This is a genomic window from Streptomyces sp. NPDC085460 (assembly GCF_044541975.1).
GTDB lineage: Bacteria > Actinomycetota > Actinomycetes > Streptomycetales > Streptomycetaceae > Streptomyces.
In genome coordinates this window covers 1-57,671 of record NZ_JBITTO010000015.1, presented here as the reverse complement: position 1 = coordinate 57,671, position 57,671 = coordinate 1, and the positions used below count along the sequence as shown (strand labels likewise).

Here is a 57,671-nt window from a genome sequence, read left to right as displayed (position 1 = left end):
CAGCCCGAGGCGTCGCGGACGAACTCGACGACGGTCGCCGCCGTGGCTTCGGCAGCGGAGGCGAAGTCGTCCGTCAGGAGTTCCGTGTAGCCCTGGCTGACGCGGACGGATGCCTGGGCGATACGGCCGAAGACCACGCGGCCACCGCCCTGCTGTATCGCCACGCCGACCACCACGCGCGTGTACCGGTCGGCCAGCCGGTCCAGTTCGAGGGTCATCGCCTCGTCGTAGCCGAAGCCCTGTCCGGTACGGCTGTCGCGGTGGAGGGTGATCGTCCCGTCGGGGGAGCGGCTGCCGAAGTGGACCAGCTGGGCGGGGGTGCCGTGCGGGTCGTCGGCGGTGAAGACGGCGGCGATGATGTCCAGGTCGTGCGCCGGTTCGCCGGCCGGTGCCGGATCCCACTTGAGCGCCACCTCGACCTTGCCGACGCCCTTGTTGAGTCCGCTCACGGTGTCTCCCCTTTCCCCGTCTCCCCGCGAGGACCCGTCGCCCCGGGCCTCTGCTTCATGGTGTCACGCGTGTACGACAGTTGGGTCCGGGGAGCTCTCCGAGTGCCGCGCGGGAGCCGGGACGTGCCGGAACTCGACGCCCGACTGGCGTGAAGGGAACGGGTGTCTGACGGAACCTCATGCCTTCTCCCCGGTCGGTGTGACGGTCTGCCGGGGTGCTCTTCGGACCCGTACGATGGCGCGGTGCTGGTCAAGTGGATTCGCTGTGCCGTCGTGGACCGTCGAGGGTTCGAGCGGGGGCAGCGGAAGTGGGCGGGGCTGCTCGGGGAGCCGGGTTTCCGGGGGCAGGGCGGCGGGTGGAGCCGGGCCCGTCCGGAGATCGCGCACGTCTTCTCGTTCTGGGAGAGCCGGGCCTTCTACGACTCGTTCATGGCCCGCTCGCACGACCGGCTGGCCGCCGCGCAGTCCGGCACGTTCAAGGACGCGCAGGTCAAGCTCTTCGATCACCGCTTCGACGTGAAGACCGGTTTCGAGCCGAAGTTCTCCGACGCCGATGTGGCGCGGGTGGCGCACTGTCGTGTGCACGAGGAGCGGGTGGAGCACTTCGCGCTGATGCAGGAGAAGGTGTGGAATCCGGCGATGGCCGGTTCGCCGGGCATGCTGCGCGGGCTGTTCGGCGAGGCGCCGGGCCATGAGTTCCTGGTGCTGTCCCTCTGGAACTCGGCCGCGGAGCACGGCAAGTACCGCGAGGAGCGGGTGGAGCGCCTCGGCCTGCGGGCGCAGACCGAGGCGGACGTGGCCGCCCTCTCGGGTGACGTGGTGCGGCTCGAACCCACCTGGACCGTCTGAGGCTTCAGATCGTGTTGGGGCTCGTCCCGGAGGTGCGGCCGGGTGAGGCCGGTGCTCTTCGGCTGAAGACGCCTGCGGCCACGGCGGCCACGGCCGCTTCGGCCGCCTGGTCGGCCAGTTCCTCGTCGACGGGCTCGCGGGTGACGAAGAGGCGGAGAAAGAGCGGGGCGGAGACCGCGCGGACCACCGCCCCGGCGTCCGTCGACGCGGGTGCCTCGCCCCGGTCGACCGCCCGGGTCACGACCTCCTCGCAGCGGCGGAACCGCTCCGCGTAGAAGGAGCGCAGGGCGTCCGCGGCGCGAGGGGACTGGAACGCGGCGCCGACGAAGGCGGTGGGCGCAGCGGCGCTGGCCGGGTCCCCGAGGCCCTCGACGACCTCCCGGGCCAGGGCGCGCAGGTCGTCGGCGAGGCGGCCGGTGTCGGGCGGGCTCCAGTCGTCCTCGCCGGCGAGGGCGAGGGCGTCGGCCACCATGCCCTCCACACCGCCCCAGCGACGGTACAGCGTCGTCTTGTGCACGCCTGAGTGCTCCGCCACGTACTCCACCGTCAGGGACGGGTAACCCTGCTCCGCCAGGCCGGTCAGGACGGCGTCGCGCACGGCGGCCCAGGTGCGAGCGGTGCGGCCGCCGGGCCGGCGGCTGCCGGGGGCGGGTGCGTCGGGCTCCTCGATCGATTCCATCAATTGCTACTCCCGTTGCGTTAGTGACTCCGAGTGTGCCACACTCTCCATTAACGCAACAACGGTTGTGTTTGCCGTCGCTGTCTGGAGGTGCCATGCCCGCACAGATCTCGCTCCATGAGGTGACCGTCTCCCGGGGGGAGCGGATACTCCTCGACCGCGCCTCCCTCTCCGTCCGTCCCGGCGAGCGGGTCGGGATCGTGGGGGAGAACGGCGCCGGCAAATCCACGCTCCTCCACCTCTTGGCCGGCGCGACCGCACCGGACGAAGGGCGGGTCGTCACCCGGACCGAGGACGGCATGCGACTGCTGCGCCAGACCCCCGAGCTGCCGCCCGAGTCGACGGTGGCCGACGCCGTCGACGACGCCCTGGCCGATTTCCGGGACATGGAGGGACGGCTGCGCGCCCTGGAAGCCCGCCTGGACGGGGGATCCGCCGACGACCTCGCCGCCTACGGGGAACTGCTCACCGCGTACGAACTCCGCGGCGGATACGAGGCCGACACCCGCGTCGACAAGGCGATCCATGCCCTGGGGATCGCCCACATCCCCCGCGACCGCCGCCTCGGCACCCTCTCCGGCGGAGAACAGGCCCGACTCGGGATCGCCTGCGCAGTCGCCGCCGCCCCCGAGGTGCTCCTGCTCGACGAACCCACCAACCATCTCGACGCGGCCGCGCTCGACTGGCTGGAGGAGTCCCTCCGCGGCCACCGGGGAACCGTCGTCGCCGTCTCCCACGACCGCGTCTTCCTGGAGGGCGTCACCACCACCCTCGTCGAGGTCGACACCGACCGCCGAGACCTCGTCCGGCACGGCGACGGGTACGCGGGCTTCCGTGCCGCCCGGGACGCGGCGCGCCGACGGCGACAGCAGGAGTTCGAGGACTGGCGGGCCGAGACCGAACGCCTGGAGGTGTACGCGGAAGGCGCGGCCCACGCCGTGGCCGCGGGCCGCGACAGGAAGGACAACAACAAGATGGCCTACGACCGGGCCGGTGGCCGGGTCCAGGCATCGGTCTCCGGCCGGGTCCGCAACGCCCGGGAGAGGCTGCGGCGGCTCAGGGACCAGCCGGTGACCGAGCCGGCCCCGCCACTCGCCTTCGCCGCCCACCCCGAGACCGGCTCCGTCGAGGGCGAAGTGATCGCCCTCGACGGAGTACGGATCGACCACCGCCTCTCCGTCGACACCCTCGCTCTCGCGGCGGGCGAGCGGCTGCTCGTCCACGGGGACAACGGGGCGGGCAAGTCCACGCTCCTCCGTGTCATGGCCGGCGATCTGCGCCCCGACAGGGGCGAGGTGAGGCGGCGGGGACGGACCGGCTTCCTGGCACAGGAGATCACCGTCCGGCGGCCGGCCGAGCCGCTGCTCGCCGCTTTCGGCCACGGCCTCGGACTCGGGCTCGACGAGGACGGACTGACCGAACGGATCCTGTCGTACGGGCTGTTCCGGCCGGCCGACCTCACCGTGCCCGTCGGCGCCCTCTCGGCGGGACAGCTGCGCCGGCTCGCGCTCGCCCGGCTGCTCGCCCGCCCCGCCGACCTGCTGCTCCTCGACGAGCCGGCCAACCATCTCGCCCTCGGTCTGGTCGAGGAGCTGGAACAGGCGCTGGAAGAGTGGCCGGGAGCCGTCGTGGTGGTCTCGCACGACCGCGCGCTGCGGCGCAGGTTCACCGGACGGATACGCCGGATGGACTCCGGCCGCCTCCTCGACTGAGCCGAACGGGGCGGCTCCCTCTAGGGTCGGAGCATGGCACGACCGCGGCGCATCGTTCTCGTACGGCACGGAGAGTCCGAAGGCAATGTCGACGACACCGTCTACGAACGGGAGCCCGACCACGCCCTCCGGCTCACCGGGACCGGCCGGCGCCAGGCGGAGGAGACGGGGGAGCGGCTCAGGGAGCTCTTCGGTGACGAGGCGGTCAGCGTGTACGTCTCGCCCTACCGCCGCACCCACGAGACCCTGCAGGCATTCCGGCTGCCGCTTGGGCAGGTCCGGATCCGCGAGGAGCCCCGGCTGAGGGAGCAGGACTGGGGCAACTGGCAGGACCGCGAGGACGTCCGCCTCCAGAAGGTCTACCGGGACGCGTACGGGCACTTCTTCTACCGCTTCGCGCAGGGGGAGTCCGGAGCCGACGTGTACGACCGGGTCGGGGCGTTCCTGGAGAGCCTCTACCGCAGCTTCGAAGCCCCCGATCACCCCCCGAACGTCCTGCTGGTCACCCATGGCCTGACGATGCGGCTCTTCTGCATGAGGTGGTTCCACTGGAGCGTGGCCGAATTCGAATCACTGTCGAACCCGGGCAACGCGGAGACCCGGGTCCTGCTGCTCGGGGACGACGGACGCTATCGGCTGGACCGCCCGTTCGAACGCTGGTGTACCCCGGAACCGTACGGTCCCACCGGATAGAGTGGCGCACCGATGACCGCTGACTCCTCATTCGACCGGCGCTTCGACCGCGCCCTCGCCAGCCTGCGCGGACTGGCCGTGGGGGACGCACTGGGTTCCCAGTTCTTCGTCCCCGCGCACTACCCCCTCCTGAAGCGGCGCGAACTGCCGCCCGGATCCTGGCAATGGACCGACGACACGGAGATGGCCTGCTCCGTCCTCGCCGTCCTCGCCCGGCACGACCGCATCGACCAGGACGCCCTGGCGATGTCCTTCGCCGAACACCACGACTTCGACCGGGGCTACGGTCCCGCTGTGAACCGGATGCTCCGGCTGGTCCGGGAGGGCGGCGACTGGCGCGAACTGTCCGCCGCGCTCTTCAACGGCCAGGGCTCCTGGGGCAATGGCGCCGCCATGCGCATCGCCCCGCTCGGCGCCTGGTACGCCGACGACCCCGAGCAGGCCACCCACCAGGCCGAGATCTCCGCCTACCCGACCCACCAGCACCGTGAGGCCGTCGTCGGCGCCATGGCCGTCGCCGCCGCGGCGGCCCTGGCCGCCGCACCGGCGGGCCCGCCCACGCCCGAGGCGCTGCTCGACGGGGTCATCGCCCTGGTCCCGCGCAGCGCGGTCGGCGCGGGGCTGCGCCGGGCGCGCGACATGCTGGACTACGGTGACGCCGGCACCGTCGCCGCGGTGCTCGGCAGCGGCCGGCGGACCACCGCCCACGACACGGTTCCGTTCGCCCTCTGGTCGGCGGCTCGTGGCCTGGGCGACTTCGAGGCGACGTTCTGGACGACGGCCCAGGTCGGCGGCGATGTCGACACGACCTGCGCGATCGCCGGCGGCGTCGTCGCCTCCTCGGCCACGGGCGCGCCCCCGGCCGACTGGCTGGAACGGACCGAGCGCCTGCCCGCCTGGGTGCCGCAGGAGTCGCCCACCGGCTGAAAGCGGCCGACGGTGTCCGGGACGAGCCGCACGGGCTCCGCTTGCGTGTCCGTGTAAGCGCGTCCCGGCCTCGCCCTGCGCGCCGGCCTTCACGAGTGCGACGAGAGGGCCGCCGTCAGCTTCGGTGCCTCGCACCGGGACGGGTGCCGTCGGATCCCTCGAAACGGCTCTCGCGGTGCGTAGGAGTGGTGGGGGATGAGGGGCCTCCGCATGGTGTGCGGCAGCGAAGGAAGCGGGGCCGATCCGGCCGGTGGCAACGATCGGATCATGGGTCCGAGCTTGTCTGTGACACGGGCGAGGGACGAGTGACGGGAATCCGGGTACCGCAGGCGGCACCCGGCGGCGTAACCTGTCAGGCGCCATGCCGTACGAACCCCCTACTCACACCGTCGAGCGGTCGCTCCGAGCCACCACCGGCGCCAGGATCGTCGCCGGGGTCGACGAGGTCGGACGCGGAGCATGGGCCGGGCCCGTCACCGTGTGCGCGGCCGTCACCGGCCTGCGCCGTCCCCCGGAGGGACTGACCGACTCCAAGCTGATCACCCCGAAGCGGCGCACCGTGCTCGCCGCCGAGCTGGAGCGCTGGGTCACCGCCTACGCGCTCGGCGAGGCGTCCCCGCAGGAGATCGATGAGCTCGGGATGACCGCGGCCCTGCGCCTCGCTGCCGTCCGGGCCCTCGACGGTCTCCCGGTCCGCCCGGATGCCGTGATCCTCGACGGCAAGCACGACTACCTGGGCAGCCCCTGGCGGGTGCGCACGGTCATCAAGGGCGACCAGTCCTGTGTCGCCGTCGCCGCGGCCTCCGTGATCGCGAAGGTGCGGCGGGACGCGATGATGGCCGAGCTGGAGACCGGTCCCGACTGCGCCGGCTACGGCTTCGCGGCCAACGCGGGCTACCCTTCGCCCGTTCACAAGGCCGCCCTCGAAGAGCTGGGGCCCACCCCGTACCACCGGCTCTCCTGGTCCTATCTGGACGCCATGCCTCAATGGCGCCACCTCAAGAAGGTCCGCCTCTCCGTGGAGGCGGCCGCTCTGGAGAGCGGGGGCCAACTCGGCTTCGACTTCTGATCTTCCGGCCGCGGGACCTCACCGACGAGCTCCCGCCGGACCGGGGGCACCCCTGTGTGCCCACCCGACGGTGCCGTCCGAAACGGCATTTGATAGACATCCACCCATGCCTCTCCCTCCCGAGGAGCCTCAGATTCACGAGAGTGCCCAGGGTCCTAGCGCCACCGCGGCCGCCGGCCGCCCCGCGCCGACCCCTCGTCCCGTACCCGGTCCGCGTTCGGCGGCCTCCCCGCGACCCGGTCGTCCGGGCCCCGGTCCGGCCCGCCCCGGCCCGCCGGCCCAGCGGCCCGTCCCCGGTCCGCCCGCGCCCAAGAGCCGTCCGGAGAATCGTTCCGGCGACGGCAGCCCGCAGCTTCAGCTCATCCCGGCACCCGCCGACGGCGCCCTCGACGCCGCCGAGGAGGCCCTCGACCTGCTCCTGGACACCGGCCGTGCCCCCGGCGAGGTCCTGGTGCTCACCACCGGCGAACGCCACCCGTGGGCCGAGCACGAGCTCTCCTTCGGCGAAGCCGCCTACTGGGCCCAGCAGGACACCGCCGAGGACGTGTTCTTCGCGGACGCCGCGTCCGTGGACCGGATCGTCGCCCGCCCTGTGGTGATCGTCGCCGTCAACGGCGGAGACGACGACGTGGCCGCCCGCGCCCTCCCGGTCGCGCGGTCGCGTGCGGGTGCCCTGCTCGTGGTCTGCGGTGACCCGCAGCGGGTCACCGAGCTGCTCGGCGCCGGGGTCTGACCGGTCGCGTCTCCGCCGGACCGGCAACGGCCCGGCGGAGCGGCCGGACGCCTCAGCGTGCCGCGGCCCTGCGCAGGGGCTCGGCCGCCCCGCCCGCGGTTCTCGGCGCGAGGTGGCCGGTCTCGCCGGTCGGCTCGCCGAGTGCCAGCGGAGTGGAATCGGAGCTCGGCCGACGGCCGCCCCGGCCCTCGCCGAAGACCTGCCAGCCGGCCTTGGTCAGCGTGATGTAGGCGCCGCACCGCAGGCCGTGCAGCGTGCAGGCGTCACGGAGCCCCCACATCCAGGCTCCGTCGTCCTCCGTCCAGCGCTCGTCGCCGTCGCGGCAGTACACGAGCACCGCGGTCCGGACGGGGGCGCGGCGCCGCAGGTCGTGCGGGACGACGCGCCGCAGGTGCGCGAGGAGCGCGTTCCGGAACTCCCACCCGTCGGCGGGGCCGGGGCGGCGCACGAACGAGGCGCTCGCGGTGAGCCTTTCCTCGTGGTCGAGCACCGCCACGACCGCGGTCGTGGGCAGTGGGCGATGACGGGAGTGCAGACCGCTCACGACCTCACGCGGACTGCGCAGCAAGGGAATTCCGGCCGCGGCCCAGTCGGCGGGCTCCAGCATCCGGGCGAGACGGCTCGCTGAGGCGGAGTTCGAGCCGAGCGAGGCGGTGGGCGGAGCGAATCCGAGGGTCACGGTCCTCCCTTCGGATACGCGCCCGCGAGGCGGGCAAGGTCGGGTGAGGGCGCAGCACGGCACAGTCCTTCCGGACCGCTTCGAGCCGTGTGGGGCGGTTCCCCAATTCTGGCGTGGCCCGAGCGGGGGCGGCAACGAGCAATTGAGGCGGCTGACGGTAATGAACCGTTATGCCACTGATATCCCTGCCCAGTTACCCAGTATTCACTCGCCGTTTCCCAGCCAGACTCAACCCTGGACGGCGAGCACCAACGGAAAGACTCCTTCCGCCCCTGAGCGGCGCAGCAGCCGCGCGGCCACGGACAGGGTCCAGCCCGTGTCGGACAGGTCGTCCACCAGGAGCACCGGACCGCCCGCGGCGGCCACCCGCTCCGCGAGATCCGGCGGAACCTCCAGGGCCCGGTGCAGTCCGATCACCCGCTGGGCGCTGTTGGTCCGGGACAGATGCACGTCCTCCGCCTCGGGCACGTACGCCACCGATCCGAGGAGCGGCATCCGGCCGATCTCGGCGATCTGCGCTCCGAGCGAGCCGACGAGAGCCGGCCGCCGTCGCGAGGCCACGGTGACCACGCCGGCCGGCCGGGCCGGGGCGTCGGAGGCGCCGGACGCCCAACCCCCGGGCCCCTTCGCCCAGTCGGCGAGCACCTGCACCACCGCCTGCACCACATCGTCCGGCACCGGGCCGTCCGGCGCCGAATCGGCCAGCAGGGGACGGAGCCGGTTGCCCCAGCCGATGTCCGACAGCCGCCCGAGGGCACGGCCGGCGAACGCCTGCTCACCGGCCGGGATGCGGCCCTTCAGATCGACACCGGCGGCGGCGAGGCCGGTCGGCCACATCCGGCGCGGCTCCACCTCCACGCCCGGACGGCCCAGCTCGCCCCGGGCCGCGTCCAGGGCCGTCTCCGTCACCTTCGGGTCGAAGTGCGGGCCGGCGCAGTTGTCGCAGCGACCGCAGGGGGCGGCCTCCTCGTCGTCCAGCCGGCGCCGCAGGAACTCCATCCGGCAGCCGGTGGTCGTGGCGTACTCGCGCATCGCCTGCTGTTCCTCCGAGCGCTGGCGGGCCACCCAGGCGTACCGCTCGGTGTCGTACACCCAGGGCTGTCCGGTGCTCTCCCAGCCGCCCTTGACCCGTCGCACGGCCCCGTCGACGTCGAGGACCTTGAGCATCGTCTCCAGGCGGGTCCGGCGGAGCTCGACCAGCGGCTCCAGCGCGGGCAGCGACATCGGCCGGCCCGCCCCGGCGAGCACGTCGAGCGTCCGGCGCACCTGTTCCTCCGGAGGGAACGCGACGGAGGCGAAGTACCGCCAGATCGCCTCGTCCTCCTTGCCCGGGAGCAGCAGCACCTCGGCGTGCTCCACCCCGCGCCCCGCGCGGCCGACCTGCTGGTAGTACGCGATGGGGGAGGACGGCGAACCGAGGTGCACGACGAAGCCGAGGTCCGGCTTGTCGAAGCCCATGCCGAGGGCCGAGGTCGCCACCAGCGCCTTCACGCGGTTGGCCAGCAGGTCGTCCTCGGCCTGCTGGCGGTCCGCGTTCTCCGTGCGGCCCGTGTACGAGGCGACCGTGTGACCGCACTGGCGGAGGTAGGCGGTGACCTCCTCGGCGGCGGCGACGGTCAGCGTGTACACAATGCCGGAGCCGGGCAGCTCGTGGAGATGGTCGGCGAGCCACGCCAGACGGTGGGCCGCGTCGGGCAGCGTGACCACGCCGAGGCTGAGGGACTCGCGGTCCAGCGGGCCGCGGAGGACGAGGGCGTCGGTGCCCGCACCCGTGCCGAGCTGCTCGGCGACGTCCGCGGTCACCCGGGCGTTCGCCGTGGCTGTGGTCGCGAGCACCGGGACTCCGGCCGGGAGGTCGGCCAGCATGGTCCGCAGCCGGCGGTAGTCCGGCCGGAAGTCGTGTCCCCAGTCGGAGATGCAGTGCGCCTCGTCGACCACGAGCAGTCCCGTGGCGGCCGCGAGCCGCGGCAGGACCTGGTCGCGGAAGTCCGGATTGTTCAGCCGCTCCGGGGAGACGAGCAGAACGTCGACCTCGCCGGCGGCGACCTCCTCGTGGACGGTCTCCCACTCCTCCGAGTTCGACGAGTTGATCGTGCGCGCCCGGATGCCCGCCCGGGCCGCCGCGTCCACCTGGTTGCGCATGAGCGCGAGCAGCGGCGACACGATCACCGTGGGCCCGCTGCCGCGCTCGCGGAGCAGGGAGGTCGCCACGAAGTACACGGCGGACTTGCCCCAGCCGGTCCGCTGCACCACCAGCGCCCTGCGGTGGTCGGCTACCAGTGCCTCGATGGCGCGCCACTGGTCCTCGCGCAGTCTGGCCGTACCGGTCGGATCTCCGACGAGTCGGGCGAGTACGGCGTCGGCCGTGGCGCGGAGCGCGGCGCGGTCTTCCGGGCGGTCTGCGTGGGTCATGCCTCCCATGCAACCCGATGCCTCGGACATTCGGCGAACGAGACGGCGATCTGTGGACAGTGAATATCAGATCATCACACCGTATGTGCGGAGTTATCCACAGGGGTTGTCGGAAATCGGAGATCACGAGACCGTCCTCGCCATGAACGCGAATCACCACGAGACCAGCGCATCCACCCACAGCCGGCAGATCACCCTGCGCAGCCCGGCGGAGCTCGCCGACGCCCTGCCCTTCGTGCTCGGCTTCCACCCGACCGACTCGGTCGTGCTCGTCGCCCTCCACGGCGCCAACGGACGCTTCGGCGGCCGGATCAGGGTCGGGATTCCCCGCGCACCGGGCGAATGGGACTCCACCGCGGACCACCTCGCCGAATGCCTCGTCGAGACGTCCGCCCGACACAGCTCGCCGCCCGACGGCATCGTCGGCTTCCTCTGCCAGGACCCCCGCCCCGGCGAGACCGCCGGCCAGGTCTACGAGCGGCTGCGGCCCCTCGCCCAGCGGCTCAGGACCGCCTGCGGCGCCCTCGACATCCCCGTCTACGAGGTGCTGTGCATCTCCGACGGCCGGCACTTCTCGTACTGCTGTCCCGACGAGCGCTGCTGCCCGCCCGACGGCACCCCCCTCGCCCTCAGCGGCACCTCGGTCATGGCCGCGGCCGCGGCCTACGCCGGAGTCAGCGTCAGGGGCACGCTCCGGGACCTGGAAGCCGGATTCCGGCCCACCGGAGCGCCCGGCGAGGCCGGGCAGCGCTCCGCCCTCGACGCGGCCGCGGCCGAGATCGTCCCCCGCGTCGTGGACGGCGCGGACGAGCAGGGCCGGGCCCGGTTGCGCGAGACCACCCTGGCCCTCGCGGGCCGGCTCCTGGGCAGGTTCGCCGAGCCGCCGCGCCGGATCGGCACCGACGGCGCCCGCCGGGGCCAGGCCGCGGTCGACGCCGACGACGACGCGCGGGTCGAACCCGCCGAGGCGGCGGCGGTGATCCTGGGCCTCCAGGACCGGCTCACCCGCGACCGCCTCGCCGAATGGATGGAGGGAGCCGAAGGCGTCGCCGCCGTGCGGCTCTGGCGGGTCCTCGCCCGGCGCTGCGTCGCCCCCTACGGGGAGTACGCCGCCGCACCGCTGACCCTCGCGGGCTGGGCCGCCTGGTCCACCGGCGACGAACCGACCGCCCGCGTCGCCCTCAACCTCGCCCTCCAGGCGGATCCCGAGTACGTCTTCGCCCGGCTGCTCCACCAGGCGTGCAACGAGGGCCTGGACCCCGAAGCGCTGCGCTCCTGCCTGCGCCAGGAGCGGGAGAAGCGGGCGGCCTCCGAGCGCACCACCGCCCCGCACACCCGCCGCACGCGGACGCGGACCCGTACCCGGGCGACCCGTCCCGGCGGACCACGACCGGTGTTCCCGAGGACGGGCCCCGCCGCCGCACGGCATGGCCGGGGGGCTCCCGGCACGCGCCCGGCCGGACGGGCCTCCACCCGGCCCGGCGGCTCCGCCCCGCAACGCGGCGGCCGGCGCGGCACGAGGAGCGGGCGATGACGACCGTGACCCCGCACACCACCCGACCGTTCACCTCTGTGGCGGATCCGGGCGAGCCGTGCCGCCGACACCCTGCCGGCCGTCCGGATCGCACAGAGAGCACGCCGCACCCCTCATGGTCCTCAGCCCTGTCCCGGCCCCCGGACACCCGGCGGAACAGCCCACCAGGCAGCCGCTCGGGCCCGGCGGCGCCACCACCGACCCCGGGACCCGTCCCAGGGAGCTCCCCCCGGTCCACGACGCCCTCCTGTGCGTGGCCCTGCCCGCCTTCGCCCTCTCTCCCCGGCACGGCCAACTCACCGGGCACGGACCCGAAGGCGTCTACGCGTCAGGACGCCGTCTCCTCTCCCGCAGCGTCCTGCGGGTCGCCGGGCGCGAGCCCGTCCCCCTCCAGGGCCGGCTCGCCGCCGCCGACCGGGCCGTGTTCGTCGGCGCCGTCCGAGCCCCCGGCGACACCGGACCCGATCCGGGCGTCACCGTCGAGCGCTCACGCGGCGCCGACGGCACCGAGCGGATCACCCTCCGCAGCGCCGCCCCCCGCCCGGTCCGCCTCCTGGTGGAACTCGTGCTGGGCACGGATCTCGCGGAGCTGGGTGCGATCGCGTCCGGCCGGGCCCGCCCCGACCTCAGAGCCAGCGTCCACGGCACCGGCCTCCGCTGGACCGCCCCCGACGGACGGTCCGTCGCCGTCACGGCCGACCCGGCGCCCATGGACGCCCTGGCGGCGGCCGGGGTCCTCCGCTGGGAAGCCGACCTCGCCCCCGCCGCCGCCCTCACCCTGCACCTCCGCGTCCACGCCGGGCGCGCCCCCGGCGCCACCCCTCCCGGCGGGACCGGCCGCCCCGGCGGTCACCTGCTCCCGGACGCCCAGGCGGAGGGCGACGATCCCCGGCCGGGCGCCCTGCTCCGTGCCTCCGTCGAGGACCTGCGGGCCCTCCTCCAGCGCGATCCCGCGCACCCCACCGACATCCATCTCGCGGCCGGCGTCCCGTGGCGCTGCGGCCCCGTCACCGCGGAGGCGCTCTGGGCGGCCCGTATGGCCCTGCCGCTCGGCACCCGGCTCGCCGTCACCACGCTGCGCGCCCTCGGCCGCACCCAGCTCACCACCGGAGCCGAGGCAGGGCGCCTCCCCGGCCCGCTCCGGGACGCCGGTCCGCACCTCCCGCCCCGCTGCACCGGAGTCGAGGCCACCCTCGCCTATCCCGCCGTCCTCGCCGAGGCCCGCCGGTGGGGCCTCCCCCCGGCAGACCTCGACGAGCTCCTTCCGGTGGCGGAGCGGTGCCTCGGCTGGCTGCGCCGCGCCCTCGACCAGGACGGACTCCTGCCGGACCCGGCCCCCGGAGGCCCCTGGCGGGCCGAGACCCAGGCCCACGCCCACCGGGCCGCCCTGCTCGGGGCAGACCTCCTCGACTCCTGCGGCCGGCCCGGCGGCGCGGACCTCCGGGCGGCGGCCCGCACCCTGCGCGAGCGGTTCCGGGGAACCTTCTGGCTCGACGACCTGTCCGGCGGCCGGCCCGCCGCCCGGGCCCCGGGGGGACGCTCCTGGTCCCAGCTCGGCGGCTGGGCCGCTCACCTCCTCGACACCGGGCTCCTCGACGGCGGCGGGCACGCTCCCGGGCTGCTCGACCGGGCGGAGACCGAACAGGTCGCGCGACTGCTCGGCACCCCGGCACTCGACTCCGGCTGGGGGCTGCGCGGCCTCGGCACCAAGGAACCCGGCCACAACCCGTTCGGACACCGGGCCGGCGCCGTCCGCGTCCACGAGACGGCCGTCGCCGTCGCAGGACTGGCGACCGCCGGATACGAGAAGGAGGCGGCGGCGCTGTTGCGGGGCCTCCTGGACGCCGCCGAGCACTTCGACCACCGGCTGCCCGAGATGTACGCGGGCGAGCAGCGCACCGCGGGCGCGCGCCCCGTGCCGCACCCGGCCGCCTGCCGGCCGGCCGCCGTCGCGGCCGCCGGAGCGATCCACGCGCTGGCCGCCCTGGCCGGGATCCGCCCCGACGCCCCCGGCCGGAGCGTCGCCGTCCACCCGATGCCCTCCGCGCCGCTGGGGGCGATCCGGTTCTCGGGACTCGTGGTCGCCGGCGAACCTTTCGCCGTGCGGGTGAGCCGTCTCGGACTCGGTATGGTCGAGGAAGCCGCCGAGGGTCTGCAGCTGGGGGTATGACAGATGCCGGGCACGGAGACGACGAAGCCTTCGCGACCGGGCGAGGAAGCCGGGGGCGGAGAGCACGCGGGGCGTGTTTATCGTCAGGGAGACGACTATGATCGGCCCATGCCTCCCTACGACCCGTCGGCCTTCCCGCCCTTCGCTGTCACCGTCGACCTGGTCGTCCTCACCGTGCGGAGCCACGCGCTGTGCACCCTGGTCGTCCGCAGGGGGGAAGCGCCCTTCCAGGGCCGGTGGGCGCTGCCCGGAGGCTTCGTCCGCGCGGACGAGGACCTCGGTGCCGCCGCAGCGCGCGAACTGGCCGAGGAGACCGGGCTGCGCGCGCACGACCCCTCGGCGCCCCCGCCGGTGCCGGACAACGGCGCGCACCTGGAGCAGCTCGCCACGTACGGCGCTCCTGAGCGCGACCCGCGGATGCGGGTGGTGAGCGTCGCACACCTCGCACTCGCCCCCGACCTGCCCGCGCCCCGCCCGGGCGGCGACGCCAACAGCGCACGCTGGGCGCCCGTGGAGGAGCTGCTCGACAAGGCCAGGGCCGCCGGGAACGACTCCCCGGACGCGCTCGCCTTCGACCACGCCCAGATCCTCTCCGACGGCGTGGAGCGGGCGCGCTCCAAGATCGAGTACTCCTCGCTCGCCACCGCTTTCTGCCCGCCCGAGTTCACCGTCGGCGAGCTGCGCCGGGTCTACGAAGCCGTCTGGGGCGTCTCCCTCGACCCGCGCAACTTCCACCGCAAGGTCACCGGTACGCCCGGCTTCCTCGTACCGACCGGCGGGACGACCACACGTCAGGGAGGCCGCCCCGCCCAGCTGTTCAGGGCCGGCGGCGCCACCCTGCTCAACCCGCCGATGCTGCGCCCCGAGGTCTGAGGGGCGCACCGGTCCGCCGCCCCCGGGGCGGCAACCCTGCGGCAAAAGTCCGAAATCTGGCGTTATCTTGCTGCGATAGCGCCGCCCTGCCGCGGAGCGGTGACACCTACCGCGAGAGAAGCGATGCTCCAGGCCATCGGACTGACCAGTGCCCCCCACCGTGATCGCCCGCCCGCCGTGGACGATCTGACCTTCGAAGCCCCGCCGGGGGCCGTGACCGCCCTCCTCGGCGCCCCGGGTTCCGGCAAGACCGCCGCCCTGCGCCTTCTCCTCGCACTCGACCGGGGGCGCGGACTCGTCTACTTCCGCGGGCGGCCGCTGCGCCGGATCGCGCAGCCCGCGCGCGAGGTCGGCGTGGTCCTCGGTGACGTGCCGGGGCATCCCTCCCGTACCGTGCGGGGGCAGCTGCGGATGCTCGCCGCGGGCGCGGGAGTTCCGGTCGGCCGGGCCGACGAGGTGATCCGCGCCGTCGGGCTCGGCGGCCTCGAAGGGCGGAGGCTCGGCGTCCTGCCGCGTGGGGCCGACCGCCGACTCGCGCTGGCCGCCGCTCTGTTGGGAGCTCCGCACACGCTGCTCCTGGACGACCCGGGAGCGGGGTTGTCCCCGGCGGAGCAGGGCCGGCTGCACCAACTGCTGCGCGCGCACGCCGAGGCCGGCGGCACGGTCCTGTACACCACCAGGGACGCCAGGGACGCGGCCCGCAACGCCGACCATGTCGTCACCGTCGATGCCGGCCGCCTGGTCGCCGCACAGCGCGTCGACGACTTCGCCCGTACCCGGCTGCGGCCGAGGGTCGCCGTCCGCACTCCGCACGCCGCCAGGCTCGCCGCCGCCGTGGCCCAGGAGGCCAGGGCGGCGCGCCGCCCCGTCGAGGTCGTCACGGAGGACGGCACCCTCCTCCTGGTGTACGGCGGGGACTGCGCCCAGGTGGGGGACACCGCCTTCCGGCACGGCGTTCCCGTGCACCGGCTCACGGAGGAGACCGGCGACACCGGCCCCGGGCCCACCCGGGTGGGAGAGGAGGCGCGCTCGCTCCGGCCGCCGGGGGAGACCACGACCCCCGACCGGGCCGCGACGGCGCTGCGGCCGCTCCGCTCGCCGCTGCGGCCGCTCCGCTACGAGCTGCGCCGGATCGCCGGGGTGCCGTCCACCTGGCTGGTGGTGGCGGGCGTCCTGGCGGTCTCCGCCGTGCTGGCCGTCCTGCTCGGCCGGGGCGGGGGCACCCCCCTCCCCGCGGCGCTGGCGGCCTGGCCCGACCTGCTGCCGCTGCCGCCCGCCGCGCTGGGCGCCGGTCTGCTCGGCGCCCTGTCGTTCGGCGAGGAGTACCGCTACCCCGCGCTCGCCGCGGGACGCGGGGCCGTACCGCGCCGGCTCGCGCTGCTGCTCGCCAAGCTCGCCGTCGCCGCCGCCGTCTCGCTGCTCCTCGGCGCGCTGGTGGCGGCGGCGGACCTGGCCGTCCTCCGCCTCGTCTACGGAGCCGAGTTGATCACCGTGCCGGAAAACTGGGCCGGTATGGGGGCGAGTTGGCTGGGGCTCACGGTCGGCTGCGCGTGGGCGGGGGTGCTGGGGGCCGGGGTGTTCCGCGCCGCGGCGGCCGGTATGGCCGCGGTCCTCTTCGTCCCGGTCGCCCTCGTCCCGCTGCTGGGTCAGGTCCTGAGCGGTCCGGCGGTCCGTTCCGTCGCCGGACTTCCGGCGCGACTGGGGGAGTTCGCCGGGCCGCGGTGGGCGCCCTCTCTCGACCGCTGGTTGGCGGTGGCGCTGGAGGTGGTGGGGCAGCCCGCCGGTGTGGCCCTCGCGCTCACGTTGACGGTTCTGCTCTGTGCCTATCTGCTCACCGGCGTTCGCCGACGGGCCCGTTGGTGATCAATTCCGGATCGATCTCTTCCGGTTAGGCCGCAACTCCCTTGAGGAATGCCGGGTATGTCCGAATAATCGTCAATTGTGTAGGGGGTGCCGATCACCCTTTCGTGTGCTTTTCACCAAAGACCTCAAGGGTCACCGAGGCCACGCCGACAAAGGATGCGTGAGTACCCTTGCGCACACGATGATGACCGCCGCCCGCTCCGTCGACTCCGGCCTCGGCGCCCCGGGCGATCTCGACCGCTACCCCTACGCGGAGGCCCCCGTCGCCGACCGCGTGAGCCCGCCCGCCTGGGAGGGTGTGGAGACGGACCTCGGCCGGGTCGGCCGCCGTACCGCCGGCAGCCGCGGCCGCGGCCTGCACGGCCAGCTCGTCCAGCAGCTCGGCCAGATGATCGTCTCCGGCGACCTCGGCGCGGACCGCCCGCTCGTCCCCGAGGAGATCGGCCAGCGCTTCGAGGTCTCGCGCACCGTGGTGCGCGAGTCGCTCCGCGTCCTGGAGGCCAAGGGCCTCGTCAGCGCCCGGCCCAACGTCGGCACCCGGGTCCGCCCGGTCAGCGACTGGAACCTGCTCGACCCCGACATCATCGAGTGGCGCGCCTTCGGCCCGCAGCGCGACGACCAGCGGCGCGAGCTCAACGAGCTGCGCTGGACCATCGAGCCGCTGGCCGCCCGCCTCGCCGCCGGGCACGGCCGCGAGGACGTGCAGCAGCGCCTCGCCGACATGGTCGAGATCATGGGGCACGCGTACGCGCAGGGTGACGGCATCACCTTCTCCCGCGCCGACACCGAGTTCCACTCCCTGCTCATCCAGCTCGCGGGCAACCGCATGCTGGAGCACCTCTCCGGCATCGTCGCCGCCGCCCTCCAGGTCTCCGGCGGCCCCGTCACCGGCTGCGACCGGCCGGGTGAGAGCTGCCTGGCCCACCACGCCCGGATCGTCGACGCCCTCGCCGCGGGGGACGCCCTCGGGGCCGAGACCGCCATGCGCCAACTGCTCACGGTCCACCCCGAGGTGGAGCCCCGCGTGGTCCCCGCCCCCCGCGAGCACTGATCCGCGGGCCGTGGCCGGGAGCGCACGGGCGCGTACGCAGGGGGAGCCGCCGGATCCGAGCGCGGTCCGGGGAGCCCGGCAGGGTTCCCCGGACGAGCCAGGGTGTCGGCGGCGCCGAATGTACGCTTGACTCCATTACGTCCGGTTCGTCGTGGATGCGGTGTGACTCGGGACACGAAGATTGGGCGTAACACTCCTCCGAGCCGTGCGATGACCTAAGAGGTGACAGCCGAGGAAGGAATACAGCAGCCGGTGCAGGCGCTGTGCAGTTCCCCGGTCCAGCCCGCGCCGTCGGCACATTCCCCGTCGACGGTCGTCGGCTCCGGCCCGATCCCGGGCGGGGCCGGAAGCCGTTTCCATCGTTCCGAGAGGTTGTTCGTGTCGGCCAGCACATCCCGTACGCTCCCGCCGGAGATCGCCGAGTCCGAGTCTGTGATGGCGCTCATCGAGCGGGGAAAGGCTGATGGGCAGATCGCCGGCGATGACGTGCGTCGGGCCTTCGAGGCTGACCAGATTCCGCCAACCCAGTGGAAGAATGTTCTGCGCAGCCTCAATCAGATCCTCGAGGAAGAGGGTGTGACGCTGATGGTCAGTGCAGCGGAGTCGCCGAAGCGCGCCCGCAAGAGCGCAGCAGCGAAGAGCCCCGCCAAGCGCACCGCCGCCAAGACCACCGTCACCGCCAGGGCGGCGACGGTGACGAGGACCACCGTCGCGACCGGCTCCGCGGCCCCCGCGGCCGAGAGCGCGGACCCGGCCGACGAGGCCGCGTCGCCCGCGAAGAAGGCGGTCGCGAAGAAGGCCGCCGTCAAGAAGACGGCGGCCAAGAAGACCGTCGCCAAGAAGACGGCGGCCAAGAAGACCGCTTCCAAGAAGTCCGACGACGAACTGATCGAGGGCGAGGAGCTGCTCGAGGACGTCGCGCCGGGCAAGGAGGAGGAGGAGACCGAGGGCGAGACCAAGGGCTTCGTGCTGTCCGACGAGGACGAGGACGACGCTCCCGCCCAGCAGGTCGCCGTCGCCGGTGCCACCGCCGACCCGGTCAAGGACTACCTGAAGCAGATCGGCAAGGTCCCCCTGCTCAACGCCGAGCAGGAGGTCGAGCTCGCCAAGCGCATCGAGGCCGGTCTCTTCGCCGAGGACAAGCTCGCCAACTCGGACAAGATCGCGCCGAAGCTCAAGCGCGAGCTGGAGATCATCGCCGAGGACGGCCGCCGGGCCAAGAACCACCTCCTGGAGGCCAACCTCCGTCTGGTGGTCTCGCTGGCCAAGCGCTACACCGGCCGCGGCATGCTCTTCCTGGACCTGATCCAGGAGGGCAACCTGGGTCTGATCCGCGCGGTCGAGAAGTTCGACTACACCAAGGGCTACAAGTTCTCCACGTACGCCACCTGGTGGATCCGTCAGGCGATCACCCGCGCCATGGCCGACCAGGCCCGCACCATCCGCATCCCGGTGCACATGGTCGAGGTCATCAACAAGCTCGCGCGCGTCCAGCGCCAGATGCTCCAGGACCTGGGCCGCGAGCCCACCCCGGAGGAGCTGGCCAAGGAGCTCGACATGACCCCCGAGAAGGTCATCGAGGTCCAGAAGTACGGCCGTGAGCCGATCTCCCTCCACACCCCCCTGGGTGAGGACGGCGACAGCGAGTTCGGTGACCTCATCGAGGACTCCGAGGCGGTCGTGCCGGCCGACGCGGTCAGCTTCACGCTCCTCCAGGAGCAGCTGCACTCCGTCCTCGACACGCTCTCCGAGCGTGAGGCCGGCGTGGTTTCCATGCGCTTCGGTCTCACCGACGGCCAGCCGAAGACGCTCGACGAGATCGGCAAGGTCTACGGCGTGACCCGTGAGCGGATCCGCCAGATCGAGTCGAAGACGATGTCGAAGCTGCGCCACCCGTCGCGCTCGCAGGTGCTGCGCGACTACCTCGACTGATCCTCGGATCCGTCCGGTCCGTCTGATTCTCACGACGTACACGGCAGTGGACGAAGGGCCCGGTTCCCCGCTCGGGGGCCGGGCCCTTCGTCTGTTCGCGGGTGCACGAGAGCCGTCCTTGGCGGACGCTGGGTGAACGGATATCAGCGGAGAGTCAGGAGGCTCCATGCGTGGTCCCTTCGCCCGAGCGTTGACGGGTGCCCTGGGTCTGATCACGGCGGTGGCCGGACAGGTGGCCGGTGCCGCCCCGGCCGCCGCGGACAGAGTCGTGGTGGGCGGCAGCCCGGCCGCCATCGCCGACGCGCCCTGGGTGGTGGCGCTGTCCAGCCGTGACCGGTTCGGAGGTACGCGCGCCGGTCAGTTCTGCGGCGGCGTCGTCGTGGCGCCTACCAAGGTGCTCACCGCGGCGCACTGCGTGGGCCGTGAGGCGCTCGGCGGCGCCCCCTGGCAGCTTCGGGACTTCTCGGTGATCGCCGGCCGGGCCGCGCTGACCGGGCAGGGCGGGCAGGAGGTGCGGATCGCCGACACCTGGGTGAACCCGGACTACAACCCGGCGACCAACGCGGGCGACCTCGCGGTGCTCACCCTCGCCGAGGCCCTGCCCCAGTCCTATGTGATCAAGGTGGCGCCGCCGGGGGACGTGGCGGAGGCACCGGGGACGGCGGCCCGGGTGTACGGCTGGGGCGACACCACCGGGCACGGCAGCTACGCCCTCTCGCTCCGCTCGGCGCCCGTCCAGGTCCTGCCGGACGCGGCCTGCGAGCGGGCGTACCCGGGCGGCTTCGGGAGCGTCTCGTACCACCGGACGACCATGCTGTGCGCCGGTGACCCGGCGGGCGGCAAGGACGCCTGCCAGGGCGACAGCGGCGGCCCTCTGGTGGCGCGGGGGGTGCTGGTGGGCCTGGTGTCCTGGGGCAGCGGCTGCGGACAGGCCGAGAACCCCGGGGTCTACACGCGGGTGTCCACGGTGCTGCCCGGGCGGCTCTGAGGCGCCGTGGGCCCCTGTGCGGGCCTCAAGGGCGCGTGCGGGGTCCCACGGGTACGAGAACGGGCGGCCATCCCCTGGTCGAGGGGATGGCCGCCCGTCGTCCGGCTGTCAGGGGCCGGTCCTGAGCTCGTCGTGGTTGCGCGGCGTCAGTGCTCGTCGCCCACCGTGCGGGCCGGCACGTCGGTCAGCCGGTCCGTCTCATCCTGTATCTCAACGGCGATCTTCTTGAGTTCCGGCTCGAACTTGCGACCGTGGTGGGCGCAGAAGAGCAAGTCACCTCCGCTGGCCAGGACGACACGCAGGTAAGCCTGGGCGCCGCAGCGGTCGCAGCGGTCAGCGGCCGTCAGGGGGCTCGCGGGGGTCAGAACAGTAGTCACGTCGCCTCTTCTCTAGCTCGACGAGCTGTCGTACCAGGGTCAACATCCAACCAGGCCGAAAACGTTCCCGCTCGTGGCTTTTCCTTGAAACTTTTTCCCAAGGTGGCTGTCTGCTGCCGGTTGGCGGCGAATGAGCCGTATTGCGTCGCTCTACGGGTTTCGCATTGCTGTGGTGTGTGTCGGTCGTCCTCCCGGCGGGGTTGCCGGTTGTTCATGAGGACGTGCCCGGAGCCTAGATGGTTCATGCCTGGAAGGGAACGTGATGTTCGCGTCACCCCTTCGAGGGATCGAACATCCATACGACTCTGGACTAGCATGAGGAAACCGGGAGGGTGGCGTTTCAACGGCCCTACCAGGCATCGGTACCCTCTGAGCGGTGAGCGACGCCGGTACTCACCCCATCGGGCAAGATTTCAAATTCAGCGAGGAGCGAACCGCGTGACCGCCGAAACGTCCGTGCCGTCCAGTGCGCTGCTGACCGCAGACCGTGACGGTTCCAACTACACCGCGCGGCACCTGCTCGTCCTCGAAGGGCTCGAAGCGGTCCGCAAGCGCCCCGGAATGTACATCGGATCCACGGACAGCCGTGGCCTGATGCACTGCCTCTGGGAGATCATCGACAACTCGGTCGACGAGGCCCTGGGCGGCTACTGCGACCACATCGACGTCATCCTGCACGACGACGGCTCCGTCGAGGTGCGCGACAACGGCCGGGGCATCCCGGTCGACGTCGAGCCCAAGACCGGTCTGTCCGGCGTCGAGGTCGTCATGACGAAGCTGCACGCCGGCGGAAAGTTCGGCGGCGGCTCGTACGCGGCCTCCGGCGGTCTGCACGGCGTCGGCGCCTCCGTGGTCAACGCGCTCTCGGCCCGCCTCGACGTCGAGGTCGACCGGAACGGCGCCACGCACGCCATCAGCTTCCGGCGCGGTGTCCCCGGCATCTTCACCGAGCAGGGACCGGACAGCCCCTTCGACCCGTCGAGCGGGCTGATCAAGGGCAAGCGCGTGCCCAAGACCCGCACCGGCACCCGCGTCCGCTACTGGGCCGACCGCCAGATCTTCCTCAAGGACGCCAAGCTCGCCCTGGAGACGCTGCACCAGCGCGCCCGCCAGACCGCCTTCCTCGTGCCCGGCCTCACCATCGTCGTCCGCGACCAGCGGGACCTGGAGGGGATCGGCAAGAGCGAGGAGGTCTTCCGCTTCGACGGCGGCATCAGCGAGTTCTGCGAGTACCTCGCACAGGACAAGGCCGTCTGCGACGTGCTGCGCCTCACCGGCCAGGGCACCTTCAAGGAGACCGTGCCCGTCCTCGACGACCGCGGCCACATGACCCCCACCGAGGTCACCCGTGAGCTCGGCGTGGACGTCGCCCTGCGCTGGGGCACCGGGTACGACGCCACCGTCCGGTCCTTCGTGAACATCATCGCCACCCCCAAGGGCGGCACCCACGTCTCCGGCTTCGAGCAGGCCATCACCAAGACCGTGAACGAGGTGCTGCGCTCGGCCAAGCTGCTGCGCGTCGCCGAGGACGACATCGTCAAGGACGACGCCCTGGAGGGCCTGACCGCGGTCGTCACGGTCCGCCTCGCCGAGCCCCAGTTCGAGGGCCAGACCAAGGAGGTACTGGGCACCTCGGCCGCCCGCCGCATCGTGGCCACCGTGGTCGCCCGCGAGCTCAAGGCGTTCCTCACCTCCACCAAGCGGGACGCCAAGGCCCAGGCCAGGGCCGTCCTGGAGAAGGCCGTCGCCGCGGCCCGTACCCGCATCGCCGCCCGCCAGCACAAGGACGCGCAGCGCCGGAAGACCGCGCTGGAGTCCTCCTCGCTGCCGGCCAAGCTGGCCGACTGCCGCAGCGACGACGTCGAGCGCAGCGAGCTCTTCATCGTCGAGGGAGACTCCGCGCTCGGCACCGCCAAGCTCGCCCGGAACAGCGAGTTCCAGGCGCTGCTGCCGATCCGCGGCAAGATCCTCAACGTCCAGAAGTCGTCCGTCTCGGACATGCTCAAGAACGCCGAGTGCGGCGCGATCATCCAGGTCATAGGAGCGGGCTCCGGCCGGACCTTCGACATCGACGCGGCCCGGTACGGCAAGGTCATCATGATGACCGACGCCGATGTCGACGGCTCGCACATCCGGACGCTGCTGCTGACCCTCTTCCAGCGGTACATGCGCCCGATGGTCGAGGCGGGCCGGGTCTTCGCCGCGGTGCCCCCGCTGCACCGGATCGAGCTGGTCCAGCCCAAGAGGGGCCAGGACAAGTACGTGTACACGTACTCCGACAGCGAGCTGCGGCAGACGCTGCTGGAGTTCCAGCGCAAGGGCGTCCGCTTCAAGGACGCCATCCAGCGCTACAAGGGCCTCGGCGAGATGGACGCCGACCAGCTCGCGGAGACCACGATGGACCCGCGCCACCGCACCCTGCGCCGGATCAACATCGGCGACCTGGACGCGGCCGAGCAGGTCTTCGACCTGCTGATGGGCAACGACGTGGCGCCCCGCAAGGAGTTCATCACCAGCTCGGCCGCGACGCTCGACCGCTCGCGCATCGACGCCTGAGCCCGGCACCGCTCCGTTCCGGACGGCCCGGTCCCCGTATCCCGGGGGCCGGGCCGTCCGGCGTCCCCGGGCATGCCGGCGTCCATACGCCTATCGGCCCGGTCCGGTCAGCCGTCGGACCGGAGAGTCACCTGATGGGGTGAAGACCGGAGGGAGAAGAGTCCGGGATCTGCCCGCTCTGTCCATCCTTGGGCACGCGGCCGAAACGGTTCGCTGACAAGGAGAGTTGACCGGTGGAGCAGCTGGACGAGCAGGAGCGCGCGCGGGCGCCGTACGTCGGGCCGGGCGGAATCCCGTCGGGCCCACCGCCGCAGCGGCACGACGAGGCCGCGAACCCGCTGCCCGGGGCCGCCGCGGTCTACCTGGAGGTCCAGCGCAGCCCCGCCTTCCAGGAGGTACGGCGCCGCTACCGCAGGTTCGTCCTCCCCGCGACCCTCGCCTTCCTCGTCTGGTACCTCGCCTACGTCGTCGCCGCCACCGCCGCCCCCGGCCTCATGGCCCGGCCGGTGGCAGGCTCGGTCAACCTCGCGATGGTCGCCGGCCTCGGCCAGTTCCTCACCACCTTCCTCCTCACCTGGGCCTACGCCCGGCACGCGCGGCTGCGCCGGGACCGGGCCGCGCTCGAACTCCGCTGGGACACCCAGGAGATGACGAGGGGAGCGGACCGGTGACCGGAGACCACCAGACGCTCGCCCTGCTGCTCTTCAGCGCGTTCGTCGCCGTCACCCTGGGCATCACCACCTGGGTGAGCCGCAACCGGCGCGGATCGGCCGAGGAGTTCTACGCCGGCGGCCGGCTCTTCTCGCCCATGGAGAACGGATTCGCCATCGCCGGCGACTACATGTCCGCGGCCTCCTTCCTCGGCATCTCGGGCCTGATCGCGCTGTACGGCTACGACGGCATGCTCTACTCGGTCGGCTTCCTGGTGGCCTGGCTGGTGGTGCTCTTCCTGGTCGCCGAACTCGTCCGCAACTGCGGCCGGTTCACCCTCGCCGACGTCGTGGCCGCGCGGATGGCCGAACGGCCCGTACGGATCGCCGCCGGCACCTCGTCGGTCGCCGTCTCCGTGCTCTACCTGGTCGCCCAGATGGTCGGCGCCGGCAGCCTGGTGGCCCTCCTCCTCGGCGGCACCGGCGAGGCCGCGCGCACCTGGACGGTCGTCGGCGTCGGCGCGCTGATGGTGGTCTACGTGTCGCTCGGCGGGATGCGGGCCACCACGTGGATCCAGATCGTCAAGGCGGTGCTGCTGATGGCGGGCACCATCACGCTCACCGTCCTCGTCCTGCTCCGCTTCCACGGCGACGTGAACGGCCTGCTCGCCACCGCCGCCGAGCGCAGCGGCCACGGCACGTCGTTCCTCGGCCCCGGGCTGCGGTACGGCGGCGACTGGACGGCCCGGCTGGACTTCATCAGCCTCGGACTCGCCCTCGTCCTCGGCACCGCCGGACTGCCCCACATCCTGTCCCGGTTCTACACCGTGCCCACCGCGCGGGCCGCCCGCCGCTCGGTCGTCTGGGCCATCGGCCTCATCGGCGGCTTCTACCTGATGACGATCGTCCTCGGCTTCGGCGCCGCCGCGATCATCGGCTCCGCCGAGGTCCGCGCCTCGAACGCCTCGGGGAACACGGCCATCCCGCTGCTCGCGCTCGACCTCGGCGGGGGAGCGGGCTCCACCGGCGGCACGGTGCTCTTCGCGATCGTCGCGGCCGTCGCGTTCGCGACCATCCTCGCCGTCGTCGCCGGGATCACCCTGGCCTCCTCGGCCTCCGTCGCCCACGACCTCTACGCCTCGCTGCGCCGGCCCGGAGGGAAGCCGTACGGCGAGGTCGCGGTGGCACGGACGGCCGCCGCCGTCATCGGCGCCGCCGCGATCGGGCTCGGACTGCTCGCCCGCGACCTCAACGTGGCCTTCCTCGTCGGTCTCGCCTTCGCGGTCGCCGCCTCGGCCAACCTGCCGGTGCTGCTCTACTCGCTCTTCTGGCGCCGCTTCACCACCCGGGGCGCGGTCTGGTCCGTCTACGGCGGGCTCGTGCCCGCGGTGCTGCTGGTGCTGCTCTCGCCGGTCGTCTCCGGCAGCCCCGACGCGCTCTTCCCCGGCGTCGACTTCCACGTCTTCCCGCTCCAGAACCCCGGGGTGGTCTCCATCCCGCTCGGCTTCCTGGCCGGCTGGCTGGGGACGGTCACCTCGCCCGAACCGCCCGACGAGGCGCGGCACGCGGAGACCGAGGTGCGGTCGCTCACCGGCGCGGGCGCGGCCTGACGCGGAACCGGCGGGGCTCAGGGGGAGGAGACCCAGGTGTAGCGGTGCTCGGGGCGGCCGGTCTCGCCGTACCGGAGCGAGAGCCGTACCCGCCCCGTGCGTTCGAGGAGCTTGAGGTAGCGCTGGGCGGTCTGGCGGCTGACGCCGGTCCGCTCGGCCAGCTCCTGGGTGGAGAGCGGCCCGCCGGCGGCCAGCAGCGCCTGGCGCACCAGCTCGGCCGTCGTCGGCGAGTGGCCCTTGGGCAGGTCGGGGGCGACGGTGCCGGCCGCCAGGGTGCCGAAGATCCGGTCGACCTCGGCCTGTTCCGCCTCGCCGCCGCTCTCCAGGGTGCGGCGCAGGGTCGCGTACGCCTCCAGCTTGGCGCGCAGCCCGGCGAAGTTGAACGGCTTCACCAGGTACTGGAGGGCGCCGTGCCGCATCGCCGCCTGGACGGTCGCCACGTCCCGGGCCGCGGTCACCATGATGACGTCGCACTGGTGGCCCCGGGCGCGCAGCTCGCGGATGGCGGCGAGGCCGTTCTCGTCGGGGAGGTAGTGGTCGAGGAGGACGAGGTCCACCGGCCGCCCGCCGAGGACGGCCAGGGCCTCCGCGGTCGAGTGGGCGGTGGCCGCGACGCGGAAGCCGGGCAGCTTGGTCACGTACGCGGCGTTCACGCGCGCCACGTGGATGTCGTCGTCGACGACGAGCACGTCGATCACCGGGACCGCTCCTCGGCCGTGGTCGGGTCCGCCGGGCCGCGCGGGGCGGGCGCACGGTGCGCGGGCGGCGGGGGTTCGGCCGGGGCGGGCGGGGCCGGTTCCGCCAGGGCGTCCGGGAGGACCACGGTGAACTCCGCGCCGCCGGCCGGGCCCGCCGTCACCCGCGCGGTGCCGCCGCGCCGCTCGGCGAGGCGCCGGACCAGTGCAAGGCCGAGGCCGCGCCGGCCGTGGGAGGGCGGTTCCTTCGTCGTCCACCCCTCGGTGAAGATCAGCTCCCGGCGCTCCTCGGGGACGCCGGGGCCGCTGTCGGAGACCCGCAGGACCAGCGTCCGGCCCTCGGCGCGCAGCGCGACCTCGACCCGGGCGTCCGGGGTGCCCGCGGCGGCGTCCAGGGCGTTGTCGACGAGGTTGCCGACGACGGTGACCAGTTCGCGCGGGTCCACCAGCCGGTCGGGGAGCAGCGAGTCGGGGGCGAACCGCAGCGAGACGCCGCGCTCGGCGGCGACGGTCGCCTTGCCGACCAGGAGGGCGGCGAGCAGCGGGTCGTGGACCTTCTCGGTCACCTGCTCGGCGGTCGCCCGGTGCACCCCGACGACCTCGGTGACGAAGTCGGCCGCCTCCTCGTACAGCTCCAGCTCCAGGAGGCCGAGCAGCGTGTGGAGGCGGTTGGCGTGCTCGTGGTCCTGGGCGCGCAGGGCGTCGATCAGGCCGCGGGTGGAGTCCAGCTCGCGGCCGAGCCGTTCCAGTTCGGTCCGGTCGCGCAGGGTCGCCACGGCGCCCCCGTCGTCCGTGGGCATCCGGTTGGCGATCAGCACCCGGTGTCCCTGGACGGTCACCAGGTCGGCACCGGTGACCCGGCCGGTCAGCACGTCGGCGGTGCGGCCGGGGCCGAGGAGCGCGTCGAGCGGGCGTCCGGCGGCCTCGGGGCCGAGACCGAGCAGGCGCTGCGCCTCGTCGTTGAGGAGCCGTACGGAGCCCTTGCGGTCGAGGGCCACCACGCCCTCCCGGATGCCGTGCAGCATCGCCTCGCGTTCGGCGAGCAGCGCCGAGATGTCGGAGAAGGCCAGGTCGCGGGTCTGCCGTTGGATCCGGCGGGAGATCAGGTACGCCGCGAGCGCGCCGGCCGCGAGCGCGCCGCCCGCGTAGGCCAGGAGGCCGGGGATCGCGGAGAGGAGACGGTCGCGGACGCTGTCGTACTCGATGCCGACGGAGATCGCGCCGACGATCCCGCCGTCGGCGTTCCGCAGCGGCGTCTTGCCGCGCGCCGAGCGGCCGAGGGTGCCGCTGTCGATCTCCATCACCTCGCGGCCCGCCAGGGCCTCGCTCGGGTCGGTGGAGACGGTCCGGCCGATCTGCGCCGGGTCGGGGTGCGACCAGCGCACTCCGCGGGTGTCCATGACGACCACGTACTCGGCGCCGGTCGCCGTCCGGACCCGTTCGGCCTCGCGTTGCACCGGTCCCGTCGCCGAGGGCGGTCCGCCGGCCAGGTCCGCGGCGGTACGCGTGGACGCCATGGTCTCGGCGATGGCCAGCGCCCGCCGCATCGCCTGGTCGTCGAGCTGGCCGCTCAGCGGGGCCAGGAAGAACCCGGTGGCCAGCACGGTCACGCCGGTGGCGACGGCCAGCTGCATCAGCAGCACCTGCGAGAACACCCGCCGCGGCCACCCGAGGCGGCGCCGCCGGCGCCCGTCCGGCCGCGCGGAGGGTATCGATCCGGGGCTGCTCATGCCGAAACGGTACGGGGACGGCGCGGGCGACCGGAAATGCGGCGGGGTGCACGCGCGCGCGTGGGGCGGGGCCCGCGGGACGGGCTGCCTATCCTGGTGGCGGTCCGGGCGGTGTGCCGGACGTACGGTCCGGGCGGTGCACCGGGTGTGGCCGTCCCAGCGAAAGGCTTGCTTTCTTGAGCGCGCAGCAGATCCCCGTCGTCGTCCTCGCCGGGTTCCTCGGGGCGGGGAAGACGACGCTCCTGAACCATCTGCTGCGCAGTGCCCGGGGGACCCGGATCGGAGTCATGGTCAACGACTTCGGGGACATCGGGATCGACGCGATGACCGTCGCCGGACAGGTCGGTTCCACGGTCTCGCTGGGCAACGGGTGCCTGTGCTGCGCGGTGGACGCGAGCGAGCTGGACGAGTACCTGGAGGTGCTGACCCGTCCCGAGCTGCGCCTCGACGTGATCGTGATCGAGGCCAGCGGTCTCGCCGAGCCGCAGGAGCTGGTCCGGATGGTGCTCGCCAGCGAGAACCGGAGGATCGTCTACGGCGGGCTCGTCGAGGTCGTCGACGCCGCCGAGTTCGGCGCCACCCGGCAGCGGCACCCCGAGACCGACCGGCACCTCGCCCTCGCCGACCTGGTCGTCGTCAACAAGGCCGACCGGGTGTCCGGGGCGGAGCTGCGGTCCGTCCGGGAGACCGTCGCCGGGCTCGCGGACCGGGCCGCGGTGGTCGAGGCGGCGCATGGCCGGATCGATCCCGAGCTGCTGTTCGACCGGGTCGCCCCGGAGGGCGAGATCGCCGGCCAGATGTCGATCGAGGACGTCCTCTACGGCGACGAGGACGGGCACGCGCACGTGCACGCCGTCTACGACACCGTCTCCCTGGCCACGGCGGTGCCGCTGCACCCGCGCCGGCTGATGGCCTTCCTCGACTCCCGCCCCGAGGGCCTGTACCGGCTCAAGGGCTTCGTGGACCTCGGCGCCGCCGACCCCGACCACCGGTACGCGGTGCACGCCGTCGGCCGCTTCCTGCGCTTCTACCCGGAGCCCTGGCCGGCGGGGGAGGAGCGGCTCACGCAGCTCGTCCTGATCGGCTCGGGCGTCGACGCGGCGGCCCTGCGCAAGGAACTCGCCGCCTGCGAGGTCGAGGGCCCCGGGGACGCCCCGGACGAGCACAGCATGTGGGGGCTGCTCCGGTACGTGCAGGAGGCCGACGAGCCGCCCGCGGAGTAGGCCGGGACCGCCGGGACGCGGTCGCCCGCCGCTCGTGGTGGTCCGCGCCCGGGGCGTCCGCTCGTCACGGCCCGCCCGCTCCTGACCGCGCCGCGTACGGCGAAGCCCCCCGCTCCGGCTCGGAGCGGGGGGCTTCGCCGCGTACGCGCGCGTGCCGCCGGCTAGCTCGCCGGGCCCGCCACCACGTCCACCTGCTTCGGCAGCGGGGTGCCCGAGCCGTCGCGGCGCGGGTCCGGCTCCGGCAGCTCGACCGGCGTGCCGTTCTTCTGCGCGGCACGGGCCGGCAGGGCGCCCGCCCAGGCCAGGACCAGCGCGTCCTCGCCCTTCAGGAAGCGCTGGCAGCGCACACCGCCGGTGGCCCGGCCCTTGCGCGGGTACTGGTCGAACGGGGTCAGCTTCGCCGAGGTCGCCGCCGAGCCGTCCAGGGTGCCGGTGGAACCGGCCACCGTGAACACGGCCGCCTCCGCCGCCGGGTCCACCGCGGCGAAGGACAGCACCTCCGCGCCGGCCGCCAGCTTGATGCCCGCCATGCCGCCGGCCGGACGGCCCTGCGGCCGCACCTGGGAGGCGGGGTAGCGCAGCAGCTGCGCGTCGGACGTGATGAAGACCAGGTCCTCCTCGCCCGTCCGCAGCTCGGTCGCGCCGACGATCCGGTCACCGTCCTTGAGGGTGATGACCTCCAGCTCGTCCTTGTTGGCCGGATAGTCCGGCACCACGCGCTTGACGACGCCCTGGAGGGTGCCGAGCGCCAGGCCGGGGGAGGACTCGTCCAGGGTGGTCAGGCAGACCACCGTCTCGTCCGCCTCCAGGGACAGGAACTCGCTCAGCGGCGCCCCGCCCGCCAGGTTCGGCGCGGCGGCCGTGTCGGGCAGCTGGGGCAGGTCGATGACGGCGATCCGGAGCAGCCGGCCCGTGGAGGTCACCGCGCCCACGTCGCCGCGCTGGGTGGCGGCCACCGAGGAGACGATCGCGTCGTGCTTGGTCCGCTTGGCGTCCGCCTCGACCGGCGGCAGCTCCGCCGAGACCGTCCGGGCCAGCAGGCCGGTCGTGGAGAGCAGCACCCGGCAGGGGTCGTCGGCGACCTCCAGCGGGACAGCGGAGACGGGCGCGCCCGCCGACTCCAGGAGGACCGTGCGCCGGTCGGTGGCGAACTTCTTCGCGACGGCGGCCAGCTCGGCGGAGACCAGCTTGCGGAGCTCGGAGTCGGAGTCCAGGATCCCGGTCAGCTCGTCGATCTCGCCGGTCAGCCGGTCCCGCTCGGTCTCCAGCTCCAGGCGGTCGAACTTGGTGAGCCGGCGCAGCGGGGTGTCCAGGATGTACTGGGTCTGGACCTCGCTCAGCGAGAAGCGCTCCATCAGGCGCTCCTTGGCCTGCGCGGAGTTCTCGCTCTCCCGGATGAGGCGGATGACCTCGTCGATGTCGAGGAGCGCGACCAGCAGGCCCTCGACCAGGTGCAGCCGGTCGCGCTTCTTGCCGCGGCGGTACTCGGAGCGGCGGCGGACGACCTCGAAGCGGTGGTCGAGGTAGACCTCCAGGAGCTCCTTGAGTCCCAGGGTGAGCGGCTGGCCGTCCACCAGGGCCACGTTGTTGATGCCGAAGGACTCCTCCATCGGCGTCAGCTTGTAGAGCTGCTCCAGGACCGCCTCGGGCACGAAGCCGTTCTTGATCTCGATGACCAGGCGGAGCCCGTGGGCCCGGTCGGTGAGGTCCTTGACGTCGGCGATGCCCTGGAGCTTCTTCGAGCCGACCAGGTCCTTGATCTTGGAGATGACCTTCTCGGGGCCGACCGTGAAGGGCAGTTCGGTGACGACGATGCCCTTGCGGCGGGCCGTCACCGTCTCCACCGAGGTGGTGGCGCGGATCTTGAAGGTGCCGCGGCCCGTCTCGTACGCGTCCCGGATGCCGTTCAGGCCGACGATCCGGCCGCCCGTCGGAAGGTCGGGGCCGGGGACGAAGCGCATCAGCGCGTCCAGGTCCGCGTTCGGGTGGCGGATCAGGTGGCGGGCGGCCGCGACGACCTCGCCGAGGTTGTGCGGGGGCATGTTGGTCGCCATGCCGACCGCGATGCCCGAGGCGCCGTTCACCAGCAGGTTCGGGTAGGCGGCGGGGAGCGCGACCGGCTCCTGCTCCTGGCCGTCGTAGTTGGGCGTGAAGTCGACCGTGTCCTCGTCGATGGACTCGGTCATCAGCAGGGCGGCCGGCGCCATCCGCGACTCGGTGTACCGCATCGCGGCGGGCGGGTCGTCGTTGCCCAGCGAGCCGAAGTTGCCGTGGCCGTCGACCAGCGGCACGCGCATGGAGAAGGGCTGCGCCATGCGCACCATGGCGTCGTAGATGGAGGCGTCGCCGTGCGGGTGCAGCTTGCCCATCACCTCGCCGACCACGCGGGCGCACTTGACGAAGCCGCGGTCGGGGCGCAGGCCCATCTCGTTCATCTGGTAGACGATGCGCCGCTGGACCGGCTTCATGCCGTCGCGGGCGTCGGGCAGCGCGCGCGAGTAGATGACCGAGTAGGCGTACTCGAGGAAGGAGCCCTGCATCTCGTCGACGACGTCGATGTCGAGGATCCTCTCCTCGTACGCGTCGTCCGGCGGCGGTGTCTTCGTGCTGCGGCGGGCCATCGCGGCTGCGGCTCCTTCTCCGACAAAGCTTGATCTGACGCGGACCATTGTGGACCGTGCCACCGACAACGCGGACCGCGACCCGGACGAGGGACATCTCAGGGGTCCGGGAACTTCGCCAGGTGTCCGCGCGCTTGCATACAGTGGCAGCACTTTTCCAGATCGCGATCGAAGGGACGTACATGCCCATGGGTCACACGGCCACGGCCGAGGCCGGCTCCGGCGGCCTGACAGCGACCGAGCACCGGCTGGCGAACGGCCTGCGGGTGGTGCTCTCCGAGGACCACCTGACCCCGGTCGCCGCGGTCTGCCTCTGGTACGACGTCGGCTCGCGCCACGAGGTCGAGGGCCGCACGGGCCTCGCCCACCTCTTCGAGCACCTGATGTTCCAGGGCTCGCAGCAGGTGCACGGCAACGGACACTTCGAGCTCGTGCAGGGCGCGGGCGGCTCGCTCAACGGCACGACCAGCTTCGAGCGCACCAACTACTTCGAGACGATGCCCACCCACCAGCTGGAGCTCGCGCTCTGGCTGGAGGCGGACCGGATGGGCTCGCTGCTCGCCGCCCTCGACGACGAGTCGATGGAGAACCAGCGGGACGTCGTGAAGAACGAGCGCCGCCAGCGGTACGACAACGTGCCGTACGGCACCGCCTTCGAGAAGCTCACCGCGCTCGCGTACCCCGAGGGCCACCCGTACCACCACACCCCCATCGGCTCGATGGCGGACCTGGACGCGGCCACGCTGGAGGACGCGCGGAACTTCTTCCGCACGTACTACGCGCCCAACAACGCGGTCCTGTCGGTGGTCGGCGACATCGACCCGGAGCAGACGCTCGCCTGGGTCGAGAAGTACTTCGGCTCCATCCCCGGGCACGACGGCAAGCCCGCCCCGCGCGACGGCGCCCTGCCGGACGTCATCGGCGAGCAGCTGCGCGAGGTCGTCGTCGAGGAGGTCCCGGCCCGGGCCCTGATGGCCGCCTACCGGCTGCCCGAGGACGGCACGCGCGCGTGCGACGCCGCCGACCTCGCCCTCACCGTGCTGGGCGGCGGCGAGTCCTCCCGCCTGCACAACCGGCTGGTCCGCCGGGACCGCACCGCCGTCGCCGCCGGCTTCGGCCTGCTCCGGCTCGCCGGCGCGCCCTCGCTCGGCTGGCTGGACGTCAAGACCTCCGGCGGCGTGGAGGTGCCCGCCATCGAGGCGGCCGTCGACGAGGAGCTGGCCCGCTTCGCCGCCGAGGGCCCGACCGCGGAGGAGATGGAGCGCGCCCAGGCCCAGCTGGAGCGCGAGTGGCTCGACCGGCTCGGCACGGTCGCCGGCCGCGCGGACGAACTGTGCCGCTTCGCCGTGCTGTTCGGCGATCCGCAGCTCGCCCTGACCGCCGTCGACCGCGTCCTCGGCATCACCGCCGAGGAGGTGCGCGAGGTGGCCGCGGCCCGGCTCCGGCCCGACAACCGGGCGGTCCTGGTCTACGAGCCCCTGGAGAGCGAGGCCACCGAGGCCGCCGACAGCGACGAGGAAGAGGGAGCGGACCAGTGACGGACACCGCAGAGCCCCTGACCAGCATGGATTTCCACCCGCGGCCGCAGGCCGGCGAGGCCAGGCCGTGGGCCTTCCCCGCCCCCGAGCGCGGCGCGCTCGACAACGGCCTCACCGTGCTCCGCTGCCACCGCCCCGGCCAGCAGGTCGTCGCCGTCGAGATCTTCGTCGACGCCCCGCTGGACGCCGAGCCGGAGGGCCTGGACGGAGTCGCCACCATCATGGCCCGCGCCCTCTCCGAGGGGACGACCGAGCGCGGCGCCGAGGAGTTCGCCGCCGAGCTGGAGCGCTGCGGCGCGACGCTCGACGCGCACGCGGACCACCCGGGCGTCCGGGTCTCCCTGGAGGTGCCGGTCTCCCGGCTCCCGAAGGCCCTCGGGCTCGTCTCGGAGGCGCTGACGTCCCCGGCCTTCGACCCCGACGAGGTCAAGCGCCTGGTGGCCAACCGGCTCGACGAGATTCCGCACGAGGCGGCCAACCCGAGCCGCCGCGCGGCCAAGCAGCTCTACAAGGAGCTGTTCCCGGCCACCGCGCGGATGTCCCGGCCGCGCCAGGGCACCAAGGAGACGGTGGAGGTCATCGACGCCGCCGCCGTCCGCGCCTTCTACGACGCGCACGTGCGGCCCGCCGCCGCCACGGCGGTCGTCGTCGGCGACCTCACCGGCGTCGACCTGGACAAGGTCCTCGCCGAGACCCTCGGCGGCTGGACCGGCAAGCCGGCCGCGCCGCGCCCGATGCCGCCGATCACCGCCGACGACACCGGACGGGTCGTCATCGTCGACCGCCCCGGGGCCGTCCAGACCCAGCTGCTCATCGGCCGGATCGGACCGGACCGGCACGACGCCGTGTGGGCGGCGCAGGTCCTCGGCGTGTACTGCCTCGGCGGCACCCTGACGTCCCGTCTGGACGCGGTGCTGCGCGAGGAGAAGGGCTACACGTACGGCGTGCGTGCCTTCGGGCAGGTGCTCCGCTCCGACGGCGAGGGTCACGGCGCCTCGATGCTGGCCATCAGCGGCTCGGTCGACACGCCCAACACCGGCCCGGCGCTCGACGACCTGTGGAAGGTGCTCCGCACCCTGGCCGAGGGCGGTCTGACCGACGCCGAGCGGGACGTCGCCGTGCAGAACCTGGTGGGCGTGGCACCGCTCAAGTACGAGACGGCCGCCTCGGTCGCGGCGACCCTCTCGGACCAGGTCGAGCAGCACCTCCCGGACGACTACCAGGCCCGGCTGTACGCGCGGCTCGCCGAGACCGGCACGGTCGAGGCCACGGCCGCCGTCGTCAGCGCCTTCCCGGTGGACCGCCTGGTGACGGTCCTGGTGGGCGACGCCGCCGAGATCGAGGAGCCCGTGCGGGCCCTCGGCATCGGCGAGGTGACCGTGGTGAGCTGACGCTCCGTCGGTCCCCGGCGGAGGTCTCCGATGTGATGAAGCGTCGGAGACCTCCGCTTTGTCCGTTATGGCGTCAAGATGATCGTATGCCCTGTGGCATGTCTTACAAAAAGGCGTGTCTGTTTGGCGATCGACATCCGTCCGGCCTAGCGTCGATCCGGCTGTCCGACCGACGCACGCGCCGCACCCGCGGCAGCGGGCAGCCATCGCCGAGTCCCCGTCAGGCGCGAGCCTGGGGAGCCGGGGACCCACCCAAGTCCCTGGGGTGAATCGGACGCCTTCGCCGCGCGGAGGGGTCCGTAGGAGACCTTCCTGCTCCGAACCCGTCAGCTAACCCGGTAGGCGAGAAGGAAGGAAAGGAACCGTCTTGGCGTTCACCCGTGCCACCGGGAAGCATCGTGGTGCGAGCCGACTGGCTCGCCGCAGCGCCGGCATCGCCGGCGTGGCCGCCCTCGCCACCACCGGCGTCGTCGGCACCCTCGCCTCTCCGGCGCTCGCCGCCGACACGGACGACCGTTCCGCCGAGGACACCGGCCTCACCCAGGTGATCGCCGACGAGTCCATCGCCGACCAGCTCAGCGCGCAGGCCGCCGCCCAGGAGCAGGAGGCCGCGGAGGCCGAGGCCCGGGCCAAGGCGCGCGCCGAGGCGAAGCGCAAGGCCGAGGCCCGCGCCCAGGAGATCCGCGAGGCCAAGGAGCGCGCCGCCCGCGAGGCCGAGCGCCGCAGGCTCGCCTCCTTCAACCTCCCGGTCGCCGGCTCCTACGTCTCCACCGGCTACAAGACCGGTGGCTCCCTCTGGTCCTCCGGCAGCCACTCCGGCGTCGACTTCCACGCCGCCTACGGCAGCTCGGTCGTCTCCGTCGGCTCCGGCACCGTCGTCGAGGCCGGCTGGGGCGGCGCGTACGGCAACAACATCGTGATCCGGATGAACGACGGCACCTACACCCAGTACGGCCACCTGTCGTCCATCGGCGTGTACGTCGGCCAGTCCGTCGAACCCGGCCAGCAGATAGGCGTCTCGGGCTCGACCGGCAACTCGACGGGCCCGCACCTGCACTTCGAGGCCCGGGCCACCGCCGAGTACGGCTCCGACCTCAACCCCGTCGCGTACCTCCGCGCCCGCGGTGTCAGCCTCTGACCCGTCGCACCGCGTCGAAACGGCCCCGGCTCCCACGAGCCGGGGCCTTTTTCGTCGCTCCTCGCCCGATACGGCCGCCGCCGTGCACCGGTCGAATTCCGAGGGGGCATCGGAATTTCCGGCGCGCTGCAATAGAGTCGCGTGAGAAGCGCCGCTCGAATTCGGTGCGCGCGGAGCGAAAGCGGAGGTCGGACATGCGGGTTCCCGCGCAATCGGTATGCACGGCGATCCGGGACGACATCGTCTCGGGGGTCTTCGAGCGCGGCAGCCGGCTCACCGAGGACCAGCTCGCCCGCCGCTACGGCGTCTCCCGCGTGCCGGTCCGCGAGGCGCTGCGCACCCTGGAGTCCGAGGGCTTCGTGGTCAGCCGCCGGCACGCGGGCGCGCAGGTCGCCGAGCCCACCGAGCAGGAGGCCGCCGACCTCCTCGACGTACGGGCGCTGCTCGAACCGCTCGGGGCGGCGCGGGCGGCCCAGCGGCGCACCGACGCGCACCTCAAGGTGCTGCGCGGCCTGGTCAGGCTGGGCCAGGAGCGGGCCCGCCGGGGGCAGGGCGAGGATCTGCGGGCGCTCGGCGGCTGGTTCCACGAGACGCTCGCGCAGGCGTCGGGGAGCCCGGCGCTCTCCGCCCTCCTCACCCAGCTGCGCCACAAGATCGCCTGGATGTACGTGGTGGACCAGCCGGACCGGCCGGTGGACGCCTGGGCCGAGCACGGGGCGATCGTCGACGCCATCGCGCGCGGGGACGCCGAGCGGGCCCGCGCGCTGACCGCCCTGCACGCCGAGCACGCGCTCCCGCTGCACCGGCTGAAAAGGCCCGAGCGGGGCCGCGTGAGGGTTTCGCAACATGCCGTCAACACGGCGAGCGTCCGGAATTAACAAAGGCGCCGTATACAAAGAATAGCGATTCCGGGGTGCTGTTCGTGCTGCCCGGAAATCGAATTGCGCGGGCCCGGAATGCGAGTGTTCTTGCTCCCGGAAAAGCCGGACGGCCGTGTCCGCCGGGAATTCCGGGGACACGGCCGTCAGGGAAGAAGGGGATCGACCCGCTGGGGTCAGACCGTCTCGGGAAGCTCCTCGAGGCCCTCGGCGACGAGCTTGGCGAGGCGCTCCAGCGCGGCCTCGGCGCCCTCGGCGTCCGAAGCGAGCACGATCTCCTCGCCGCCCTGCGCGCCCAGGCCGAGCACCGCGAGCATGGAAGCGGCGTTCACCGGGTTGCCGTCGGCCTTGGCGATGGTCACCGGGACACCGGAGGCCGTGGCGGCACGGACGAAGATGGAGGCGGGGCGGGCGTGCAGGCCCTCGGCCCAGCCGACGTTGACGCGGCGCTCAGCCATGGTGTTGCCCTTCAGGTCTTCAGCGGTTGTCTAGACCAGTCTCTCACGGGATGCGGCGTGCTCCTGCCGACCGAGGTCCCGTACCCGTGCGACGTTCGGCCCTCCTACCTTGCACGGGGCGGCAGGGCCGCGCGAGCCGTACACGCCCGGGGAGTGGGCGCGCGAACGGTGCCGGTGTCGGACCCCGGCCGTAGGCTTTGCCCCATGCGGAGCGCGTCGGAGCAGGCGGACGGGACGGGCGGGGCGAGCGGGGCGGCCGGGACGGGGGCGGGGGCTTACCCGGCCCCGGAGCGCCCCCAGGCCCCCGAGGCGCATGCCTACCCCGACCACTGGGAGGCCGACGTCGTGCTCCGCGACGGCGGTACCGCGCGCGTCCGGCCCATCACCGCCGACGACGCCGACCGGCTCGTCAGCTTCTACGAGCAGGTCTCGGACGAGTCGAAGTACTACCGCTTCTTCGCCCCCTACCCCCGGCTCTCCGCCAAGGACGTCCACCGCTTCACCCACCACGACTTCGTCGACCGGGTCGGCCTCGCCGCCACCGTCGGAGGCGAGTTCATCGCCACCGTCCGCTACGACCGGATCGACGGCAGGGGCCTGCCCGCCTCCGCACCCGCCGACGAGGCCGAGGTCGCCTTCCTCGTCCAGGACGCCCACCAGGGCCGCGGCGTCGCCTCCGCCCTCCTCGAACACATCGCGGCCGTCGCCCGCGAGCGCGGCATCCGCCGCTTCGCCGCCGAGGTGCTGCCCGCCAACACCAAGATGATCAAGGTGTTCACGGACGCCGGCTACACCCAGAAGCGCAGCTTCGAGGACGGCTCCGTCCGGCTCCACCTCGACCTGGAGCCCACCGACCGCTCCCTCGCCGTCCAGCGCGCCCGCGAGCAGCGCGCCGAGGCCCGCTCGGTCCAGCGGCTCCTCGCCCCCGGCTCGGTCGCCGTCGTCGGCGCCGGACGCACCCCCGGCGGGGTCGGCCGGACCGTTCTGCGCAACCTGCTGGGGGCCGGCTTCACCGGCCAGGTGTACGCGGTCAACCCGGCGCTCGACGCCCCGGGGGCCGCGCTCGACGGCGTACCCGCCTTCCCCTCCGTCGCCGCCATCGGCGCCCCCGTGGACCTCGCGATCGTCGCCGTCCCCGCCGAGCGGGTCCCCGAGGTCGTCGCCGACTGCGGCGAGCACGGCGTGCGCGGTCTCGTCGTCCTCTCCGCCGGCTACGCCGAGAGCGGCACCGAGGGCCGCGAGCGGCAGCGGGCACTGGTCCGGCAGGCCCGCTCGTACGGCATGCGGATCATCGGGCCCAACGCCTTCGGCATCATCAACACCGCCGACGACGTCCGGCTCAACGCCTCCCTCGCCCCCGAGATGCCGGCCGCCGGCCGCATCGGCCTCTTCACGCAGTCGGGCGCCATCGGCATCGCCCTCCTCGCCGGACTGCACCGGCGCGGCGCCGGCCTCTCCTCCTTCATCTCCGCCGGCAACCGCGCGGACGTCTCCGGCAACGACTTCCTCCAGCACTGGTACGACGACCCGGCGACCGACGTCGTCCTCCTCTACCTGGAGTCGATCGGCAACCCGCGCAAGTTCACCCGGCTCGCCCGCCGCACCGCCGCCGTCAAGCCGGTCGTCGTCGTCAAGGGCGCCCGCCACAGCGGCAGCGCGCCGCCCGGCCATCGCGTCCCCGTCACCCGCATCCCGCACGCCACCGTCTCCGCGCTGCTCCGCCAGGCCGGCGTCATCCGGGTCGACACCGTCACCGAACTCGTCGACGCCGGCCTCCTCCTGGCGGGGCAGCCGCTCCCGGCCGGGCCGCGCGTCGCGATCCTCGGCAACTCCGAGTCCCTCGGCCTCCTCACGTACGACGCCTGCCTCACCGAGGGGCTGCGGGCGCAGCGGCCCGTGGACCTGACGACCGCCGCGACCCCCGCCGACTTCCGGGACGCGCTCGCCGCCGCCCTCGCCGACGACTCCTGCGACGCGGTCGTCGTCACCGCGATCCCCTGGGTGGGCATCGAGGGCACCACCGAGGTGCTCGCGGCCTCCCTCCGCGAGGCCGTCGCGGGCGGCGGGGCCGCCGGCGCCGCCAAGCCGGTCGTCGTCGTCCACGTCGAGATGGGCGGCCTCGCCGAGGCCCTCTCCGCCGCGACCAGCACGCGGCCCGCCCCCGCGCGCCCCCGCCGCCCGGCCGCCGCCCCCACGGCCCCGGGCGCACCGGAGACGCCCGCCGCGCGGGAAGCACACGAGGCACACGCGGCACAGGAAGCGCAGGCCGCACAGGCAGCGCAGGACCCCCAGCCCCCCGCCCCCGCGCGGAACATCCCCGCCTACCCCGCCGCCGAGCGGGCTGTCCGCGCGCTCGCCGAGGCCGTGCGGTACGGACAGTGGCGGCGGCAGGCCGCCGAGCCGGGCCGCGTACCGGAGTACGACTCCATCGACGAGGCCGGCGCCGCCGCCCTCATCGACCGGGTGCTCGGCGAGCGGGGCGCCGGCCAGGAGTCCCGGGGCGTGACCCTCACCACCGAGGAGGCCGGCGAACTGCTCGGCCGGTACGGCATCGCCGTCCGCCCCGCCCTCCCCGCCCCCGGGCCCGGCGCCGCCGTCGCGGCCGCCGCCCGGCTCGGCTACCCGGTGGCGCTCAAGACCACGGCCCCGCACCTGCGCCACCGCCCCGACCTCGGCGGCGTCCGCCTCGACCTCGCCACCGAGGAGCAGCTGCGCACCGCCTACGCCGAGCTGACCGACGCCCTCGGCAAGCCCGAGGAGCTCCAGCCGGTCGTCCAGGCGATGGCACCCCGGGGCGTGGACACGGTCGTGCGCGCCGCGATCGACCCGGCCGCCGGAGCCGTGCTGTCCTTCGGGCTCGCCGGAGCCGCCTCCGAACTGCTGGGCGACACCGCGCACCGGCTGGTTCCGGCCACCGACCGGGACGCGGCCGAGCTGGTCCGCTCCATCCGTACCGCCCCGCTCCTGTTCGGCTGGCGCGGCTCGGCCCCCGTCGACACCCCCGCACTGGAGGAGCTGCTGCTCAGGGTCTCCCGGCTGGTCGACGACCACCCGGAGATCGTCTCCGTCGCCCTCGAACCGGCCGTGGTCGCCCCCACCGGCGTCTCCGTCCTCGGCGCCGTGGTCCGGCTCGCCCCGGCCGCGCCCACCACCGACCTCGGCCCCCGCCGCCTGCCCAGCTACTGAAGGGCCGGAGGGGTGCCACGGCCCCGTAGGATGGAGTCCATGGCGAAGACCGGTACGACGACCCAGGGGCTGCGCGCGGCGATCGAGCGCAGCGGCTACTACCCGGCACTCGTGGCCGAGGCGGTGGAGGCCGCCGTCGGCGGCGAGGACGTCGCGTCGTACGTGGTCCACCAGGAGACCACCTTCGACGCCAACGAGGTCCGGCGGCACGTCACCGTCCTCGTGCTGACCCCGAGCCGCTTCATCGTCAGCCACACCGACGAGCAGGCGGCCGACAACAGCTCGCCGAGCCCGTACGCCACCACGTCCACCGAGTCCGTGAAGCTGGACCGGATCTCGTCGGTCGTGGTCAGCCGGGTCGTCGCCAACCCGGAGTCGTACACCCCGGGCACCGTGCCCCGCGAGGTCGTCCTCACCATCGGCTGGGGCGCCGTCTCCCGGATCGACCTGGAGCCCGCCGCCTGCGGCGACCCGAACTGCGACGCCGACCACGGCTACACCGGCAACGCCACCGCCGACGACCTCAGCCTGCGCGTCAGCGAGGCCGGCGACGGGCCGGACACGGTCCGGCAGACCCTCACCTTCGCCCAGGCGCTCTCCGAGGCCACGGCCGCGACCGCCCCGACGGCCGGCCGCTGATGGCGCAGCCGACCTCCGTCGCCCACGGCTGGCCCGACGACCCGGTCCCGCTCGCCCCGGAGACCGCCCCGGTGCCCGAGTACGGCTCCGGCTCCCTCGCCGACCTGCTGCCCACCCTCGTCGCCGGCCAGGGCGTGCCCGGCTTCGACGCGCGGATCACCGAGCTGGCCCCCGCCGACCGCGTCTGCGTCTTCCTCGTGGACGGGCTCGGCTGGGAGCAGATCAAGGCCCACCCGGACGAGGCCCCCTACCTGACCGCGCTGCTCGGCTCCTCGCGCGGCGGCACCGGCCGGCCGATTACCGCCGGCTTCCCCGCCACCACCGCGACCTCGCTCGCCTCCGTCGGCACCGGCCGCGCCCCCGGCACCCACGGCCTCGGCGGGTACACGGTCCGCAACCCGGAGTCCGGCGAGCTGATGAACCAGCTCAAGTGGCGCCCCTGGGCCCCGCCGAAGGTCTGGCAGCCGTACCCGACGGTCTTCCAGCTCGCGCACGAGGCCGGGATCCACACCGCGCAGGTGTCCTCGCCGATCTTCGAGCAGACCCCGCTCACCCAGATCGCGCTGAGCGGCGGCAGCTTCCACGGACGCCTCTCCGGCGAGGAGCGCATGGACCTCGCCGCGGAGCAGCTGGCCGCCGGCGACCGCTCGCTGGTCTACACGTACTACAGCGAACTCGACGGCGCCGGGCACCGCTTCGGCCTCGACTCCGACGCCTGGCGCGGTCAGCTCATGCTGGTCGACCGGCTGGTCCAGCGGCTCGCCGAGCAGCTGCCCGCCCGCTCGGCGCTGTACGTCACCGCCGACCACGGCATGGTCGACGTGCCCTTCGACGAGGAGCACCGGATCGACGTCGACGAGGACTGGGAGCTGCGGGCCGGCGTCGCCCTCCTCGGCGGCGAGGGGCGCGCCCGGCACGTCTACGCCGTCCCCGGCGCCGAGGCCGACGTCCTGACCTGCTGGCGCGAGGTCCTCGGCGAGCAGTTCTGGGTGGCGGGCCGCGACGAGGCGATCGCCCTCGGCTGGTTCGGCGACACCGTGGACGAGCGGGTGTACGGCCGGATCGGCGACGTCGTCGCCGCCGCCCACGAGGACGTCGCCCTCGTCGCCTCCGTCGGCGAGCCGCTGGAGACCCGGATGACCGGCATGCACGGGTCGATGACCCCCGCCGAGCAGTACGTGCCGCTCCTCGAAGTCCGCCCCTGACCTCTCCCCGCCCCACCCGGCCCCGCCCCACCCGGCCCCGCCCCTCCACCCCGACCCGAAAGGTCCCCGACCCGTCATGCCCGAGCTGGTGTTCTTCTCCGGAACGATGGACTGCGGAAAGAGCACGCTGGCTCTCCAGATCGCGCACAACCGCGACGCTCGCGGCCTCCAGGGCGTGATCTTCACCCGGGACGACCGGGCGGGCACCGGCAAGCTGTCCTCGCGGCTCGGCCTGGTCACGGAGGCCGTCGAGGCGCCGGAGGGCATGGACGTCTACGCCTACCTGGTCGACCAGCTCTCCCAGGGCGGCAAGGCCGACTACGTGATCGTCGACGAGGCGCAGTTCCTCGCCCCGGCCCAGATCGACCAGCTCGCGAGGATCGTCGACGACCTCGGGCTCGACGTGTACGCCTTCGGGATCACGACCGATTTCCGCACCAAGCTCTTCCCCGGCTCGCAGCGTCTGATCGAGCTCGCCGACCGGATCGAGCAGCTCCAGGTCGAGGCGCTCTGCTGGTGCGGCGCCCGCGCCACCCACAACGCCAGGACCGTCGGCGGCCACATGGTCGTCGAGGGCGAGCAGGTCGTCGTCGGCGACGTGAACACCGCGGCGGAGGTCGTCGGGTACGAGGTGCTGTGCCGCCGCCACCACCGCCGCCGGATGACGAGCGCCAGCAGCCGGGCGGCCTCCCTGTCGCCCGACGTGCTGCCCGTCACGCCCGCCTGAGGCGGCGCCCCGAGGGGTGACACCGGGTGTTCACCTGCGGGCTGCCGGGAGATCGCCGGGTGATCCACTTCGGGACGCCCGAACCAGGAGTAATGGGTCCGTCCCGCCGTGCGATCGCCGCGGGTGATCGACGAGAGCCCCGCGCTCCCTGGAGGACCCGTGCCACCCGCCGCCACACCCGCGCCCGTATCCGACCGGGACGGGGCGCGGGGCGGCCCCCGCCCGATCCGCAACCCGCTGCTCCTCGCGCCGGCCGGCGCCGGACTGCTCACGGCGGCCGTCTTCCTGCTGGCCACCGCGCTCGCCCGCAGCCACCCGCTCGGCCCGTACACCCGGAACGTCGTCGACCTGGGCCAGCAGTACCTGCCGTACCACGCCTACTGGCGCGCCTTCCTGCTCGGCGACACCCACGGCGACGCCTTCCTCAACTGGAACTCCGGCTTCGGCGCGAACTTCCTCGGCGACATCGGGACCTATCTGAGCAGCCCCTTCTCGCTGCTCGTCGTCCTCTTCCCGGCCGACCGCCCGGAACTCGCGCTGTACGTCATCACCGCGCTCAAGATCGCCGCCGCGGGCGCGGCGATGGCCGCCCTGCTGATCCGGCTCCGGCCGCCCGTCCGCCCCGGCCCGTGGCCGCTCGCCTCCCTCCTCGGGGCCGCTTACGCGCTCTCCGGGTGGACCTTCAACCACGGCGCCTCGGTGCCCATGTGGCTGGACGGGCTCATCGCCTTCCCGCTGCTCTGCCTGGTGGCGGAGTGGGCGAGGAACGGGCGGCGGCCCGTTCTCGGCCCGCTGGTCGTCGCCGTCGCCTGGATCGCCAACTTCTACACCGCCTACATGGCGACCCTCGGCGCGGCGCTCTTCCTCGCCGTCCGGCTCCTCACCGCCGACCCCGACGGGACGCCGCGCCGCCGGCTCGCCGCCCTGCTCCGCGCCGTGTGGACCGTCGGCGTCGGCGTCGGGCTCGCCGCCCCGCTCGTCCTCGTGGTCTTCCGTGGGACGAAGTACGCCGACCCGACCCCCGAGACCGTGTTCGCCCCCGCCACCTGGGCCGAACTGCTCGGCCGCCTGCTGCCCGCCACCGCGAACGTCGCCACCCCGGCCCTCTTCATCGGCACCCCCGCGCTGCTCCTCGCCCTCACCCTGCCCTTCCACCGGGCCGTCGCCGCGCGCGTCCGGATCGGCTGGACGGCGCTGATCGTCCTGGTGACGCTCTCGCTCCAGTGGGGACCCACCCACCTGCTCTGGCACGCGGGCGCCTCGCCCAACGGCAACCCCTACCGCCAGACCTTCGTCCTGTGCGGCCTGCTCCTCGTCGCCGCGTGGCTCTCCGCCGCCGCGGGACCGCCCCGCCCGGCCGCGCTGCTCGGCGCCGCCGTACTCCTCGGGGCGTTCGCCCTCGCGGCCCGGGGCAGCGGCGACATCGACGCCTGGACCTACCCGGCCGCCGGCACCGCCCTCCTGCTCGCCCTCGCCGCCGCACTCCTCGCCCTCCGCGCCACCCGCGCGGAACCAGACAGGCCGGCGGCGGTCTCCCGCGCGCTGCCCGTCGCCGCCGCCGTGCTGCTGCTCGCCGCCCAGGCGGGCGAGACCGTCGTCGGCGGGATGCGCGTCGAGCAACAGCAGCGCGCCGACGTCGCCTGGTCGCCCCGGATCGGTCCCTGGCAGCGGGCGGTGGCCGCCGAGGTGGCGCGGGCCGACGCCTGGCCCGCGTACCGCACCGACCCGGGCCCGCTGCCCGGCGGCAACGAACCGCTGCTCCTCGGCGGCGAGGGCGCCGACGCCTACTCCAGCCTCACCACCGAGAACACCTCGCGGACTCTGGACTCGCTCGGCTTCGGCCACTACGCCAAGGGCCGGCACCCCGAGACCCTGGACAACCCCGTCACCGACGCGATCTTCTCCATCGGCACCCGAATCCGCTCCGAGGCCACCGCTCCGGTACGCCAGGACGCCGCGCCCGACGGCACCGCGACCGCCGCCACCACCCCCGTACCGCCGCTCGTCACCGTCCACCCCGCAGGGAACGCCACCGTGGACCCCGAGGAGTCCGCCTTCCGCAACCAGGAACTCCTCCTCGGCTCCTCCGTCTACACCCTGCCCGCCGTGCGCCGCACCGGCGCCACGCTCACCGCCCGCTGCCCGGCCGGCACCGAGGTCTGGTTCTGGGCGCCCGAGTACAAGGGCACCGCCGCCCTCACCGGGGCCGCCCCCGCCGACTTCGACGGCCGGCCGCCCGCCGTGCGCGCCGCCATGCGAGCCCTCGGCACCGTCCCGCCCGGCGGCGCCGTCCGCGTCGAGCTGGCCACCGACCGGAAGATCACCCTGCCCCGGCAGCCCGTCGGCTGCCTCGACCGCGCCCGGCTCGCCGGCGCCGTCGAGCGGCTCACCGCCACCGGCGCCACCCGCGTCACCACCACCGGCCACACCCTCACCGCCGAACTGCCGCCCGGCAGCACCGGGGTCGCCGTCGTCGCCGTCCCCCGCGCCACCGGCTGGCGGTGCGCCGCCGGCGCCGCCGAACCCGTCTCCGCCCGCTCCCACCGGGGCCTGCTCGCCGTCCCCCTCGACGGCCGTGCGACCAGCGTGACCTGCTCCTTCAGGCCCCCGGGCGTCCGGCTCGGCGCCGCGGCCGGCGCCACCGCGCTCCTCGCGCTGCTCGGCACCGCGCTGCTCGCCCGGCGAGCCCGGCGCCGCGCACGACGGTCGGAGGACGGTTCGCCCGAGGGGCGCCAAGAGTTCACCGGCCGTCCACGCGAGGCTCGTTCGAGCGGCCGGGACGCCGATTACGCTGCCCGCCGTACCGGCGCCTGACAGCCCGAAGACACCCCCGATTCCATCCGTGTCCGCCTCCGATCCAGTGTGGGGATTCTCCGCGTGCCCAAACTCTCCGTCGTCGTCCCCTTCCACAACGTCGGGCCGTACGCCCCCGACACCGTGCGCAGCCTCGCCCGCAACGCGGACCCGGACTTCGAGTTCCTGCTGATCGACGACTGCTCCACCGACGAGACCCCGGACGTCCTCGCCCGCTGGGAGGACCGGATCCCGAACGCCCGGGTCATCCGCCACGAGACCAACCTCGGCGTCGCCCAGGCCCGCAACACCGGCATCGACGCCGCCACCGGCGACTACCTCACCTTCCTCGACGGCGACGACTGGTACGCCCCCGGCCACCTCCGCGCCGCCGTCGACGGCATCGAGCGCCTGGGCGTCGACTTCGCCCGCACCGACCACGTCCTCGCCGAGGGACGCAAGCGGAACATCAAGTACGCCCCCGCCAAGGTCCGCGACGCCGCCATGGACCCCCGCGACGGCATCGCCCCGGCCAGCATGATCACGATGGTGGACTACCCCTTCGTCCCCTTCGGCGTCTACGGCCGCACCCTCTTCGAGAACGGCGAGTCCCGCTTCGAGACCAAGCTGCGCACGGCGGAGGACCGGCTCTGGGTCTGGCGCCTCCACCTCAAGGCCCGCACCTACGCGGCGCTCTCCCTGCACGGCGTCTTCTACCGGCGGGGCGTCACCACCTCGCTCACCCAGATCAGCGACAACCGCCAGCTGGACTTCATCCCGTCCTACGACCTCCTCCTGGAGGAGGTCTCCCGCGACCGCGACGCCGACCGCTTCCTGCCGAAGGCCGTCCGCACCTACTGCGCCATGATCGCCTTCCATGTGAACAAGGCCGGCAAGTACGAGCCCGAGGTCGCCGAGCGGCTGCGCACCGACGTCGCCGACGCCCTGCTCCGCATGGACCAGGACGTCCTCGAAGAGACCCTCGCCACCATGGACACCCCCCGCGCCACCCTTCTGCGGAGCCTGCGCGAGACCGGAAGGACCTTCTGATCATGACCACCGACACGGCCACAGGACCGCTCCCGGTCCAGATCTTCCAGGTCTCCACCCTCTACGGGGCCGCGACCGTCGCCGCCGCCGTCGACGCCGGCCTGTACGGCGCCCCCGGCGACGCCCGCCGCCTCCTGCTGCTCTCGCACAACGCCGAGATCCCGGAGACCGCGCTCCGCCTGGAGAGCATGACCGGCTACGCGCGGATCGCCGCCCGCTTCGACGGCGTCCTCGACTGGAACCGGACGATCCACCCGTACCACCCGGCCGCCTGGGCCCCCCGCCCCGAGGAGACCCCGCTCTGGCAGCGGGTGCTGCGCACCGCCTGGGACCTCGGCACCGCCCGCGTCGAGCTGATCGTGGAGTCCATCCAGGTCAACCCGGCCAAGGCGCTCGGCGCCTGCTTCCCGGAGAGCTCCGTCGAGGTGTACGCGGACGGGCTGATGAGCTACGGCCCCACCCGCACGGACGTCGCCCAGTCCCTCGCCTGCCGCATCCGCCGGCTCCTCCACCTCGACCTGGTGCCCGGCCTGACCCCGATGCTCCTCACCGAGTACGGCATCCGCTCCGAACTGGTGCCCGACGCCGCCTTCCGCGCGGTCCTCGCCGAGATCGCCGCCGACGCCGGGGACGACCCGGCCGTCGCCGCCGCCGTGGCCGCCGAGCCCACCGCGCTCCTCCTCGGCCAGTACCTCGCCGCACTCGGCCTCCTCACCGTCGAGGAGGAAGAGGAGACGCACGTGCGGATGCTCCGCGGCGCCGCCGCCCTCGGCCACACCTCGATCGTCTTCAAGCCGCACCCCACCGCGCCCGCCGGCTACTCGACCGTCCTCCAGGAGGCCGCGGAGGAGGCCGGGGTACGGCTCACGGTGCTCGACGTGCCGCTGCTCGCCGAGACCTTCTACGAGCGGTGCGAGCTGCGGCTCGTCGTCGGCTGCTTCTCCACGGCGATGCTCACCGCCGCCGTCTACTACGGGGTGCCCGTCGCCCGGGTCGGCACCGAGGAGCTCCTGGAACGCCTGACGCCCTTCGAGAACAGCAACCGGATCCCGCTCACCGTGGTCGACCACCTCGTCCCCGCCCTGGAGGGCGAGGAGGCGCCGGCGGTGCCGGGGCCGGCCCCGGACTCGCTCGCCCCGCTCGTCCGGGCGGTCGGCTACTGCATGCGGCACAAGGCCCACCCCGGCCTGCGGGCCGAGACCGAGCTGTACCTGGCGGCGCACCACGACGACCCGGCGGTCGCCCACCACTTCGGCACGGTACGCCTCACCCAGCTGGGCCTTCCCGGCGCCGTCCCCGCCCCCGCGCAGGCCGCGCCCGCGCCACGCCGCCGCGGCCTGGTCCGGGGCCGCCGCTGACGACCCCGGGGCCGTCACCGGCGCCTCCAGGGCTGTCGCCGGCGCCTGCGGGGCCGTCTCCGACGCCTCCGGGGCACGGCGCCGTCAACGGTCGCGGGACCTCACGAGGGTGAACACCGCGCCCTCCGGGTCCGCGACCAGGGCGAGCCGCCCGGCGGTGCCGTCCCGGGGCGGCCGGAGCACCCGGCCGCCCAGCTCCGCGACCAGCCGGGCCGCCGCGTCCGCGTCGTCGACCTCGAAGTACGTCATCCAGTGCGGGCCCCGGTCCCGGGGCAGCTCCTCGCCGAAGCCGTGGAGCGAGGCGACCGGGCGCCCGCCCACGTGCAGGGTGGCGTAGTCGAAGTCGGCCGAGACCACGGGCTCGACCTCGTACCCGAAAACCGTCCGGTAGAACTTGCCGACCGTGGCCGTCTCGTACGTGAGCAGCTCGTTCCACACCGGCGTCCCGGGCGGTCCGGCGAGCGCGGTGCCGTGGTGGGCCTCCGCCTGCCAGACGCCGAAGACGGCCCCGGCCGGGTCGGCGCAGATGACCATGCGGCCCGCCTCGCCCGCGTCCAGCGGGCCCACCGCGACCGTCCCGCCGCAGCAGCGGACGGCCTCGGCGGTCTCGTCGGCGTCCGGCGTGGCCAGGTAGGTGGTCCAGGCGATCTCCAGGTGCCGGTCCGGGGGCAGCTGCCCGATGCCGGCGACCTCCTTGCCGCCCAGCAGCGCCCGGGCGTAGGGGCCGAGCTGCTGCGGGCCGGGCACGAACTCCCAGCCGAAGAGTGCCTGGTAGAACTCCTGCGTCGCGTCCATTCCGTGCACCATCAGACTCACCCAGCAGGGTGTACCCGGGCTGCGCCGAGCCGCCTCGGTCATGGTCACTCGCTCCTCGGCCCTGATGGTGTCACCGTGCCCGCGGCCGTGGATCCGCCGGACCGCGCACGGCGCGCCCCGGTCGCACCCTGCCTGGCGCGATCCTTCGGGAGGACGCCGGGTCCGTCCCCGTCGCGGGCATGGCTGCGCGAGGATGGCCCCATGAAGCCCATCATCTCCGCAAGGGAACTCGTGAGCGAGTCGGCGGGGGACCGGCCGCCGGTCCTCCTGGACGTGCGCTGGACCCTCGGGGGGCCGCCCGGCCGCCCGGCGTACGAGGCCGGCCACCTGCCCGGCGCCGTCTACGTGGACCTCGACACCGAACTGGCCGGCCCGCCCGGGGAGGGCGGTCGGCACCCGCTGCCGGACCCTGAGGTCTTCGGGGCGGCCATGCGCCGGGCGGGCGTCCGCGCCGACCGCCCGGTGGTGGTGTACGACGGCGGGCTCGGCTGGGGCGCCGCCCGTGCCTGGTGGCTGCTGCGCTGGGCGGGTCACCCGGACGTGCGGGTGCTCGACGGGGGTCTGGCCGGCTGGCCGGGGGAGCTGTCGGCGGAGGTGCCGGAGCCGGAGGCGGGCGACTTCACGCCGAAGCCGGGGGCGCTGCGGCTGCTCGACGCGGACGAGGCGGCGGCCCTGGCCCGCTCGGGACTGCTCCTGGACGCCCGGGCCGCGGAGCGGTACCGGGGCGACGTGGAGCCCATCGACCGGGTCGGCGGCCACATCCCGGGAGCGTACTCGGCCCCGACGACGGAGAACGTGGCCGAGGACGGTCTCTTCCTGCCGGCGGGCGCGCTCCGCGACCGGTTCGCGGCGCTGGGCGCGACGGAGGCGGGGGAGGTCGGCGTCTACTGCGGTTCCGGCGTCTCCGGTGCCCACGAGGTGCTGGCCCTGGAGCTGGCCGGCATCCCGGCGGCCCTCTACGCCGGCTCGTGGTCGGAGTGGTCCTCCGACCCGTCCCGCCCGGTGGCCACGGGCCCGGATCCGCGGTAGCCGGCAGGGCGGCGGAGGGGCCCGCACCGGCTCGGCCGGTGCGGGCCCCTCGCGTACGCCCGTGGCGTCAGTCCTGCTTCTTCCTGCGGGTGCCGAAGACGATCTCGTCCCAGCTGGGGACCGCCGCGCGGCGGCCGGGCCGGACGCCGTCGGCCTCCGCCTGCCGGTCGGTGGCGCCGTGCAGCCGGTCGCGGTGGCCGGAGACGGAGCGGGGCATGAGGACGTCGGCGTAGGCCGCGCCCGCCCCGGCGGAGGCGGCGGGAGCCGGCGGCTCCTCCGCCTCGACCTCGTCGGAGGGCTCGGTGTCGGGCTGCTCCGGGACCACCAGGTCGCCGCGGAAGCTCGGCACCGCTTCCAGGAGGCTGGTGAGCGAGTCCCGGTCCTCCTCCGGCTCCGGCTGCGGGGCCGGGGCGATCCGGTCGAGCTGCCGGTCCAGGGCCCGGTCCAGCGGCCGGTCCCGGGGCAGCCGGGCGATCCTCGGTACGAAGGGGAAGCTCGGCTCCGGCGCGGCGGCGAGGGTGTCGTCGGTCTCGCCGATCAGCGCCCGCGCCTCGTCGTCCACGGCCTGGACGAGCCGGCGGGGCGGGTCGTACGTCCAGCTGGCGGTGTGCACCTCGCCGGCGACCCGGTAGACGAGCAGCACCTCCCAGGTGCCGTCGTCGCGCCGCCAGGAGTCCCACTGCACGGTGTCCTTCTCGGCGCCGCGCAGCAGCAGCCGCTCCTGCACCGCCTCGCCGAGCTGCGGCCCGCTGTTCTCGCCGGGCCGGCGCACCGGGGTCTTCCGGGCGCGCTCGGCCATGAAGGCGCGCTCGGCGAGCACGGGGCCCTCGAAGCGGCGGACGCGGTCGACGGGGATGCCGGCGAGCTGGGCGACCTCCTCAGCGGAGGCACCGGCTCGTATCCGGGCCTGGATGTCGCGGGGGCGGAGGTGGCTCTCGACCTCGATCTCGATCTGTCCGAGGCGTGCGCGGTCGTTGCGCACGGCGGCCCGGAGGCGCTCGTCGATCGGAAGCGTGTACTCCGTGCTGTCGGCAGCCTTGAGCACCAGTCGTGTGCCGTCGTTGGAGACGGCCACGACACGCAGTTCGGGCATGGGGACCTCCCGGGTGGTGCCTGCCGACGTCACGTGCGTCGCTGCTTCCGCTAGTCGAGTGTGGCCTGCCCGGGTGCAGCCTGCCACTACCTTGCCGAGTTGCCCGGCGTGTCGGGCGTGGACCCTGGTCCGCCGTTATGGCACGGTTACCTGTTCACTACCCGGAGTGACTGGGCGTCACACTGGGTAGCGGTTCCGTTCCCGGGCGCCCCGGAAGGCGTCCGGACCCAGGGTTCGTCAATGTACTCCATTCGGGCCACTCGGGTGGACCGGCGCGCCGCCCAACTTCTCGGGGTGCGCGGGAGTTGGGCCCCCGTGCCTATTCCTCCCGCGTGGCACTCTTCACAGAACCCCCTGAACCGGAACTATTCGCTTCGCATATCTGTCCCTTCTGGGTGCACGGTGGAACAGATGACCAGGCAGAGGGTGGAGATGCGTCACAGGCAGCCGACCGACACGGACGAACCGGAGATACGGGCGCCGGAGGCCCGAGGAGAGGCCCCGGACCCCGGTCCGGAGGAGGACGGGCAGCGGCGGAAGGTCGACCTGAGCGTCCCTCAGGTGGCGGGCAGTGCCGTCGCCGCGGTGATCGCGGCCAAGTTCGCCTCCACCCTCGGCGTCTACGGCACGATCCTGGGCGCCGGTGTGATCAGCGTCATCGCCACCTGCGGCGGCCCGCTCTTCCAGCTGCTCTTCTCCCGCACGGGCGAGCAGGTGCGGGACGCGACCGCCGCCGCCAAGCCGAAGGCGCGTCAGGTCCCGTCGCCCTCCCCGGTGTCTCCGGTGTCCCCGGTTCCCGAGGCGCGTCCCGCGGGCGACCGCCACACCCTGATGCTGGGCACCGTCCCCGGGGCGGCGGCGCCGTTCCCGTACGACGAGGAGTTCGGCGCGGCGACCACGCACGGCACCCGGCTGCGCGGCTGGAAGCGCCCGATGCTGGCCGCCGCGCTGGTCTTTGGCGTCACCATGGGCGGCATCACCGCCTACGAGCTGGTCTCCGGCGAGGACTTCAGCGGCACCAAGGGCACCACCACCTTCGGCTCCGTGGTCCGCGGCGGCGGGGACGGCGGCCGGCAGGACGCCCCCGAGGAGCGGAAGCAGCAGGAGCAGCAGCAGGAGCAGGAACAGCAGGAACGCGGCCAGGACGAGGACCGGGAGCGGGGCCAGGAGCCGCCGACGCCGGCGCCGAGCGGCACCCCGGGCGGGGACACCGGGGAGGGCGCCGGCACGGACCCGGTAGCCCCGCCCACCGGTGCCACGCCCGACCCCGGGGACGGAACGCCGAGCGGCGACCCCACGACCGGGCCCACCCCGGACCCGACCGGCTCCGACGGCGGCGGTACGCCCCCGACGCAGGAGCCCGTGGAGCCCACGGCCCCGACGACGGGCCCGACGGCCCCGGCGACGCCGCCCGCCCCCACCGAGGACCCCGGCACCGGACCGGCCCGCCAGGGTGCCCCCACGGCCCCGTCCGGCGCCACCGCCGGGTGACCGCCCGTCAGTCGCCCAGGACCCGCCGCAGGTAGTCGTTGGCGAAGCGGCGGTCCGGGTCGAGCCGGTCGCGCAGGGCCGTGAACTCGGCGAAGCGCGGATAGACCTCCGCCAGGTACGCGGCGTCCCGGGTGTGGACCTTCCCCCAGTGCGGCCGGCCCCCGTGGGCCGTCATGATGCGCTCCACCGCGGTGAAGTACCCGCGGTGGGGCGTTCCCTTGTACAGGTGCACCGCGATGTAGGCCGTCTCCCGGCCGGAGGCCGTGGAGAGCGCGATGTCGTCGGCGGGCGCGGTGCGCACCTCCACCGGGAAGCTCACCTTCAGCGGCGAGCGCTCCACCATCGCCTTCAGCTCGCGCAGCGCCGTGGTCGCGGCCTCGCGCGGCAGCGCGTACTCCATCTCCAGGAAGCGGACCCGGCGCGGGGAGGTGAAGACCTTGTAAGGGATGTCGGTGTACGTACGGGCCGACAGGGCGCGGCTGGAGATCCGGGCGATCGCCGGGATCGCCGGCGGCACCGCGCGGCCGAGCGAGCAGGCCGCCTGGAAGACCCCGTTGGAGAGGAACTCGTCCTCGAACCAGCCGCCGAGGCGGGGCAGCGGGGCGGCGGGTCCCGCGCTGCGGTTGTTGCGCTTGGTGTTGCAGTTGTCCGTGTGGGGGAACCAGTAGAACTCGAAGTGCTCGTTCTCCGCGTGCAGCTCGTCGAACTCGGACATCACCCGGTCGAAGCGCATCGGCTCCTCCCGCGCGGTGAGCAGGAAGACCGGCTCGACGGCGAAGGTGATCGCGGAGACCACGCCGAGCGCGCCCAGGCCGATCCGGGCCGCCGCGAAGACCTCGGGATTCTCCTTCTCCGAGCAGGTCATCAGGGTCCCGTCGGCCGTCACCAGCTCCAGGGCGCGGATCTGGGCCGCGATCGAGGCGGAGTCGCGGCCGGTGCCGTGGGTGCCGGTGGAGACGGCCCCGGCGACCGTCTGCTCCATGATGTCGCCCATGTTCGTGAGCGACAGGCCCTCCCGGGCCAGCGCCACGTTGAGCCGCTTGAGCGGAGTGCCCGACTCCACCGTCACGGTCATGGCCGCGCGGTCGATCCGGCGGATCCCGGTGAGGAGCTCCGGGCGGACCAGGACGCCGTCGGTGGCCGCGATCGAGGTGAAGGAGTGGCCGGTGCCGACCGTCTTCACCCGCAGCCCGTCCCGGGCGGCCCGGCGGATCTCGGCGGCCAGCTCCTCGGCCGAGGCCGGGCTCACCTCCCGGACCGGGCGGGAGGTGACGTTCCCCGCCCAGTTACGCCACGGGCTGCCCGCCGTCCTGGCGCGCCCCGGTCCCGCTGTCCACGTGCTCATCTCGCCCCTCCCGGTCCGTCGCCGGCGTGCGCAGCCGGCGGTGGCCGAGGACGGCCACCACGACCGCGAGCGCGCCCGAGACGACGGGCACCACGTACGCCGACTCCGCCCCCGAGGCGTCGACCACCCAGCCGGCGGCCGAGGAGCCGAGCGCGACGCCGACGGCGAGGCCGGTGCCGGTCCAGGTCATGCCCTCGGTGAGCTGGGTGTGCGGTACGTGCTTCTCGACGAGGGCCATCGTGGTCACCATCGTCGGCGCGATGGAGAGGCCCGCGACAAAGAGCGCCACGGCCAGCAACGGCAGGTTCCCGGCCAGTAGGAGGGGGATCATACTCACGGCCATGGCGCAGACGCCCAGCAGCCAGCGGCGGGACGGCTCGCCCTTGAGGTGCAGCAGCCCGAAGACCGCGCCGGCCAGGCAGGAGCCCAGCGCGTAGACGGCGAGGACCAGGCTGGCGGCGGCCTTCTGGCCGCGCTCCTCGGCGAAGGCGACCGTCACCACGTCCACCGAGCCGAAGATCGCGCCGGTGGCGACGAAGGCCAGGGCGAGGACCTGGAGGCCGGGGGAGCGGAGCGCCGACGGGGTCTTCACGGAGGGCTGCGGGTGGGGCTCCGGCTCGGTGTCCCGCTGGGCGGTCAGCCAGAAGACGCCGATGGCGAGGAAGACGCCGGCCAGCAGCGGGCCCGCCTCGGGGAACCAGGTCGTCGACAGGCCGATGGAGATGATCGGGCCGAAGATGAAGCACACCTCGTCGACGATCGACTCCCACGAGTACGCGGTGTGCAGCGACCGCGCGTCGCCCCGGTAGATGCCCGCCCAGCGGGCCCGGGTCATGGCCCCGACGCTCGGCACGACGCCGATCACGGCCGTGAAGGCGAAGAGCGTCCAGTCCGGGGCCTTCTGCTGGACGCAGAGCAGCAGTCCGGCGGCGGCGACGAGGGAGATCAGGGTCACCGGGCGGAGCACCCGGCGCTGGCCGTACCGGTCGACGAGGCGGGAGACCTGCGGGCCGAGGACGGCGGCGGACATCGCCAGGGTCGCCGAGAGCGCGCCGGCCAGGCCGTACCGCCCGGTGACCTGGGAGATCATCGTGACGATGCCGATGCCCATCATGGAGAGCGGCATCCGGCCGAGGAAGCCGGCCACGGAGAACGAGGTGGTACCGGGCGCCGAGAAGATCGCGCGGTAGGGACTGGCCAAGGTGTTCTCCGGCTGTGCGACGCGGCGTGCCGTCCGCGCACGGCGGTCAACACGTGTAATTAACAGCTAAAGCCTAAGGGTTCGAAGCCCTCCGGTCACCCCCGAATTCCGGACGGGCCGCGCCCCGGGCCGCCGCCGGCGGGTGGCAGGATCGGGGCCATGTCCGATCAGCACGATCCCGCCCCGTACGACGCCCTGCTGCTGCTCTCCTTCGGCGGCCCCGAGGGCCCGGACGACGTCGTCCCGTTCCTGGAGAACGTGACGCGCGGCCGCGGCATCCCCAAGGAGCGGCTCAAGGAGGTGGGGCAGCACTACTTCCTCTTCGGCGGCGTCAGCCCGATCAACGGCCAGAACCGCGCGCTGCTCGACGCGCTCCGGGCCGACTTCGCCGGGGCCGGCCTCCGGCTGCCGGTCTACTGGGGCAACCGGAACTGGGCCCCGTACCTCACCGACACCCTGCGCGAGATGGTCCACGACGGGCGCCGCCACATCGCCGTCCTGACCACCAGCGCGTACGCCTCCTACTCCGGCTGCCGCCAGTACCGCGAGAACCTCGCCGACGCGCTCGCCGCCCTGGAGGCCGAGGGCCTGCCGCTGCCCCGCGTCGACAAGCTCCGCCACTACTTCAACCACCCCGGCTTCGTGGAGCCCATGGTCGAGGGCGTCCTCGCCTCCCTCGCCGAGCTCGACGACACGGCCAGGGCCGGCGCCCACCTCGCCTTCACCACCCACTCCATCCCGGACTCCGCCGCCGACTCCTCGGGCCCCGTCGCCGACCACGGCCCCGGCGGCGCCTACGTGAGGCAGCACCTCGACGTGGCCCGGGTCATCGTTGACGCGGTGCGCGAGCGGACCGGCGTCGACCACCCCTGGAAGCTCGTCTACCAGTCCCGCAGCGGCGCCCCGCACATCCCCTGGCTGGAACCGGACATCTGCGACCACCTGGAGGAGCTGCGCGAGGCCGGCGCCCCCGCCGCCGTCATGGTGCCGATCGGCTTCGTCTCGGACCACATGGAGGTCCTGTACGACCTCGACACCGAGGCCACCGCCAAGGCATCCGAGCTGGGCCTCCCGGTCCGCCGCTCCGCCACCGTCGGCGCCGACCCCCGGTTCGCCGCCGCCGTCCGCGAGCTGGTCCTGGAACGCGCCGCCGCCGAACGCGGCACGCGCGCGGAGCGCTGCGCCCTCGGCGCCCTGGGCCCCTCCCACGACCTCTGCCCGATCGGCTGCTGCCCGGCCCGCGCCGAGCGCCCCGCCGCCGCCGGCGCCGACAGCCCCTACGCCTGAGGAGCCACGCCGTGACCCCCGCACCCGCCCCCCCGCTCGCCGAACTGCTCGACCTGGCCCTGGAGGCCGCGCGGCGGGCCGGCGCGCTGCTGCGCGACGGCCGGCCCGAGGACCTGGCCGTGGCCGCCACCAAGACGAGCGCCATCGACGTCGTCACCGAGATGGACATCGCCGCCGAGAAGCTGATCACCGGCTTCCTCGCCGAGCACCGCCCCGAGGACGGGCTGCTCGGCGAGGAGGGCGCCGCCACCCCCGGCACCAGCGGCGTCCGCTGGGTCATCGACCCCCTCGACGGCACCGTGAACTACCTCTACGGCCTGCCGTCCTGGGCCGTCTCCATCGCCGCCGAGTACGAGGGCGAGACCGTCGTCGGCGTCGTCGAGGCCCCCCTGCGCGGCGAGACCTTCCGGGCCGTCGTCGGCGGCGGCGCGTACCTGGGCGAGCGCCGGCTCGCGGTCCGCGCCGCGCCCCCCTTCGACCAGGCCCTGCTCGGCACCGGCTTCGGCTACGTGCAGACCCGCCGCGCCCGCCAGGCCGAGGTCGTGCGGGAGGTCCTGCCGCTGGTCCGGGACATCCGGCGCGGCGGCTCGGCGGCCATCGACCTGTGCGACGTGGCGGCCGGCCGGCTCGACGCGTACTACGAGCGCGGCCTCAACCCCTGGGACCACGCCGCAGGGGCCCTCATCGCCCGCGAGGCGGGCGCGCGCACCGGCGGGCGTCCGGGACAGCCCGAGTCCGGCGAACTGGCCGTGGCGGCCCCCGAGGGCCTTTTCGGCCCCCTCCAGGAACTGCTGGACCGGCTCGGCGCCTGGCACGACTGAGACCGGCCCCCGGACACGGCGGTGGCCCCGAGCCGCCCCGCGCCCGGGCCCCCCCCCCGCCCACCCCGGGGGGCCCCGGCCCGCAGGCGCGCGGCGCCCCCGGGAGCGCGGCCGCCACCCCCGGCGCCGCGGCCCCCCCCTGGAGGGACACC

45 protein-coding genes and 1 riboswitch (1 of these 46 running past the window's edge) are annotated in these 57,671 nt (G+C 73.9%); of the genes, 32 read left to right on the top strand and 13 right to left on the bottom strand.

All coding sequences use genetic code 11. From position 1 onward, the window contains the following. On the bottom strand, positions 1-449 hold the 5' portion of the coding sequence (locus ACIGHB_RS30590; RefSeq protein WP_399917590.1) for a TerD family protein. The gene continues 79 nt to the left of window position 1, outside the view; 449 of the gene's 528 nt are visible here — the first part of the coding sequence; it begins with the start codon at positions 447-449; the stop codon falls past the left edge of the window. 243 nt (positions 450-692) lie between these two features. On the opposite strand from ACIGHB_RS30590, the gene ACIGHB_RS30585 reads away from it, so the two are divergent. After that, complete coding sequence (locus ACIGHB_RS30585; RefSeq protein ID WP_388882376.1) at positions 693-1,298, top strand: YdbC family protein; 606 nt, start codon at positions 693-695, stop codon at positions 1,296-1,298. Between the two features lie 4 nt (positions 1,299-1,302). On the opposite strand, the gene ACIGHB_RS30580 is transcribed toward ACIGHB_RS30585, so the two are convergent. Next, positions 1,303-1,977 (bottom strand): TetR/AcrR family transcriptional regulator C-terminal ligand-binding domain-containing protein, encoded by a 675-nt coding sequence (locus tag ACIGHB_RS30580; RefSeq protein WP_399917588.1) that lies wholly within the window; start codon positions 1,975-1,977, stop codon positions 1,303-1,305. A 95-nt stretch (positions 1,978-2,072) separates the two neighbouring features. Here ACIGHB_RS30580 and ACIGHB_RS30575 point away from each other — a divergent pair, with 95 nt between their 5' ends. The 5 genes from ACIGHB_RS30575 to ACIGHB_RS30555 all read left to right on the top strand — a co-directional run bounded on the left by ACIGHB_RS30575 (position 2,073) and on the right by ACIGHB_RS30555 (position 7,111). Continuing rightward, positions 2,073-3,689 carry an ABC-F family ATP-binding cassette domain-containing protein gene (locus tag ACIGHB_RS30575; RefSeq protein WP_399917586.1) on the top strand — a complete coding sequence of 539 codons (1,617 nt, stop codon included), beginning with the start codon at positions 2,073-2,075 and terminating at the stop codon, positions 3,687-3,689. Positions 3,690-3,722: 33 nt separating this feature from the next. Then, complete coding sequence (locus ACIGHB_RS30570; protein ID WP_388882367.1) at positions 3,723-4,382, top strand: histidine phosphatase family protein; 660 nt, start codon at positions 3,723-3,725, stop codon at positions 4,380-4,382. A gap of 12 nt (positions 4,383-4,394) precedes the next feature. Next, a complete protein-coding gene (locus ACIGHB_RS30565; protein ID WP_388882364.1) occupies positions 4,395-5,309 on the top strand; it encodes an ADP-ribosylglycohydrolase family protein in 915 nt (304 codons plus the stop codon). 361 nt (positions 5,310-5,670) lie between these two features. Then, positions 5,671-6,378 (top strand): ribonuclease HII, encoded by a 708-nt coding sequence (locus ACIGHB_RS30560; protein ID WP_360315104.1) that lies wholly within the window; start codon positions 5,671-5,673, stop codon positions 6,376-6,378. A gap of 106 nt (positions 6,379-6,484) precedes the next feature. Then, positions 6,485-7,111: a hypothetical protein gene (locus ACIGHB_RS30555; protein WP_399917583.1), complete on the top strand. Its 627-nt coding sequence runs from the start codon at positions 6,485-6,487 to the stop codon at positions 7,109-7,111. Positions 7,112-7,163: 52 nt separating this feature from the next. Here ACIGHB_RS30555 and ACIGHB_RS30550 read toward each other — a convergent pair whose 3' ends face one another. Beyond that, complete coding sequence (locus ACIGHB_RS30550; RefSeq protein ID WP_360315100.1) at positions 7,164-7,790, bottom strand: hypothetical protein; 627 nt, start codon at positions 7,788-7,790, stop codon at positions 7,164-7,166. Positions 7,791-8,018: 228 nt separating this feature from the next. Further along, positions 8,019-10,202, bottom strand: coding sequence for a RecQ family ATP-dependent DNA helicase (locus tag ACIGHB_RS30545; protein WP_399917580.1), 2,184 nt, complete (start codon positions 10,200-10,202; stop codon positions 8,019-8,021). A 142-nt stretch (positions 10,203-10,344) separates the two neighbouring features. Between ACIGHB_RS30545 and ACIGHB_RS30540 the strand changes: the two genes are divergently transcribed. The 7 genes from ACIGHB_RS30540 (at position 10,345) to ACIGHB_RS30510 (ending at position 20,613) form a co-directional block, all read left to right on the top strand. Beyond that, positions 10,345-11,736 (top strand): DUF4192 domain-containing protein, encoded by a 1,392-nt coding sequence (locus ACIGHB_RS30540; RefSeq protein ID WP_399917578.1) that lies wholly within the window; start codon positions 10,345-10,347, stop codon positions 11,734-11,736. Positions 11,737-11,851: 115 nt separating this feature from the next. Continuing rightward, complete coding sequence (locus ACIGHB_RS30535) at positions 11,852-13,906, top strand: glycogen debranching N-terminal domain-containing protein (RefSeq protein ID WP_399917576.1); 2,055 nt, start codon at positions 11,852-11,854, stop codon at positions 13,904-13,906. 108 nt (positions 13,907-14,014) lie between these two features. Further along, the gene (locus ACIGHB_RS30530; protein WP_399917575.1) at positions 14,015-14,779 is read left to right on the top strand and encodes an NUDIX hydrolase; all 765 of its coding nucleotides are present in this window, start codon (positions 14,015-14,017) and stop codon (positions 14,777-14,779) included. A gap of 123 nt (positions 14,780-14,902) precedes the next feature. Continuing rightward, positions 14,903-16,642: an ATP-binding cassette domain-containing protein gene (locus ACIGHB_RS30525; protein ID WP_399917572.1), complete on the top strand. Its 1,740-nt coding sequence runs from the start codon at positions 14,903-14,905 to the stop codon at positions 16,640-16,642. Between the two features lie 160 nt (positions 16,643-16,802). Next, positions 16,803-17,693, top strand: coding sequence for an FCD domain-containing protein (locus tag ACIGHB_RS30520; RefSeq protein ID WP_360318215.1), 891 nt, complete (start codon positions 16,803-16,805; stop codon positions 17,691-17,693). A gap of 378 nt (positions 17,694-18,071) precedes the next feature. Continuing rightward, a complete protein-coding gene (locus ACIGHB_RS30515; RefSeq protein WP_360318212.1) occupies positions 18,072-19,625 on the top strand; it encodes an RNA polymerase sigma factor in 1,554 nt (517 codons plus the stop codon). Positions 19,626-19,791: 166 nt separating this feature from the next. Beyond that, positions 19,792-20,613, top strand: a complete 822-nt coding sequence (locus ACIGHB_RS30510; protein WP_399917569.1) for a S1 family serine peptidase — start codon at positions 19,792-19,794, stop codon at positions 20,611-20,613. A gap of 146 nt (positions 20,614-20,759) precedes the next feature. Here the strand turns inward: ACIGHB_RS30510 and ACIGHB_RS30505 are convergent, their stop codons facing one another. Beyond that, positions 20,760-20,990 (bottom strand): hypothetical protein, encoded by a 231-nt coding sequence (locus ACIGHB_RS30505; RefSeq protein WP_030495106.1) that lies wholly within the window; start codon positions 20,988-20,990, stop codon positions 20,760-20,762. 438 nt (positions 20,991-21,428) lie between these two features. On the opposite strand from ACIGHB_RS30505, the gene ACIGHB_RS30500 reads away from it, so the two are divergent. The 3 genes from ACIGHB_RS30500 to ACIGHB_RS30490 all read left to right on the top strand — a co-directional run bounded on the left by ACIGHB_RS30500 (position 21,429) and on the right by ACIGHB_RS30490 (position 25,806). After that, on the top strand, positions 21,429-23,546 hold the full coding sequence (locus ACIGHB_RS30500) for a DNA topoisomerase IV subunit B (protein WP_360318206.1): 2,118 nt from the start codon (positions 21,429-21,431) through the stop codon (positions 23,544-23,546). A gap of 233 nt (positions 23,547-23,779) precedes the next feature. Continuing rightward, the gene (locus ACIGHB_RS30495; protein WP_399917566.1) at positions 23,780-24,217 is read left to right on the top strand and encodes a DUF485 domain-containing protein; all 438 of its coding nucleotides are present in this window, start codon (positions 23,780-23,782) and stop codon (positions 24,215-24,217) included. Continuing rightward, positions 24,214-25,806: a cation acetate symporter gene (locus ACIGHB_RS30490; protein ID WP_399917564.1), complete on the top strand. Its 1,593-nt coding sequence runs from the start codon at positions 24,214-24,216 to the stop codon at positions 25,804-25,806. The genes ACIGHB_RS30495 and ACIGHB_RS30490 overlap by 4 nt, the downstream gene beginning before the upstream one ends. A gap of 17 nt (positions 25,807-25,823) precedes the next feature. On the opposite strand, the gene ACIGHB_RS30485 is transcribed toward ACIGHB_RS30490, so the two are convergent. Both ACIGHB_RS30485 and ACIGHB_RS30480 read right to left on the bottom strand, forming a co-directional pair. Continuing rightward, on the bottom strand, positions 25,824-26,504 hold the full coding sequence (locus ACIGHB_RS30485) for a response regulator (RefSeq protein WP_360318201.1): 681 nt from the start codon (positions 26,502-26,504) through the stop codon (positions 25,824-25,826). Continuing rightward, positions 26,501-28,231: an ATP-binding protein gene (locus tag ACIGHB_RS30480; protein WP_399917562.1), complete on the bottom strand. Its 1,731-nt coding sequence runs from the start codon at positions 28,229-28,231 to the stop codon at positions 26,501-26,503. The genes ACIGHB_RS30485 and ACIGHB_RS30480 overlap by 4 nt, the downstream gene beginning before the upstream one ends. A gap of 176 nt (positions 28,232-28,407) precedes the next feature. On the opposite strand from ACIGHB_RS30480, the gene ACIGHB_RS30475 reads away from it, so the two are divergent. Continuing rightward, positions 28,408-29,454 (top strand): CobW family GTP-binding protein, encoded by a 1,047-nt coding sequence (locus ACIGHB_RS30475; protein WP_399917560.1) that lies wholly within the window; start codon positions 28,408-28,410, stop codon positions 29,452-29,454. 161 nt (positions 29,455-29,615) lie between these two features. Here ACIGHB_RS30475 and ACIGHB_RS30470 read toward each other — a convergent pair whose 3' ends face one another. Further along, on the bottom strand, positions 29,616-32,075 hold the full coding sequence (locus ACIGHB_RS30470) for a DNA topoisomerase IV subunit A (protein WP_360318192.1): 2,460 nt from the start codon (positions 32,073-32,075) through the stop codon (positions 29,616-29,618). Between the two features lie 182 nt (positions 32,076-32,257). Here ACIGHB_RS30470 and ACIGHB_RS30465 point away from each other — a divergent pair, with 182 nt between their 5' ends. The 4 genes from ACIGHB_RS30465 to ACIGHB_RS30450 all read left to right on the top strand — a co-directional run bounded on the left by ACIGHB_RS30465 (position 32,258) and on the right by ACIGHB_RS30450 (position 37,020). After that, a complete protein-coding gene (locus ACIGHB_RS30465; protein ID WP_399917558.1) occupies positions 32,258-33,613 on the top strand; it encodes a M16 family metallopeptidase in 1,356 nt (451 codons plus the stop codon). A gap of 26 nt (positions 33,614-33,639) precedes the next feature. Continuing rightward, on the top strand, positions 33,640-35,004 hold the full coding sequence (locus tag ACIGHB_RS30460) for a pitrilysin family protein (protein ID WP_360318227.1): 1,365 nt from the start codon (positions 33,640-33,642) through the stop codon (positions 35,002-35,004). A 197-nt stretch (positions 35,005-35,201) separates the two neighbouring features. Continuing rightward, a riboswitch (cyclic di-AMP (ydaO/yuaA leader) is annotated at positions 35,202-35,363 on the top strand. Between the two features lie 8 nt (positions 35,364-35,371). Beyond that, the gene (locus tag ACIGHB_RS30455; protein WP_360318187.1) at positions 35,372-36,142 is read left to right on the top strand and encodes a M23 family metallopeptidase; all 771 of its coding nucleotides are present in this window, start codon (positions 35,372-35,374) and stop codon (positions 36,140-36,142) included. A 194-nt stretch (positions 36,143-36,336) separates the two neighbouring features. Next, positions 36,337-37,020, top strand: coding sequence for a GntR family transcriptional regulator (locus tag ACIGHB_RS30450; RefSeq protein WP_360318184.1), 684 nt, complete (start codon positions 36,337-36,339; stop codon positions 37,018-37,020). Between the two features lie 176 nt (positions 37,021-37,196). Here the strand turns inward: ACIGHB_RS30450 and ACIGHB_RS30445 are convergent, their stop codons facing one another. Beyond that, positions 37,197-37,478 (bottom strand): HPr family phosphocarrier protein, encoded by a 282-nt coding sequence (locus tag ACIGHB_RS30445; RefSeq protein ID WP_360318181.1) that lies wholly within the window; start codon positions 37,476-37,478, stop codon positions 37,197-37,199. A 204-nt stretch (positions 37,479-37,682) separates the two neighbouring features. Between ACIGHB_RS30445 and ACIGHB_RS30440 the strand changes: the two genes are divergently transcribed. From ACIGHB_RS30440 to ACIGHB_RS30410, 7 genes are all read left to right on the top strand, one after another. Beyond that, complete coding sequence (locus tag ACIGHB_RS30440; RefSeq protein ID WP_399917555.1) at positions 37,683-40,664, top strand: GNAT family N-acetyltransferase; 2,982 nt, start codon at positions 37,683-37,685, stop codon at positions 40,662-40,664. Positions 40,665-40,703: 39 nt separating this feature from the next. After that, positions 40,704-41,303: a DUF5998 family protein gene (locus ACIGHB_RS30435; protein ID WP_031010889.1), complete on the top strand. Its 600-nt coding sequence runs from the start codon at positions 40,704-40,706 to the stop codon at positions 41,301-41,303. Further along, on the top strand, positions 41,303-42,508 hold the full coding sequence (locus ACIGHB_RS30430; RefSeq protein ID WP_360318175.1) for a nucleotide pyrophosphatase/phosphodiesterase family protein: 1,206 nt from the start codon (positions 41,303-41,305) through the stop codon (positions 42,506-42,508). Before ACIGHB_RS30435 ends, ACIGHB_RS30430 begins: the two co-directional genes overlap by 1 nt. A gap of 76 nt (positions 42,509-42,584) precedes the next feature. Next, positions 42,585-43,235: a thymidine kinase gene (locus ACIGHB_RS30425; RefSeq protein WP_189851994.1), complete on the top strand. Its 651-nt coding sequence runs from the start codon at positions 42,585-42,587 to the stop codon at positions 43,233-43,235. A gap of 159 nt (positions 43,236-43,394) precedes the next feature. Further along, positions 43,395-46,049 carry a YfhO family protein gene (locus ACIGHB_RS30420; protein WP_399917552.1) on the top strand — a complete coding sequence of 885 codons (2,655 nt, stop codon included), beginning with the start codon at positions 43,395-43,397 and terminating at the stop codon, positions 46,047-46,049. Between the two features lie 63 nt (positions 46,050-46,112). Further along, the gene (locus ACIGHB_RS30415) at positions 46,113-47,078 is read left to right on the top strand and encodes a glycosyltransferase family 2 protein (protein WP_399917550.1); all 966 of its coding nucleotides are present in this window, start codon (positions 46,113-46,115) and stop codon (positions 47,076-47,078) included. A 2-nt stretch (positions 47,079-47,080) separates the two neighbouring features. Beyond that, on the top strand, positions 47,081-48,436 hold the full coding sequence (locus ACIGHB_RS30410; protein ID WP_360318167.1) for a polysialyltransferase family glycosyltransferase: 1,356 nt from the start codon (positions 47,081-47,083) through the stop codon (positions 48,434-48,436). Positions 48,437-48,520: 84 nt separating this feature from the next. On the opposite strand, the gene ACIGHB_RS30405 is transcribed toward ACIGHB_RS30410, so the two are convergent. Beyond that, positions 48,521-49,294 carry a VOC family protein gene (locus ACIGHB_RS30405; RefSeq protein WP_360318164.1) on the bottom strand — a complete coding sequence of 258 codons (774 nt, stop codon included), beginning with the start codon at positions 49,292-49,294 and terminating at the stop codon, positions 48,521-48,523. Between the two features lie 159 nt (positions 49,295-49,453). Here ACIGHB_RS30405 and ACIGHB_RS30400 point away from each other — a divergent pair, with 159 nt between their 5' ends. Beyond that, positions 49,454-50,281, top strand: a complete 828-nt coding sequence (locus ACIGHB_RS30400; RefSeq protein ID WP_399917546.1) for a sulfurtransferase — start codon at positions 49,454-49,456, stop codon at positions 50,279-50,281. A gap of 67 nt (positions 50,282-50,348) precedes the next feature. Here ACIGHB_RS30400 and sepH read toward each other — a convergent pair whose 3' ends face one another. Continuing rightward, a complete protein-coding gene (gene sepH, locus ACIGHB_RS30395) occupies positions 50,349-51,407 on the bottom strand; it encodes a septation protein SepH (protein WP_360318158.1) in 1,059 nt (352 codons plus the stop codon). 378 nt (positions 51,408-51,785) lie between these two features. Between sepH and ACIGHB_RS30390 the strand changes: the two genes are divergently transcribed. Next, entirely contained in the window at positions 51,786-52,865 is a 1,080-nt protein-coding gene (locus ACIGHB_RS30390) for a hypothetical protein (protein ID WP_399917544.1), read from the top strand. Between the two features lie 7 nt (positions 52,866-52,872). On the opposite strand, the gene ACIGHB_RS30385 is transcribed toward ACIGHB_RS30390, so the two are convergent. After that, positions 52,873-54,210, bottom strand: a complete 1,338-nt coding sequence (locus ACIGHB_RS30385) for a D-arabinono-1,4-lactone oxidase (protein ID WP_399917542.1) — start codon at positions 54,208-54,210, stop codon at positions 52,873-52,875. Continuing rightward, entirely contained in the window at positions 54,152-55,411 is a 1,260-nt protein-coding gene (locus ACIGHB_RS30380) for an MFS transporter (RefSeq protein WP_360318152.1), read from the bottom strand. The genes ACIGHB_RS30385 and ACIGHB_RS30380 overlap by 59 nt, the downstream gene beginning before the upstream one ends. Before the next feature lie 159 nt (positions 55,412-55,570). Between ACIGHB_RS30380 and ACIGHB_RS30375 the strand changes: the two genes are divergently transcribed. Then, on the top strand, positions 55,571-56,698 hold the full coding sequence (locus ACIGHB_RS30375; protein WP_399917539.1) for a ferrochelatase: 1,128 nt from the start codon (positions 55,571-55,573) through the stop codon (positions 56,696-56,698). Positions 56,699-56,709: 11 nt separating this feature from the next. Then, positions 56,710-57,519 carry an inositol monophosphatase family protein gene (locus ACIGHB_RS30370; protein WP_399917537.1) on the top strand — a complete coding sequence of 270 codons (810 nt, stop codon included), beginning with the start codon at positions 56,710-56,712 and terminating at the stop codon, positions 57,517-57,519. Positions 57,520-57,671: the final 152 nt, after the last annotated feature.

What these genes read in the sequence shown, in the direction of transcription:
- ACIGHB_RS30580 (WP_399917588.1), bottom strand. Translation starts at nt 1,977, where the DNA reads ATGGAATCGATCGAGGAGCCCGACGCACCCGCCCCCGGCAGCCGCCGG.
- ACIGHB_RS30575 (WP_399917586.1), top strand. Translation starts at nt 2,073, where the DNA reads ATGCCCGCACAGATCTCGCTCCATGAGGTGACCGTCTCCCGGGGGGAG.
- ACIGHB_RS30570 (WP_388882367.1), top strand. Translation starts at nt 3,723, where the DNA reads ATGGCACGACCGCGGCGCATCGTTCTCGTACGGCACGGAGAGTCCGAA.
- ACIGHB_RS30565 (WP_388882364.1), top strand. Translation starts at nt 4,395, where the DNA reads ATGACCGCTGACTCCTCATTCGACCGGCGCTTCGACCGCGCCCTCGCC.
- ACIGHB_RS30560 (WP_360315104.1), top strand. Translation starts at nt 5,671, where the DNA reads ATGCCGTACGAACCCCCTACTCACACCGTCGAGCGGTCGCTCCGAGCC.
- ACIGHB_RS30555 (WP_399917583.1), top strand. Translation starts at nt 6,485, where the DNA reads ATGCCTCTCCCTCCCGAGGAGCCTCAGATTCACGAGAGTGCCCAGGGT.
- ACIGHB_RS30545 (WP_399917580.1), bottom strand. Translation starts at nt 10,202, where the DNA reads ATGACCCACGCAGACCGCCCGGAAGACCGCGCCGCGCTCCGCGCCACG.
- ACIGHB_RS30540 (WP_399917578.1), top strand. Translation starts at nt 10,345, where the DNA reads ATGAACGCGAATCACCACGAGACCAGCGCATCCACCCACAGCCGGCAG.
- ACIGHB_RS30535 (WP_399917576.1), top strand. Translation starts at nt 11,852, where the DNA reads ATGGTCCTCAGCCCTGTCCCGGCCCCCGGACACCCGGCGGAACAGCCC.
- ACIGHB_RS30530 (WP_399917575.1), top strand. Translation starts at nt 14,015, where the DNA reads ATGCCTCCCTACGACCCGTCGGCCTTCCCGCCCTTCGCTGTCACCGTC.
- ACIGHB_RS30525 (WP_399917572.1), top strand. Translation starts at nt 14,903, where the DNA reads ATGCTCCAGGCCATCGGACTGACCAGTGCCCCCCACCGTGATCGCCCG.
- ACIGHB_RS30510 (WP_399917569.1), top strand. Translation starts at nt 19,792, where the DNA reads ATGCGTGGTCCCTTCGCCCGAGCGTTGACGGGTGCCCTGGGTCTGATC.
- ACIGHB_RS30480 (WP_399917562.1), bottom strand. Translation starts at nt 28,231, where the DNA reads ATGAGCAGCCCCGGATCGATACCCTCCGCGCGGCCGGACGGGCGCCGG.
- ACIGHB_RS30470 (WP_360318192.1), bottom strand. Translation starts at nt 32,075, where the DNA reads ATGGCCCGCCGCAGCACGAAGACACCGCCGCCGGACGACGCGTACGAG.
- ACIGHB_RS30465 (WP_399917558.1), top strand. Translation starts at nt 32,258, where the DNA reads ATGCCCATGGGTCACACGGCCACGGCCGAGGCCGGCTCCGGCGGCCTG.
- ACIGHB_RS30460 (WP_360318227.1), top strand. Translation starts at nt 33,640, where the DNA reads ATGGATTTCCACCCGCGGCCGCAGGCCGGCGAGGCCAGGCCGTGGGCC.
- ACIGHB_RS30450 (WP_360318184.1), top strand. Translation starts at nt 36,337, where the DNA reads ATGCGGGTTCCCGCGCAATCGGTATGCACGGCGATCCGGGACGACATC.
- ACIGHB_RS30445 (WP_360318181.1), bottom strand. Translation starts at nt 37,478, where the DNA reads ATGGCTGAGCGCCGCGTCAACGTCGGCTGGGCCGAGGGCCTGCACGCC.
- ACIGHB_RS30440 (WP_399917555.1), top strand. Translation starts at nt 37,683, where the DNA reads ATGCGGAGCGCGTCGGAGCAGGCGGACGGGACGGGCGGGGCGAGCGGG.
- ACIGHB_RS30435 (WP_031010889.1), top strand. Translation starts at nt 40,704, where the DNA reads ATGGCGAAGACCGGTACGACGACCCAGGGGCTGCGCGCGGCGATCGAG.
- ACIGHB_RS30430 (WP_360318175.1), top strand. Translation starts at nt 41,303, where the DNA reads ATGGCGCAGCCGACCTCCGTCGCCCACGGCTGGCCCGACGACCCGGTC.
- ACIGHB_RS30425 (WP_189851994.1), top strand. Translation starts at nt 42,585, where the DNA reads ATGCCCGAGCTGGTGTTCTTCTCCGGAACGATGGACTGCGGAAAGAGC.
- ACIGHB_RS30410 (WP_360318167.1), top strand. Translation starts at nt 47,081, where the DNA reads ATGACCACCGACACGGCCACAGGACCGCTCCCGGTCCAGATCTTCCAG.
- ACIGHB_RS30405 (WP_360318164.1), bottom strand. Translation starts at nt 49,294, where the DNA reads ATGACCGAGGCGGCTCGGCGCAGCCCGGGTACACCCTGCTGGGTGAGT.
- ACIGHB_RS30400 (WP_399917546.1), top strand. Translation starts at nt 49,454, where the DNA reads ATGAAGCCCATCATCTCCGCAAGGGAACTCGTGAGCGAGTCGGCGGGG.
- ACIGHB_RS30390 (WP_399917544.1), top strand. Translation starts at nt 51,786, where the DNA reads ATGACCAGGCAGAGGGTGGAGATGCGTCACAGGCAGCCGACCGACACG.
- ACIGHB_RS30385 (WP_399917542.1), bottom strand. Translation starts at nt 54,210, where the DNA reads ATGAGCACGTGGACAGCGGGACCGGGGCGCGCCAGGACGGCGGGCAGC.
- ACIGHB_RS30375 (WP_399917539.1), top strand. Translation starts at nt 55,571, where the DNA reads ATGTCCGATCAGCACGATCCCGCCCCGTACGACGCCCTGCTGCTGCTC.